Source organism: Telluria sp. ZB2R32 (assembly GCF_059685715.1).
In genome coordinates this window covers 1-57,671 of the sequence record NZ_JCASIG010000001.1, presented here as the reverse complement: position 1 = coordinate 57,671, position 57,671 = coordinate 1, and the positions used below count along the sequence as shown (strand labels likewise).

The 57,671-nt window shown below is 62.8% G+C and carries 47 protein-coding genes and 2 tRNA genes (1 of these 49 running past the window's edge); 29 read left to right on the top strand and 20 right to left on the bottom strand.

Annotated features, from left to right (window positions below; translation table 11 throughout):
* The 4 genes from AC56LG_RS00245 to ppa all read left to right on the top strand — a co-directional run.
* Window positions 1-450, top strand: partial view of a uroporphyrinogen-III synthase gene (locus tag AC56LG_RS00245; protein ID WP_497164143.1) — the 3' portion only. It extends 318 nt beyond the left edge of the window; only the last 450 of its 768 coding nucleotides appear in the window; its start codon lies off the left edge, out of view; its stop codon occupies window positions 448-450.
* Window positions 447-1,610 (top strand): uroporphyrinogen-III C-methyltransferase, encoded by a 1,164-nt coding sequence (locus tag AC56LG_RS00240; protein WP_497164142.1) that lies wholly within the window; start codon window positions 447-449, stop codon window positions 1,608-1,610. The genes AC56LG_RS00245 and AC56LG_RS00240 overlap by 4 nt, the downstream gene beginning before the upstream one ends.
* A gap of 10 nt (window positions 1,611-1,620) precedes the next feature.
* Window positions 1,621-2,817, top strand: coding sequence for a heme biosynthesis protein HemY (locus AC56LG_RS00235; protein ID WP_497164141.1), 1,197 nt, complete (start codon window positions 1,621-1,623; stop codon window positions 2,815-2,817).
* A gap of 256 nt (window positions 2,818-3,073) precedes the next feature.
* Complete coding sequence (gene ppa / locus AC56LG_RS00230; protein ID WP_192054751.1) at window positions 3,074-3,613, top strand: inorganic diphosphatase; 540 nt, start codon at window positions 3,074-3,076, stop codon at window positions 3,611-3,613.
* 69 nt (window positions 3,614-3,682) lie between these two features.
* On the opposite strand, the gene AC56LG_RS00225 is transcribed toward ppa, so the two are convergent.
* The 9 genes from AC56LG_RS00225 to AC56LG_RS00185 form a co-directional block, all read right to left on the bottom strand.
* On the bottom strand, window positions 3,683-5,107 hold the full coding sequence (locus AC56LG_RS00225) for a PA domain-containing protein (protein ID WP_497164140.1): 1,425 nt from the start codon (window positions 5,105-5,107) through the stop codon (window positions 3,683-3,685).
* The gene (locus AC56LG_RS00220) at window positions 5,100-5,549 is read right to left on the bottom strand and encodes a post-PEP-CTERM-1 domain-containing protein (protein WP_497164139.1); all 450 of its coding nucleotides are present in this window, start codon (window positions 5,547-5,549) and stop codon (window positions 5,100-5,102) included. Before AC56LG_RS00220 ends, AC56LG_RS00225 begins: the two co-directional genes overlap by 8 nt.
* Window positions 5,550-5,915: 366 nt before the next feature.
* Window positions 5,916-6,989 carry a branched-chain amino acid ABC transporter permease gene (locus AC56LG_RS00215; protein WP_497164138.1) on the bottom strand — a complete coding sequence of 358 codons (1,074 nt, stop codon included), beginning with the start codon at window positions 6,987-6,989 and terminating at the stop codon, window positions 5,916-5,918.
* A 3-nt stretch (window positions 6,990-6,992) separates the two neighbouring features.
* A complete protein-coding gene (locus tag AC56LG_RS00210) occupies window positions 6,993-8,027 on the bottom strand; it encodes a branched-chain amino acid ABC transporter permease (protein WP_497164137.1) in 1,035 nt (344 codons plus the stop codon).
* Window positions 8,028-8,036: 9 nt separating this feature from the next.
* Window positions 8,037-8,777: an ABC transporter ATP-binding protein gene (locus AC56LG_RS00205; protein WP_497164136.1), complete on the bottom strand. Its 741-nt coding sequence runs from the start codon at window positions 8,775-8,777 to the stop codon at window positions 8,037-8,039.
* Complete coding sequence (locus tag AC56LG_RS00200) at window positions 8,770-9,549, bottom strand: ABC transporter ATP-binding protein (protein ID WP_497164135.1); 780 nt, start codon at window positions 9,547-9,549, stop codon at window positions 8,770-8,772. Before AC56LG_RS00200 ends, AC56LG_RS00205 begins: the two co-directional genes overlap by 8 nt.
* A gap of 1 nt (window position 9,550) precedes the next feature.
* Entirely contained in the window at window positions 9,551-10,762 is a 1,212-nt protein-coding gene (locus tag AC56LG_RS00195) for a substrate-binding domain-containing protein (protein ID WP_497164134.1), read from the bottom strand.
* Window positions 10,763-10,786: 24 nt separating this feature from the next.
* Entirely contained in the window at window positions 10,787-11,692 is a 906-nt protein-coding gene (locus tag AC56LG_RS00190) for an alpha/beta fold hydrolase (RefSeq protein ID WP_497164133.1), read from the bottom strand.
* 113 nt (window positions 11,693-11,805) lie between these two features.
* Window positions 11,806-14,091, bottom strand: a complete 2,286-nt coding sequence (locus AC56LG_RS00185) for a TonB-dependent receptor (protein ID WP_497164132.1) — start codon at window positions 14,089-14,091, stop codon at window positions 11,806-11,808.
* A gap of 282 nt (window positions 14,092-14,373) precedes the next feature.
* Between AC56LG_RS00185 and AC56LG_RS00180 the strand changes: the two genes are divergently transcribed.
* A complete protein-coding gene (locus AC56LG_RS00180) occupies window positions 14,374-15,267 on the top strand; it encodes a LysR family transcriptional regulator (protein ID WP_497164131.1) in 894 nt (297 codons plus the stop codon).
* A 223-nt stretch (window positions 15,268-15,490) separates the two neighbouring features.
* Here the strand turns inward: AC56LG_RS00180 and AC56LG_RS00175 are convergent, their stop codons facing one another.
* A complete protein-coding gene (locus AC56LG_RS00175; RefSeq protein ID WP_497164130.1) occupies window positions 15,491-16,624 on the bottom strand; it encodes a GNAT family N-acetyltransferase in 1,134 nt (377 codons plus the stop codon).
* Window positions 16,625-16,723: 99 nt separating this feature from the next.
* Here AC56LG_RS00175 and AC56LG_RS00170 point away from each other — a divergent pair, with 99 nt between their 5' ends.
* The 4 genes from AC56LG_RS00170 to AC56LG_RS00155 all read left to right on the top strand — a co-directional run bounded on the left by AC56LG_RS00170 (window position 16,724) and on the right by AC56LG_RS00155 (window position 22,453).
* Window positions 16,724-18,772, top strand: a complete 2,049-nt coding sequence (locus AC56LG_RS00170; RefSeq protein ID WP_497164129.1) for an NAD(+) synthase — start codon at window positions 16,724-16,726, stop codon at window positions 18,770-18,772.
* A gap of 26 nt (window positions 18,773-18,798) precedes the next feature.
* Window positions 18,799-19,137 (top strand): P-II family nitrogen regulator, encoded by a 339-nt coding sequence (locus AC56LG_RS00165; RefSeq protein ID WP_192054780.1) that lies wholly within the window; start codon window positions 18,799-18,801, stop codon window positions 19,135-19,137.
* A 66-nt stretch (window positions 19,138-19,203) separates the two neighbouring features.
* The gene (locus AC56LG_RS00160; protein ID WP_497164128.1) at window positions 19,204-20,787 is read left to right on the top strand and encodes an ATPase domain-containing protein; all 1,584 of its coding nucleotides are present in this window, start codon (window positions 19,204-19,206) and stop codon (window positions 20,785-20,787) included.
* On the top strand, window positions 20,780-22,453 hold the full coding sequence (locus AC56LG_RS00155) for an ATP-binding protein (RefSeq protein WP_497164127.1): 1,674 nt from the start codon (window positions 20,780-20,782) through the stop codon (window positions 22,451-22,453). The genes AC56LG_RS00160 and AC56LG_RS00155 overlap by 8 nt, the downstream gene beginning before the upstream one ends.
* A gap of 7 nt (window positions 22,454-22,460) precedes the next feature.
* Here AC56LG_RS00155 and AC56LG_RS00150 read toward each other — a convergent pair whose 3' ends face one another.
* The 4 genes from AC56LG_RS00150 to trxB all read right to left on the bottom strand — a co-directional run bounded on the left by AC56LG_RS00150 (window position 22,461) and on the right by trxB (window position 27,223).
* Window positions 22,461-23,069: a trimeric intracellular cation channel family protein gene (locus AC56LG_RS00150; protein ID WP_192054788.1), complete on the bottom strand. Its 609-nt coding sequence runs from the start codon at window positions 23,067-23,069 to the stop codon at window positions 22,461-22,463.
* A 128-nt stretch (window positions 23,070-23,197) separates the two neighbouring features.
* Window positions 23,198-25,387 carry an ATP-binding protein gene (locus AC56LG_RS00145; protein ID WP_497164126.1) on the bottom strand — a complete coding sequence of 730 codons (2,190 nt, stop codon included), beginning with the start codon at window positions 25,385-25,387 and terminating at the stop codon, window positions 23,198-23,200.
* A gap of 191 nt (window positions 25,388-25,578) precedes the next feature.
* Window positions 25,579-26,238: a Smr/MutS family protein gene (locus tag AC56LG_RS00140; protein WP_497164125.1), complete on the bottom strand. Its 660-nt coding sequence runs from the start codon at window positions 26,236-26,238 to the stop codon at window positions 25,579-25,581.
* A gap of 19 nt (window positions 26,239-26,257) precedes the next feature.
* The gene (trxB, locus tag AC56LG_RS00135) at window positions 26,258-27,223 is read right to left on the bottom strand and encodes a thioredoxin-disulfide reductase (protein WP_497164124.1); all 966 of its coding nucleotides are present in this window, start codon (window positions 27,221-27,223) and stop codon (window positions 26,258-26,260) included.
* Between the two features lie 182 nt (window positions 27,224-27,405).
* On the opposite strand from trxB, the gene AC56LG_RS00130 reads away from it, so the two are divergent.
* The 8 genes from AC56LG_RS00130 (at window position 27,406) to AC56LG_RS00095 (ending at window position 35,633) form a co-directional block, all read left to right on the top strand.
* Window positions 27,406-29,910: a DNA translocase FtsK gene (locus AC56LG_RS00130; protein WP_497164123.1), complete on the top strand. Its 2,505-nt coding sequence runs from the start codon at window positions 27,406-27,408 to the stop codon at window positions 29,908-29,910.
* Window positions 29,911-30,017: 107 nt separating this feature from the next.
* A complete protein-coding gene (gene lolA, locus AC56LG_RS00125; RefSeq protein ID WP_497164122.1) occupies window positions 30,018-30,647 on the top strand; it encodes an outer membrane lipoprotein chaperone LolA in 630 nt (209 codons plus the stop codon).
* A 36-nt stretch (window positions 30,648-30,683) separates the two neighbouring features.
* Window positions 30,684-31,322, top strand: a complete 639-nt coding sequence (locus tag AC56LG_RS00120; protein WP_497164121.1) for a TonB family protein — start codon at window positions 30,684-30,686, stop codon at window positions 31,320-31,322.
* A 183-nt stretch (window positions 31,323-31,505) separates the two neighbouring features.
* Window positions 31,506-32,810, top strand: coding sequence for a replication-associated recombination protein A (locus AC56LG_RS00115; protein ID WP_497164120.1), 1,305 nt, complete (start codon window positions 31,506-31,508; stop codon window positions 32,808-32,810).
* A gap of 97 nt (window positions 32,811-32,907) precedes the next feature.
* Window positions 32,908-34,203, top strand: a complete 1,296-nt coding sequence (gene serS / locus AC56LG_RS00110) for a serine--tRNA ligase (RefSeq protein WP_497164119.1) — start codon at window positions 32,908-32,910, stop codon at window positions 34,201-34,203.
* 67 nt (window positions 34,204-34,270) lie between these two features.
* Window positions 34,271-34,360: transfer RNA gene (locus AC56LG_RS00105), tRNA-Ser, on the top strand.
* A gap of 385 nt (window positions 34,361-34,745) precedes the next feature.
* Window positions 34,746-34,835: transfer RNA gene (locus AC56LG_RS00100), tRNA-Ser, on the top strand.
* Window positions 34,836-34,931: 96 nt separating this feature from the next.
* A complete protein-coding gene (locus AC56LG_RS00095; protein WP_497164118.1) occupies window positions 34,932-35,633 on the top strand; it encodes a YjjG family noncanonical pyrimidine nucleotidase in 702 nt (233 codons plus the stop codon).
* 3 nt (window positions 35,634-35,636) lie between these two features.
* Here the strand turns inward: AC56LG_RS00095 and AC56LG_RS00090 are convergent, their stop codons facing one another.
* Complete coding sequence (locus AC56LG_RS00090; protein ID WP_497164117.1) at window positions 35,637-36,578, bottom strand: methyltransferase; 942 nt, start codon at window positions 36,576-36,578, stop codon at window positions 35,637-35,639.
* Window positions 36,579-36,757: 179 nt separating this feature from the next.
* On the opposite strand from AC56LG_RS00090, the gene AC56LG_RS00085 reads away from it, so the two are divergent.
* The 9 genes from AC56LG_RS00085 (at window position 36,758) to AC56LG_RS00045 (ending at window position 47,523) form a co-directional block, all read left to right on the top strand.
* The gene (locus AC56LG_RS00085) at window positions 36,758-36,934 is read left to right on the top strand and encodes a hypothetical protein (protein WP_497164116.1); all 177 of its coding nucleotides are present in this window, start codon (window positions 36,758-36,760) and stop codon (window positions 36,932-36,934) included.
* The gene (gene ypfJ / locus AC56LG_RS00080; RefSeq protein ID WP_497164115.1) at window positions 36,931-37,818 is read left to right on the top strand and encodes a KPN_02809 family neutral zinc metallopeptidase; all 888 of its coding nucleotides are present in this window, start codon (window positions 36,931-36,933) and stop codon (window positions 37,816-37,818) included. The genes AC56LG_RS00085 and ypfJ overlap by 4 nt, the downstream gene beginning before the upstream one ends.
* A gap of 185 nt (window positions 37,819-38,003) precedes the next feature.
* Window positions 38,004-39,188 carry a zinc-dependent alcohol dehydrogenase gene (locus AC56LG_RS00075; RefSeq protein WP_497164114.1) on the top strand — a complete coding sequence of 395 codons (1,185 nt, stop codon included), beginning with the start codon at window positions 38,004-38,006 and terminating at the stop codon, window positions 39,186-39,188.
* Between the two features lie 12 nt (window positions 39,189-39,200).
* Entirely contained in the window at window positions 39,201-39,824 is a 624-nt protein-coding gene (locus tag AC56LG_RS00070) for a hypothetical protein (RefSeq protein WP_497164113.1), read from the top strand.
* Window positions 39,825-39,997: 173 nt separating this feature from the next.
* On the top strand, window positions 39,998-41,203 hold the full coding sequence (locus AC56LG_RS00065; protein ID WP_497164112.1) for a hypothetical protein: 1,206 nt from the start codon (window positions 39,998-40,000) through the stop codon (window positions 41,201-41,203).
* Entirely contained in the window at window positions 41,203-42,549 is a 1,347-nt protein-coding gene (locus AC56LG_RS00060; protein WP_497164111.1) for a site-specific integrase, read from the top strand. Before AC56LG_RS00065 ends, AC56LG_RS00060 begins: the two co-directional genes overlap by 1 nt.
* 50 nt (window positions 42,550-42,599) lie before the next feature.
* Window positions 42,600-44,690, top strand: coding sequence for a site-specific integrase (locus AC56LG_RS00055; RefSeq protein ID WP_497164110.1), 2,091 nt, complete (start codon window positions 42,600-42,602; stop codon window positions 44,688-44,690).
* A 56-nt stretch (window positions 44,691-44,746) separates the two neighbouring features.
* The gene (locus AC56LG_RS00050) at window positions 44,747-46,984 is read left to right on the top strand and encodes a hypothetical protein (protein ID WP_497164109.1); all 2,238 of its coding nucleotides are present in this window, start codon (window positions 44,747-44,749) and stop codon (window positions 46,982-46,984) included.
* Window positions 46,981-47,523: a hypothetical protein gene (locus tag AC56LG_RS00045; RefSeq protein ID WP_497164108.1), complete on the top strand. Its 543-nt coding sequence runs from the start codon at window positions 46,981-46,983 to the stop codon at window positions 47,521-47,523. Before AC56LG_RS00050 ends, AC56LG_RS00045 begins: the two co-directional genes overlap by 4 nt.
* 1,131 nt (window positions 47,524-48,654) lie before the next feature.
* Here the strand turns inward: AC56LG_RS00045 and AC56LG_RS00040 are convergent.
* From AC56LG_RS00040 to AC56LG_RS00025, 4 genes are all read right to left on the bottom strand, one after another.
* Complete coding sequence (locus tag AC56LG_RS00040) at window positions 48,655-49,524, bottom strand: serine protease (protein ID WP_497164107.1); 870 nt, start codon at window positions 49,522-49,524, stop codon at window positions 48,655-48,657.
* Complete coding sequence (locus AC56LG_RS00035; protein ID WP_497164106.1) at window positions 49,521-50,537, bottom strand: caspase family protein; 1,017 nt, start codon at window positions 50,535-50,537, stop codon at window positions 49,521-49,523. The genes AC56LG_RS00040 and AC56LG_RS00035 overlap by 4 nt, the downstream gene beginning before the upstream one ends.
* 58 nt (window positions 50,538-50,595) lie before the next feature.
* The gene (locus tag AC56LG_RS00030) at window positions 50,596-51,018 is read right to left on the bottom strand and encodes a hypothetical protein (protein WP_497164105.1); all 423 of its coding nucleotides are present in this window, start codon (window positions 51,016-51,018) and stop codon (window positions 50,596-50,598) included.
* Window positions 51,019-51,596: 578 nt separating this feature from the next.
* Window positions 51,597-52,949: a hypothetical protein gene (locus AC56LG_RS00025; protein WP_497164104.1), complete on the bottom strand. Its 1,353-nt coding sequence runs from the start codon at window positions 52,947-52,949 to the stop codon at window positions 51,597-51,599.
* A 529-nt stretch (window positions 52,950-53,478) separates the two neighbouring features.
* On the opposite strand from AC56LG_RS00025, the gene AC56LG_RS00020 reads away from it, so the two are divergent.
* The 3 genes from AC56LG_RS00020 to AC56LG_RS00010 all read left to right on the top strand — a co-directional run bounded on the left by AC56LG_RS00020 (window position 53,479) and on the right by AC56LG_RS00010 (window position 56,938).
* Window positions 53,479-54,978 (top strand): recombinase family protein, encoded by a 1,500-nt coding sequence (locus tag AC56LG_RS00020; RefSeq protein ID WP_497164103.1) that lies wholly within the window; start codon window positions 53,479-53,481, stop codon window positions 54,976-54,978.
* A gap of 60 nt (window positions 54,979-55,038) precedes the next feature.
* The gene (locus AC56LG_RS00015) at window positions 55,039-56,538 is read left to right on the top strand and encodes a recombinase family protein (RefSeq protein WP_497164102.1); all 1,500 of its coding nucleotides are present in this window, start codon (window positions 55,039-55,041) and stop codon (window positions 56,536-56,538) included.
* A gap of 85 nt (window positions 56,539-56,623) precedes the next feature.
* A complete protein-coding gene (locus tag AC56LG_RS00010; RefSeq protein ID WP_497164101.1) occupies window positions 56,624-56,938 on the top strand; it encodes a hypothetical protein in 315 nt (104 codons plus the stop codon).
* Between the two features lie 111 nt (window positions 56,939-57,049).
* Here the strand turns inward: AC56LG_RS00010 and AC56LG_RS00005 are convergent, their stop codons facing one another.
* Window positions 57,050-57,397 carry a hypothetical protein gene (locus AC56LG_RS00005; RefSeq protein ID WP_497164100.1) on the bottom strand — a complete coding sequence of 116 codons (348 nt, stop codon included), beginning with the start codon at window positions 57,395-57,397 and terminating at the stop codon, window positions 57,050-57,052.
* Window positions 57,398-57,671: the final 274 nt, after the last annotated feature.

Sequence of the window (57,671 nt, the reverse complement as noted above, 5' to 3'; positions counted from 1 at the left end):
GGACCGCTCGACCCGACCCGCAGCGATTCAGAGAATTTGCTGGCCTCGCTCGACCTGGCCGCGTTGGCCGGCAAGCAGGTGCTGATCGTGCGCGGCGAGTCCGGACGCGAGCTGATGGCCGACGGTTTCCGTGCCGCCGGCGCCTTTGTCACCGTGGTGCCGGCCTACCGCCGCAGCGTGCCGCCCCTGACGCCGGCGCTGGCAGACACGCTGCGCGACTTGCTGGCAACGCCGAACGACTGGATCATTACCAGCTCGGAAGCGCTGCGCGGGCTGTTCGACCTGCTGGGCGAGCTCGGCCAGCCGTTTGTGACACAAATGCAACAGCAGCACGTCATCGTGCCGCACGCCCGCATCGCCGCCACCGCGCAGGCGCTGGGGCTGGCGCACGTGACGCTTACCGGCTCGGGCGACGAGCGTTTGCTTGCCGCGATACAATCTAAAAAATGAACGAATTGCCGAACCAATCAGAGTTGCCACCGGAGCAGCCGTCCGCCGCCCACCCTGCGTCGCAGCCGCAGGCTCCCGAATCGTATCGTCCGCGCGCGTCCGAGCGCAGGGCGGGCCCGGACCTGGGTGAGCGGCTGACGCGGCCGCTGCCGCTGGCCGTGATCGCGCTGGCCGTGCTGCTGGCGGCACAGACCTGGTCGAGCCACAGCCGCATCAATACGCTGCGCCAGGAAATGGCGCGCAGCCTGCAAAAGGGCAACCAGACTGCCGCGGAAACCGCATCGCTGGCGCGCGACATCGCCGAACAGTCGAAAGCGCTGCAATTGAAAGTCGGCGTGCTGGAAAGCCGCCAGCTCGAGAACCAGAGCCAGCAGCTGGCTCTGGAGCAGCTGTACGCCGACCTGTCGAAGAGCCGCGACGAGTGGGCGCTGTCGGAAGTGGAGCAGGTGCTGTCCACCGCCAGCCAGCAATTGCAGCTGGCCGGCAACGTGCAGGGCGCGCTGCTGGCGCTGCAGAATGCCGACCGTTCGCTGGCGCGTTCCGACAAGCCGCAATTCATCATCGTCCGGCGCGCGATCGCCGCCGACCTCGAAAAACTGAAGGCGACCCCGGCCGTCGACCTGGCCGGCGTGGCCCTGCGCCTGGACAGCGTCATCGCCCAGGTCGACACGCTGCCGCTGCTGTCGGACGAGAAGCCGCTGCTGCCGGCGGCGCCAGTGCGCGCGCAACGCGGCCAGCCGGTCCCGGCCGGCGCCCCTGGAGCGTCCGAGGCCGCGATGGGCATCGGCGCGCGCCTGCTCTCGACCTGGCGCAGCTGGAGCGAGGAGATGTGGAACGACGTGCGCCAGCTGATCCGGGTACGCAGCGTCACCACGCCGGAAGCGCTGATGCTCTCGCCCGACCAGAATTATTTTGTGCGCGAAAACCTCAAACTGCGCCTGCTGAACGCCCGCCTGGCGCTGCTCTCGCGCGACGAGACCACCTTCGCCAGCGACCTGGCCGCGTCCCGGCAAACGCTGGACAAGTATTTCGATACGCGCGCCCGCACCACGCAGCAGGCGCAGGCGGCGCTGCGCCAGGTACAGGCGAACAATCTCGCGATCGAGATGCCGACCCTGGCCGACAGCCTGAACGCCGTACGCAACTACAAGAAGCCTTGATTTAATACTTATGCGTCTACTTCTCTGGTTAGTCGCCCTGATGGCCACGGCCATCGGCATCGCGGTGACGGCGCGCTTCAATCCGGGCAACGTGGTGTTTTTCTATCCGCCGCACCGGATCGACCTGTCCCTGAACCTGTTCGTGGTGCTGCTCGCGGCCCTGTTCCTGACGCTGTACGGCGTGGCGCGCGCGATCGTCTCGACGCTGCGCATGCCGACCCGCGTGGCCGCCTACCGCCAGCGCAAGCGCGAGCGCGAAGGCAACAAGGGCTTGCGCGATGCCTTGAAAGCCCTGCTCGAAGGGCGCTTCGGCCATGCCGAAAAGGCGGCCATGCGCGCCGCCGAACTGCCCGAGAACGCCGGCCTGGCGGCCCTGATCGGCGCGCGCGCCGCGCACCGCATGCGCGAACCGGCCCGGCGCGAAGCCTGGCTGGCCGGCGTCGCCCACGACAACGCCCTGAAGACCGCGCGCCTGATGACGGTCATCGAATTGCTGGTGGACGACCACCAGCCCGAAGCCGCCCTCGAAGCGGTGGCCGAGCTGAACGCCAGCGGCCAGCGCCACATCCACGCGTTGCAATGGTCGATGAAGGCCAACCAGCAGGCGCGCAACTGGCCGGAAGTGCTGCGCCTGGTGCGCATTCTCGACAAGCACAAGGCGCTGCATCCGGCGCTGGCGGCGCGCCTGCGCGAGATGGCCTACGAGGCGCTGCTGTCGGAAGAGGGACGCGATCCGGAAGCGATCCGGCGCGTCTGGGCCGGCGTGCCGCCGGCCGACCGCACCAAGCCCTACATCGCCGCGCGCGCCGCCGCCGCCTTCAACGCCAGCGGCTTGCCGGACGAGGCGCGCGTGATCGCCGAAGAAGCGCTCAAGGCGGGCTGGGACGAGCGCGTCGTGCGCGCCTACCGCGACGCCGCCGGACCGGCCGGCTCGCCCACGCTGCTGGCCCAGATCGAACACTGCGAAGCCTGGCTGCGCGAGCGCCCGAACGACCCGGAACTGGCGCTCACACTCGGCTCCCTGTGCCTGCGCCAGAAACTCTGGGGCAAGGCCCAGCGCTACCTGGAACAGGCGCTGTCGGACGCCACCGCCTCGCCGATGGTGCGCGACATCCACCTCAAGCTGGCGCAGATGCACGAGGCGCTGGGGCAGGAGGCGCCGGCGGCGAATCATTACCGGCAGAGTGCGCTGGCGACGATGCTTTGATTGCTGCGGGCGTGCACCCGACGTAATACCGGCGGGCATGCCCGCCCTACGTTACGCGACGGCCAACCATCATAGTCGGGACCGTGGTGCACGTAGGGCGGGCATGTCCGCCATCGATCGCTCGCACAATCGACATTCCACGCGCATGCGTACGCTTCGACGCAATCCGCACGGCAAGGTGTTGCGCCGCACAAGCCTATGCCTATTAGATATAATGCTCCCCTTTATTGAATTTTCAGCAACCAAGGATTAACCCATGAGCTTGAACAACGTCCCAGCCGGCCGCGATGTGCCGAACGACTTCAACGTCATCATCGAAATTCCGATGAACGCCGATCCGATCAAGTACGAAGTGGACAAGGATACCGGCGCGATCTTCGTCGACCGCTTCATGGGTACCGCGATGCACTATCCGTGCAACTATGGCTATGTGCCGCAAACCCTGTCCGACGACGGCGACCCGTGCGACGTGCTGGTGATCACCCCGTTCCCGCTGTTCCCGGGCGTCGTGGTCCGTTGCCGCGCCATCGGCGTGCTCAAAATGACCGACGAAGCCGGCGGCGATGCCAAGATCCTGGCCGTGCCTGTCGACAAGATCCTGCCGATCTACAGCCACTGGCAAAAGCCCGAAGACCTGCAAGACCTGCGTCTGCAACAGATCCAGCACTTCTTCGAGCACTACAAGGACCTCGAAAAGGGCAAGTGGGTCAAGGTCGACGGCTGGGAAGGCCCGGACGCGGCGAAAGAAGAGATCGTCAACGGCGTCGCTGCCTACAAGGCAAAAGAACAGAAGTAATCGTCCGGCGGACGTGACGAGGCCCGGCACCTGGTTGGTGGCCGGGCCTTTTTTATTGCCGGGCAAATCTTACCAACCAATATCCCTCAAGAGCGGATACGTCAGGTCACGCGGCGGCGTGACGGTATGCGATAGGTCGGAATTGATCGCCGGCTCCATCAGCTGATTCGGTTTCGCATCCGTCGTGTAATGCGATACCGACGAGCCCGGCTGATTCGGGTTCGGCGTGTACATCAGGATGCGCCGTTTGCTGTCGGTGCCGGCCAGGCGGTGCGGGTCGACGCCGAGGCTGGCGATGACGTTGGAGCGGTTGCGCGAGCGGTTTTGCAGGGCCGCGCGCAGCTTGACGCCGGCCGCCTGCGTCACGCGCACCGATGGAATCCTGATGCTCGGATCGTCGCCGCTCATGCCGGCCGGGTCGCCCGGCGCGTTGTCAGCCACCACCATGCCGATCGCGCCGGCCGCCTGCACGTTGCGCGCCTTGTCGACGAAGCCGCAGGTGCCGCGCGAGACCAGGGCGATATTGCCGCGCACGGCCCAGGCGTTGCGCTTGCTCAGCGGCGCGCAGGCGAGACCCGTGCCGTCGGGCTGGTCGATGACCGGCATCAGGTGGCCCTTGACGGGCTTGCGGCCGAGCGGCGGGCCGAACGAGGCATCGCCGACCGGATAATGGCCGGCCGCCTTGCCGGCGGCTTTGCCGAGGATGGTCAGGCGCGAGCGCGGATCGAGCACCGCCGGCACGGCCGCGGTGACGTTCGGACCGTTCCAGGACAGGCCGTTGATGCTGATGGCCGAGGCCACCCGCTGTGCCGGCGTCATGTTGACCCAGGTCTGCTCGCTGCGGTTGTCGACCAGGTAGTGGTCCCAGACCGAGGGAATGTCCTGGATCTCGGCGCCGGTTTCGTCGTCGGTGAAGGTCTGGAAGCCGAGCCCGTGCGCCATTTCGTGCAACAGCGTCGTGACCAGGTCGATCGCCGGGCCGGCATTGTTGTCGAGCCCGAGGTAGAAGCCGGGGCCGGGCAGGCAGTCCGGGAACAGCCCGAGGCGCGAATTGAAGCGCGAGATGATGTGCGGCTCGCCCGGGCTCGACACGTCGACGGTGGCCAGTTTGCTGGCCAGCGCGCTCGGATACCAGGTGGCTGCGCGTGGCGCATTGGGGAAATCGGACCAGATCTCGTTGGCGCCGGCCGAACCCAGCACGGCGCTGTCGGCGGTGCAGGATAGCGGCACGAAGGAGGCGCCGACGCGGATCGGCACGTTGCTGGTGAGCGTGGCGCCCCAGATGTCGGCCGCGTGCTGGAAGGCGATCAGGCGCTGCTGGCCGAGCGTGGTGCCGGGATTGCCGCCGATCGGGGCGACCGGCGTCGGGTCGTTGAAGCCGATGCCGGGCTCGTTCAGGTTGACGATGGTGATGGTGGCCGCGTGTGCGCCGCCGGCGAACGCGGCGCAGGACAGGACGAGGGCGGCGATGCGGGCTGGTTGCAGCTTAATCATGGCGATGTTCCTCGTTGTGCTGGGTAGACGCGGGGGCGCGGACGGCTTTCTCGGCGGCAGCGGCGCCTTCCACGCACTGCTCGACCAGCTTGCCGTCGGCGCCGCGCTTGACAACCGAGTACACGAGGCCGCGTTCGCCGAGGCGCACCTGGCGGCTGCCGCCGGGATGGGTGACCACGGACGGCTGTTGCAGGGTCTGGCCCTGGGCGCGCATGGCGGCCGATGGCGGCGGCGCCAGCGCCCGGCTCTCGGCCGCGGTGGGCGCGCGCAGCTGCCCGGTCTGTGGGTCGCGCACGACGATCATGCCGGACTGGGTGCCCGGGGATTGCGTAGCGGCAGGTTGCTGCGCCGTGCCCGCTTGCTGCTGGGCGAAGGCTGCTGACGACAGGCCTGCGCACAGCAGCGCGCACGGCAGGATGGCGAGGGTTCTCTGGTAGGACATGGTGGGTCTCCGCTCAAGCTTCAGATCGACGGCATGCGGCGCATGGAGCAGGGCGCGCCCAGGCCAGGGGCAGCAACAGGTACAGCGGCGGGTTGAACACCGCCGTCATGATTCGGACCATAACGAGCCCACACTGGTTCACTGCGGTTCAGGGCAGGCTCGGTCCATCATATGAGCTGAACGATGACGAACCTTGATCTAGCTTCAATGTAGGCGGCGGCCGAGCGGGCAGGAATTTCATGTGCGCAGGAATTTTCTTTCACCATGTCGACGCAGATCCGTAGCGTGGACGGGTTTCCCGTCCACGCTACGACGTACGCTGTGGGGAAATTTGCGGGCGGCAGGACGCCGCCCGCGGAGGGCAGGTCAGCGCCGGGCGAGATGGCTGCGCAGGCGCAGCTTGCCGACGATCCCGATCGGGAAGAAGTAAATCGACAGCACGAACAGTACGCCCAGCCACAGCATCCAGCGGTCCGGGTGCAGGGCGGCGGCCAGCAGGGGCACGCCTTCCAGCGCCGACGAGCCGTGCGCCATCAATTCCTTCAGGTAGTTCTGCGCCAGGATGAAGAGCGCGGCGCCGACCACCGCGCCGTACATCGTGCCCATGCCGCCGATGACGACGATCAGCAGGATGTCGGTCATCACCTCGAAGCCGAGCGAAGTCTTGGGCCCGACGTAGCGCAGCCACAGCGCCATCAGCGCGCCGGCCAGGGCCGCCACCAGCGCCGCCAGGCAGTTGGCCCAGATGCGGTAGACCACGGTGCGGTAACCGAGCGCCTCGGCGCGGAATTCGTTCTCGCGGATCGCCTGCAGCACGCGCCCGAACGGCGAGTTGACCAGGCGCAGCAGGAACAGGAACAGCAGCAGGCAGCCGAAGAACACCAGGTAATAGGTGAGCAGCTTGCCGTCGATGGCGCGGCCGAACGCTTCGTTCTCCATCAGCGTGAAGCCGGGCGACAGCAGTTCCGGCACGCTGAAGGTCTTGCCGTCCTCGCCACCCGTAAAATCGGACAGTTGCGAGGCCAGCACCGCGAACGAGGACGCCACCGCGAGCGTGATCATGGCATAGAAAATGGCGCGCACGCGCAGGGCGAACAGGCCGACCACGAAGGCGAGCGCCAGCGCCAGCAGCAGCGCCAGGCCCAGCCCGGTCAATGCCGCCGACCAGGTCGGTTCGTCCACGGAGGCCAGCCCCAGGCCAATGCCGTAGGCGCCGATCCCGTAGAACATCGTGTGCGCGAACGAGACGATGCCGGTGTAACCCAGCAGCAGGTCATAGGACGCCACCAGCACGATGTAGACACAGATCGTGGCCGCCGTGTTGAGCGGGCGCGCGCCGGAGGTCAGGAAGGGTGCGAACGCCAGGCCGAGGAAGACCAGCAGCAGCACGCCGGTGAGGATGCGGCTGCGCGGCAGGTCGCCGGATAGAAGTCGGTTCATCGTTCAGCCTCGCGATTTGGAATAGAGGCCGGCCGGACGCCACATCAGCACCGCGATCATCAGCGCGATGTTCGACACCAGCGCGAATTTCGGCGTCAGGAAGCCGGCGTAATTGGCCACCAGCGCCATCAGGATCGAGCCGATGAAGCAGCCGCCGACCGACCCCAGGCCGCCGATGATGATGACGATGAAGATCATGACGATGGTTTCGCTGCCCATCGCGGCCGACAGGGTTTCCTTGTACAGGCCCCACATCACGCCGCCCAGGCCGGCCAGCGCCGAACCGGCGGCGAACACGGCCACGAACAGGCGCCGGATGCGGTAGCCCAGGCTCTCGACCATGTCGCGGTTTTCCACCCCGGCGCGGATGAGCAGACCGATCTTGGTGCGATTCAGGGTCAGGAACAGGATCGCGAACACGACCAGCCCGACCACGACCGCCAGCAGCCGGTATTTTTCGATCGCCGCGTCGCCCAGGAAGATGGCGCCGCGCAGCGAAGTCGGCAGCGGCAGCGGGATGGTTTCGGCGCCCCAGATCACGTTGATCAGCTGTTCGGCCACGATCATGCCGCCCATCGTGATCAGGATCTGCTTCAAATGCTGGCCATACACCGGCATGATGATGATGCGCTCGAACGCCCAGCCGAGCAGGGCGGTAACAACCATGGCGACCGTTACGGCCAGCCCCAGCACGCCGAGGTTGAGCAGCAGCGAATCGGCTTCCAGCGCCCAGCGCATCGGCAGCAGCACCAGGGTGGCGGTAAAGGCGCCCACCGACACAAAGGCGCCGTGGCCGAAGTTCAGCACGTCCATCAGGCCGAACACCAGGGTCAGGCCGCTCGCCATGATGAAGATCATCATGCCCATGGCAAGGCCGGCGACGGTCAAGGTGACCCAGGTCGGGAAACTGCCGACCAGCGGCAGCATGGCCAGGGCCAGCACGGGCACCAGCAGCAGCGGCGCGATGTCGCGCGGCGCGCTGGGCAGCGGCGTGTCCGCTGCTGAGTCCACAGGCGAGAGGGGGAGGGTTGCACTCATCGTTGAATCCTATTGGTGAGAATCGAGCGACAGCCCGAGCAGGCGCTGCTGCAGTTCGTCGTCGCGGGCCAGCGCCGCCATGCCGCCGGCATGGGCCACACGGCCGTCGTCCATCACGCTGACGGTGTCGCCGAGCGAGCGCACGAAATTGAAATTCTGCTCGACCAGCAGGATGGTGGTATCGGTATCCTTCAGCTCGCGGAAGGCCGCGATCAGGCTCTGGACGATGGCCGGGGCCAGGCCTTTGGTCGGCTCGTCGACCAGCAGCAGTTTTCTCGGCTCGACGATCGCGCGTGCGATCGCCACCATCTGCTTCTGGCCGCCCGACAGGTTGCCGGCCGGGTAATTCCAGAATTTTTTCAGGGCCGGGAAGAAGCCGAAGATCCAGTCCACGCGCGCCTGGTCGAGCGGGCCGCTGCGCGCCGCCAGGTGCAGGTTTTCGCGCACGGTCAGGCTGGAAAAGACCGCCATGCTTTCCGGGACGTAGGCGATGCCGGCGCGCGCGATGTCGGGCGTGGCCAATTTGGTGATGTCGCGGCCGTCGAAGGTGATCGCGCCGGCGCTGGCCTGCCACAAGCCCATGATGGTGCGCAGGGTGGTGGTCTTGCCGGCGCCGTTACGGCCCAGCAGGACCGACAGGCCGCCGCGCGGCACGACCAGGTCGACCCCTTGCAGGATGTGGTAGCGGCCGATGTGGGTGTGCACGCCGGAGAGGGTTAAAAGCGAGTCAGGCACGGCCAGTTTAGGCATGTTCGGCTTCCGGTGTTCCAAGATAGGCTTCCTGGACGATCTTCGATTGCATGACTTCGGTGGGCTCGCCATCGGCCACCAGGGTGCCGTTGTGCAGCACGATGATGCGGTCGGCCAGCTGGCGCACCACGTCCATCTTGTGCTCGACCAGCAGCACGGTCTTGTTGGTGTCGCGCTTGACGGCGTGGATCAGGTCGAGCACGACCGGCACCTCGTCCACGCTCATGCCGGCGGTCGGCTCGTCGAACATCAGGATGTCGGGTTCGAGCGCCAGCAGGATCGCCACTTCCAGCTTGCGCTGGTCGCCGTGCGAGAGCGAACCGACGTGGGCGTCGCGCTTGCCCGCCATCGCCACCCGCTCCAGGTAGTGCTCGGCGCGCGCGATCAGTTCCTTGTGGCCGAACCAGACCGAAAACATGTTCATGCCGATCCCGGCGCGGCTTTGCACGGCCAGGCGCACGTTTTCGATGACGGTGAGGTTGGGGAACAGGTTGGTCAGCTGGAAGGCACGGCCGATGCCGAGCCGGGTGCGCCGCGCCGCGCCTGCGCGCGTGACGTCGACGCCCTTGAGTAAAACGCTGCCCGACGTGGCCGGCAACTGGCCCGAGACCAGGTTGAAATAAGTCGTCTTGCCGGCGCCGTTGGGGCCGACGATCACCGTCAGCGTGCCCGGATAGAAGTCGGCCGTCACCGCGTCGACGGCGACGTGGCCGCCGAAGCGGATCGTCAGGCCGCGGGTGGACAAGGACGGCTGTTTGTTCACGTCGGCCATCTCAGCGCTTGTTCTTGACCGGCAGCGGCAGCTCGGCGGTCGGGATTTCGCGCACCAGTTCCAGCAGATCCCACTCGTTCTTCTGGTCTTTCTTGATGCGGAAGTGGTACATCGACTGCAGCGCCTGGTGGTCTTCCTTGCGGAAGGTCATCGGGCCTTTCGGCGTCTCGAATTTCATGCCTTCCATCGCGGCGATCAGCTGATCGCTGTTGCCATTCGGCGCTTTGGACAGGGCGTTGAATACGGCGCTGGCCGCGGCGAAACCGCCGGCGGTGAACATGTCGGGCGGCGCCTTGAAGCGCTTCTGGTGTTCGGCGACCAGCCAGTCGTTCATCTTGTTCTTCGGGAAGGCGTAGTAGTAATAGATCGTGCCTTCGGTGCCGGCGTAGTTCTTCCAGGTTTTCATCACCGGCAGGATGTTGCCGCCCGGCGCCAGCATGACGCCGAAGCGTTCCGGCTTCATGTCGGCGATCTTGTTCATCGGGTTCGGTCCGGCCCAGACGATCTGCAGCACGCGCGGCTGCGGCTTGTCCTTCAGTGCGTCGAACAGGCGCTGCGTCGAGGCGGTGAAGTCGGTGGTGGTCATCGGCGCGTATTCCTCGTGCACCACCTTGGCCTTGCTGCCGGTCGCGGCGAGGGCTTCCTTGCCGGCCTTGATGGCGTCGCGGCCAAAGGCGTAGTCCTGGGTCAGGAAGCCGACGCTGCCGGCTTTCAGGGTGCTCGCGGCGGCCATCGCATCCTGCATCGAACTGCGCGCGGTGCGGAAGATGTACTTGTTCCACTTGTCGCCGGTGATGGCGTCGGCCACGGCCGGCTCGATGATCAGCACCTTCTTGTATTCCTTGGCCACCGGCAGCATGGCCAGCGCCGAGCCGGAGGAGGTGGTGCCCACCGCGATATCGACCTTGTCGTCGCCATAGGCTTCGGCCAGCAGGGTGCGCCCGAGGTCCGGTTTGCTCTGGTCGTCCTTGACGATGACCTTCAGCTTGCGGCCGGCGATTTCCATCTTGCCGCCGGTGAGGTATTCGAGGCCCATCATGAAGCCGGTCTCGGTTTCCTTGGCATAGGCTTCGAGGGCGCCGGTCTTGCCGGCGATGAGGGCGACCTTCAGGTCGGGGCCGGCGGCCAGCGCGTAGGGCGCGGCAGTGGCGGCAAAGGCGAGGAGGATGGATGCGCTTATCGACTTAACTGAGGGTTTGATCAGGTGGTGCATGGTGTCTCCTGTGGTTCTGGTTATTCAGGGTAGGCGCGCCAGGAACTGGCGGATCGCCTCCAGGGCTTCCGGTTCGGTCAGCATCGGCGCATGGCCGACGTTCAGCACTTCGGCATACGCCATCGTCGGCGCCGCGCGCCGCATCCACGCCGCCTGGCTTTCTTCGACCAGGTCCGACAGCGCGCCGCGCACCAGGAGCGTCGGGCGCTTGTGCGCGAGCCGCTTGAAGGCGAGGCGTCCGGCCAGCGAGGTCGGCCGAAGTTTACCTGTTTGCAATGCTAGCGCAATACTGGGGTCATAGCGCAATGCCAGTTGCCCCGCTTCGTCTTCGACAAAGGCGCGGCGCGCCCATTTGCCCCATTCCTCGTCGGGCGCGTCGGGGAAAGCGCAGGCGTTGATGTCCTTCAGGTAGGCGGCCGCCTCATCCCAGGAGGCGAGGGTGCTGCAGCGGCCCGCGTAGCCGGCGATGCGCGCCAGGCCGCGCAGCGACAGCACCGGGCCGACGTCGTTGATGACCGCGCCGGCGATCAGGTCGAGGTGGCGCACGGCCAGCGTCATGGTGATCAGGCCGCCCATCGAGGTGCCGATGAAGACGGCGCGGGCGATGCCGAGGTCGTGCATCAGCTTGACGACGTCGCCCGCATACACGATCGGGTTGTAGTTGGCGGGATGCGGGTCGCGCGCCGAGTAACCGCGGCCGCGCACGTCGGGCGCCAGCACGCGCCGTCCCATGGCGGCGATGGCCGGCGCCAGTTCGTCGAAGTCGCCGGAATTGCGGGTCAGGCCGTGCAGGCAGATCACGGGAAGGCGTGCCGGCAGCGGCGCGATGGCCTGCCCCGGTGCCTCTGCCGGAGGTGCGGCCGCATAGTCGCGTGCGTACAGCGCCAGCCCGTCGGTACTTTGAAAGCTGATTGGTGTGAAGGTGGACACGCTGGCAGATCCTGTGGTTCTTGTAAAGGAAAGCCGGGCAAAGGAAGGGCGGGCCACACCGCCGGCGGCGGCGTGGTCGCGCGTCAAACTGTTTCCTCGTCCGGCCCGGCGGATCAGAAGCGGTACTCGACCGTTGCCGAGACGGTGCGCGGATTGCCGTAGAAGGCCGTCACCGTTCCTTCGTTGCCGAGGGTCGGGAACAGGTAGCCGGCCGTCTTGTAGCGCTCGTCGTTCAGGTTCTTGCCGTGGATGCCGGCGCGGATCTTGCCGTCGGCGCGGGTCCAGACGATGCTCGCGTCATACAGCTTGTACGAGTCCTGGTCGAGGATCGACACGGTTTCGAACTGGTTGGTCGCGCCCTTGTAAGACACGCTGCCGATCAGCGAGATCCTGCCGTTGTGGCCCATCAGCGGCAGCGGGATGTCGTAATTGGCGCGCAGGTTGGCCGAGTTGCGCGGCGTGTTCTGGAACACGCGCTGGTCGGCCACGTTGACGCCGTTGGCGAAGTATTCCTTGTAGTCGGCGTCGATGTAGCTGTACATGCCGGCGACCGTGAAGTCGCGCGTCAGGTTGGCGATCACTTCCAGCTCGGCGCCCTTGATCTTGGCCTTGCCGGCATTCGTGGTCACACCCGCGAAGCTGTCGTCGCGGCCGTCGCCGTTGGTGTCGATCGCCACCGAGCCCGGAATCTGCACGTCCTTGTAGTCGCTGTAGAAGACGGCGGCATTGGTGGTGATGCGCCCGCCGTTGAAGGCCGACTTCAGGCCCAGTTCCACCGTCTCGATGGTTTCCGGCGCGTAGCCGGCGCGTGCCTGCGCCAGCGGGATGCGGGTGCCGACGATGTTCAGGCGCGGATCGAAACCACCGCCCTTGAAGCCTTCGGCATACGAGGCGTAGACGTTGTGGTCGCTGTTGACCTTGTAGTTGACGGCGACGCGCGGAGTGAACTTCTTGTCTTCGCGTTCCAGTCCGCTGCGCAGGTCGGTGTCGGTGCGGAACGGGATCGCGCCCGGGTTGCCCATCTCGGGCGTGCCGTTTGCGCCCAGGAAGATCTGGCGGTAGATCGAGGCGGTGCGCTTGTCGACCGTGTAGCGCCCGCCCAGCGACAGCGAGAGGGCGTCGGTGAAGTTGTAGCTGCCGTCGATGTAGGCGGCCCAGGCCCTGGTGCCGATGTCGCCGCTGGTGAAGGTCGAGGTCGGAACGGCGCCGGCCAGGATGGTATCGAACTTGTTGTAGGCCTGGGCGTCGATGTAGTACACACCGGCCACGCCGGCGATCCGGTCGCCCGTATAGGTCAGGTTGAATTCCTGGCTCAGCTGCTCGTTCTTGTACAGCGCCGGCACTTCCATGTCGACCACGGGCAGCGCGTCGAAGTCGATCGGCGCCCAGGACTTGTCCTTGCGGCTGGCCGTGATCGATTTGACCGTGAACTGGTCGTTGATGCGGTATTCGACCAGGGCCGAGACGCCGTGCGCGGTGACTTCCTGGTCGTGGCCGAGCGCCTGGGTCAGGTTGGCGCGGGTGTCGAATTCGTTGGCCAGGATCGGCGCGCCGCTGGTGCGGCCGACGGTCAGGCGGTGGCCGTTCTTCGGGCTCGAATCGTCTTGCGTGCCGTCGCCGGCGATGCGGATGAAGAGGTCGGGCGTCGGCGTGAACTCGGCCGACAGGCGCAGCGCCGTCACGTCCTTGTCGTAGTTCTCGGCGCCGGTGTACAGGTTCTTGCCGAAGCCGTTGCGCTTGAAGCGGGCCACGGTGCCGCCGACGCGCACGGTGTCGCTGAGCGGCGTGCTGACGGTGGCGACGGCATCGCGCTGGTCGTAGTTGCCGAGCGTGCCGCGCAGGCGCACGTCGGTCTTCGGTCCCAGCTTGCGGGTGACGTACTTGACGGCGCCGCCGATCGTGTTGCGGCCGTACAGGGTACCCTGCGGGCCGCGCAGCACTTCGATGCGCTCGACGTCGTAGATATCGGCCACGGCCGCCTGCGGACGCGCCAGGTAGATGTCGTCGATGTAGATGCCGACGCCGGACTCGAAGCCGGCCAGCGGATCGGCCTGGCCGACGCCGCGGATAAAGGCGGTCAGGGTGGAGTTGGTGGCGCGCGAGGCCTTCAGGGTCGTGTTCGGCAAGGCGAGGGCCAGTGCGGTGACGTCCGGCACGCCCTGCTTGGACAGCTGGTCGGCGGAAAACGCGGTGACCGAGACCGGCACGTCCTGCAGCGATTCTTCGCGGCGGCGCGCGGTGACGACGACTTTCTGGACGTCGGATGCGCTTTCCCCATCAGGAGCGGGTGCGCCTGACGATTGCTGCGCGTGGGCCGCGCCCATGGCGCCGCTGGACAGGGCCAGCAGGGCGGCGGCGGAATGTTTGACCAGATTCTTCTTTTGCTTTGTCAGGCGCATTTCTTGTCTCCTCGTTTTGGATATGGCGTCGGGGCGCAATCGCACGCGAGGCAGTGTGCACCTGTTCGGTCTGGCTGAAAAGATAACGATACGCCCACCCCTTGTGCGTGAATGCACAGATCACCGCACCAGCGTTGGGCATCCGCCTATGCAGGGCGAATGCTGCAAACGCACAATTTGTGTGCCGTTTGTGCCGCTTCAAACATGCAGATGGGAATTGATTGCGGGAGGAATGTGCACTGGTGCACAATATGCCGAATTGATATTACACAACGTGCGCCGATGAACACCTTGCCCGAGTGGACCGACCTGCGATTCTTCCTCGAACTGGCGCGCGCCGGCACGCTGTCGGGTGCCTCACGCCGGCTCGACGTCGAGCACACGACGGTGGCGCGACGCATCGACCGCCTCGAAAAGGAACTCGGCACGACCCTGTTCGACCGTTCGCGCGAAGGCTACGAGCCCACCGAGATGGGGCTGGCGCTACTGCCGCATGCGGAAGCGATGGAAGGCGCGGCGCTGGCCGCGGCCGAGCAGCTGGGCGGAGCGGAAGTGGCGGCGCACGGCGTGGTGCGCCTGGGCGTGCCGGAAGTATTCGGGGTGAAGGTGGTGGCGCCGCTGCTGGTGGACCTGCTCGACGCCAATCCCGACCTGACGATCGACCTGCTGGCGCTGCCGCGCTTCGCCAACCTCGCCAACCGCGAGGCCGACCTCGGCGTGATGCTCGATCCGCCGACCACCGGCCGCTACATGGTCACGCGCCTGGCTTCGTTCCGCTTCTACCTGTACGCCTCGCCGCGCTACCTGGACAAGCACCCGCCGATCCGCCACCAGTCCGACCTGTCCCAGCATTATTTCGTCGACTACGTGCAGGACACGCTGGCCAGCCGCGAACTGTCCTACCTCGACGAACTCGGTTTCACGCCGAAGCGGCGCCTGTGCTGTTCGGGCATGACGGCGCAGATCGAGGCCGCCTCGCTCGGCATGGGCCTGATGATGGCGCCGCCCTACGCCGTGCCCGACGACGGCCGCCTGGTGCCGGTGCTGCCCGGCTTCTTCGCCGAACGCTCGTTCTGGCTGGCCGCGCCGACCGATTTATACCGCCTGCGCCGGGTGAAGGTCGTGTGGAATCTGCTGCGCGATTATGCGGACAGCCAGCCGTCGCTGTTTGTGTGAGTGTGCTCGGAACGGTATTCTCCACCACCGCCGGTTGTGCATCGTAGGGTGGACTCCCCGAGTCCACGCGTTCGTGCCGCGGCACACCACCACTGTCCCGCCGCAGGCTCTTGTACGAAGGCTACGCGAAGCTGTTCCACTGACCACAGTCCGGAACGCGTGGACTCGGGAGTCCACCCTACGGTGCACCGCTGTCTCGGGCTGCGAATTTTATTCGTCTCGTCTATCCCTTGAACGGATTGCGCTCATTCAGCTCGCTCATGTAATCGTCGATCCCGCCCGCCTCGCGCTCGAGGAAGCGTTCGATTGCGTCCGCGAACGACGGATGCGCCAGCCAGTGCGCGGAGAAGGTGCGGGTCGGCAGGAAGCCCCGCGCCATCTTGTGCTCGCCCTGGGCGCCGCCCTCGAAGGTCTTGATGCCTTGCTCGATGCAGAATTCGAGCGGCTGGTAGTAGGCGGCTTCGAAGTGCAGGCAGGGTACGTGTTCGAGTTCGCCCCAGTAGCGGCCATACAGCGTGTCGGCGCTGTGGATTACCAGCGAGGCGGCGATCGGCTGGCCTTCGCGCTCGGCGATCACGAGCAGGATATTCTCCGGCATGGTGCGCCCGATGCGGCGCCAGAAGTCCAGGTTCAGGTAGGGCGTCGAATAGTGCGCGGCGTAGGTGTGGCGGTAGCAGCGGTTGAAGAATTTCCAGTCGGCGTCCGTGACCTCAAGCCCGCGCACGCGGCGCAGGGTGACGCCAGCCTCGGCCACCTTGCGCCGCTCGGCGCGGATGTTCTTGCGCTTCTTCTGTTCGAGCGTGGCGAGGAATTCGTCGAAGTTCGCATAGCCCGGGTTGAGCCAGTGGAACTGGACGCCGCTGCGCAGCAGGAAGCCGGCCGCCTGCAACTGGCGCGCGTGTTCCTCGGGCGGGAACAGGATGTGGGTCGACGAGACTTCGGTGGCGCGCTGCGTCGCCTGCAGCACGTCGATCAGCGCGGCGCGTGCTTGCGCATCGACAGCCAGCAAACGCGGGCCGGCCACCGGCGTGAACGGCACCGCCGCCAGCAGCTTGGGGTAGTAGTCCAGGCCGTGCCTCTGATAGGCGTCGGCCCAGGCCCAGTCGAACACGTACTCGCCGTAGGAATGGCCTTTCACGTACAGCGGCAGGGCGGCGGCCAAGGTGTCGCCATCATAGAGCGCGATGTATTGCGGCTGCCAGCCGCTCTCGGGCGCCGCGCTGCCCGATTCGTGCAGCGCGTGCAGGAAGGCGTAGGAAAGAAACGGATTGGCTTCGTCCTGCTGTGCCAGCAAGCCATCCCAGGCTGGCTGGCCGATCTCGGACAGGGAAGATACGATATGCGTGCGATAATTCAAAATTGCTCTTTTATCTAACGAAATGCGCTAAAAGTGGTGTGTCGGGAGACCCGGCGCAGCTGCTGGCGTTCCGCACTTCTGCCATGCGAAAGACGCTCAATGAACAATCGATTCTATAACCTGTACTCCCACGGCTTCGCGCGCGTGGCCGTCGCCATTCCGCGCTGCCGCATCGCCGATCCCGCCTACAACGTCGAGCAGACACTGACGCTGGCGCGCCAGGCGGCAGAGCAGGGCGCGGCCCTGGTCGCCTTTCCGGAACTCGGGATCTCCGCCTACAGCTGCGAAGACCTGTTCCACCAGAAGGCCTTGCTCGACGCATGCGAGGACGGCTTGCGCGCGATCGTCGAGGCTTCCGCCAGCCTGCCCCTGGCGATGGTAGTGGGCCTGCCCCTGCGGGTCAATCACCAGCTGTTCAATTGTGCGGCGATCGTCGCAAACGGGCGCGTGCTCGGCCTGGTGCCGAAGAGCTATCTGCCGAACTATGGCGAATTCTACGAGTCGCGCCAGTTTTCGGCCGCGGAATCGGCCGCCGTCGATGCAATCAAACTGTTCGGCGAGATCGTCCCTTTCGGTCCGAACCAGGTGTTCGAGGTCGAAAACCTGCCGCTCTTGCGCTTCCACGTCGAGATCTGCGAAGACGTCTGGGTGCCGGTGCCGCCGTCCTCGTTTGCCGCGATGGCCGGGGCCACGGTGCTGGTCAACCTGTCCGCGTCGAACGTGCTGGTCGGGAAGAGCACCTACCGCCACCAGCTGGTGGGCCAGCAGTCGGCGCGCTGCATGGCCGCCTACCTGTACACCTCGGCCGGCCGCGGCGAATCGACCACCGACGTGGCCTGGGATGGCCAGGCGATCATCTACGAAAAGGGCGACCTGCTGGCCGAGTCGCCGCGCTTTCTCGACGAGTCGCACATCATCTTCGCCGACGTCGACCTCGGACGCCTGTCGCAGGAGCGCATCCGCGCCACCACCTTCGCCCAGACGGCGCGCCGCCACGCGGACGAGATCAAGGCCTTCCGTGTCCAGCGCATGACGCTCGCGCTGCCGTTCGACGCGACGCTGCCCCTGGACCGCGAAATCGAACGCTTCCCCTACGTGCCGGCCAACCGCGCCTTGCGCGACGAGCGCTGCACCGAGGTCTACAACATCCAGGTGCAGGCCCTGATTCAGCGCCTGTTCTCGAGCGGCATCCAGAAGGTGGTGATCGGCGTCTCGGGCGGGCTCGATTCGACCCATGCGCTGCTGGTCTGCGCCGCCGCCATGGACCGCCTCGGCCTGCCGCGCACGAACATCCTGGCCTATACCATGCCCGGCTTCGCCACCAGTGGCCGTACTTTGCAACAGGCGCATGCGCTGATGGAAGTGGTGGGTTGCACGGCGCGCGAAATCGACATCCGCCCGAGCTGCCTGCAGATGCTTAAGGACCTGAACCATCCGTTCGCCGAAGGCAAGGAGCAGTACGACGTCACCTTCGAGAACGTGCAGGCGGGCGAGCGCACCAACCACCTGTTCCGCCTCGCGAACCACCTGGGCGCGATCGTGATCGGCACCGGCGATTTGTCCGAGCTGGCGCTGGGCTGGTGCACCTATGGCGTGGGCGACCACATGTCGCACTACAACGTGAATGCCAGCGTGCCCAAGACCCTGATCAGCCACCTGGTGCGCTGGGTGGCGGAGACCGGCGCGGTCGTGGAGGGCGGGGCGGAAGTGCTGCTCAACGTCCTCGGCACCGAGATCAGCCCCGAACTCGTGCCCGGGAAGGAAGGCGACGACAAGCCCGCGCAGATCACCGAAAACGTGATCGGCCCCTACGAGCTGCAAGACTTCAATTTGTACTACATCCTGCGCTACGGCTTCACGCCCTCGAAGGTCGCCTTCCTGTCGTATTCCGCCTGGCGCGCCAGGCACGAGGGACACTGGCCGGACGAGCATGGCGCGCGCAACGAATACGACCTGGCCGCCATCAAGCGCAACCTGTCGATCTTCCTGTGGCGCTTCTTCAAGACCAGCCAGTTCAAGCGCAGCTGCGTGCCGAACGGCCCGAAGGTCGGCAACGGCGGCTCGCTCTCGCCGCGCGGCGACTGGCGCGCCCCGAGCGATTCCGAAGCGACGGTCTGGCTCGACGACCTGGCGAACATCCCGGACTGAAAAATTCAACTGAAACTGGAGCAGACATGAAACAGATTACCTGCGTAATCAAGCCGTTCAAACTCGACGAAGTGCGCGAAGCGCTGGCCGACGTGAACGTCACCGGCCTGACCGTCACCGAAGTGAAGGGTTTCGGCCGCCAGAAGGGCCATACCGAACTGTATCGCGGCGCCGAATACGTGGTCGACTTCCTGCCGAAGGTGAAGATCGAGGTGGTGGTGGACGACGCCGTGGTCGACCAGGTGGTTGACGCCATCATCAAGGCGGCGCGCACCGGCAAGATCGGCGACGGCAAGATCTTCGTGCAGGATGTGCAGCAGGTGATTCGCATCCGCACCGGCGAGACCGGCGCCGACGCGGTGTAAGCCGCACCAGCCGCGATTCCTGTAACCTCGTGTAGGCGCAGTCTTGCATGAAGGCGAGACGCGCCCTTGTCCGTACGCTGGCTAATCTACGTTATCCTCATTGCATTAATTGCAACTGACAAGACCTCGGGTGCGGGTTCCGCTCTCCCGTTCGAGGTGAGGAGAAGCGACGTGAGCGACATTGAAAAAATCCATACCGGCATCCCGGAACTCGACCTGGTACTGCGCGGCGGCTTGCCGCGCTCGCGCGTGCACCTGGTCGAGGGCCGCCCGGGTTCGGGCAAGACCACGCTCGGGCTGCGCTTCCTGATTGATGGCCGCGACAAGGGCGAGGCCTGCTGCTATATCTCGCTCTCCGAGACGGTCGCGGAACTGCGCGCTACCGCCGCCAGCCATGGCTGGTCGCTGGACGGCATCGAATTGCGCGAAGTCGTGCCCGCCGAGGTCAACCTGGAGCGCCAGCAAAGCGTGTTGTTCCCGTCCGAAGCGGAACTGGGCGAAACCATCGCGCTGATCACCGACATCATCGACGCATGCGCGCCCGTGCGCGTCGTCATCGATTCGATGTCCGAATTGCGCATGGTCGCCAACGACCCGATGCGCTACCGGCGCCAGATCGTCGTCCTCAAGCAGTACCTGCTCAAGCAGGCATGCACGACGATGCTGATGGACGACCTGACCGACGATCCACGCCAGTACGACCTGCAGGGAACGGTCCACGGCGTCATCACGCTCGAGCAGCGCGAGCGCGAATTCGGCGCGGCCCGGCGGCGCCTGCGCGTAGTGAAAATGCGCGGCGCCGATTTCCAGAGCGGGTGGCACGACTTCGCCATCACCGGCAGGGAAGTCTACGTGTTCCCGAGCCTGATCGCCGACGAGCACGTCAAGCAGGCATCGCCGGGCGTGGTCGGCAGCCGGATCCCCGCGCTCGACCAGATGCTCGGCGGCGGCCTCGCGCGCGGCACCTCGGTCATGATCCTCGGGCCGACCGGGTCCGGCAAATCCTCGCTCGCCCTCCAGTACGCCAACGTGGCGGCGGAGCAGGGCGAACACGTCGCCTATTTCGCGTTCGACGAAACCAAGGAAACGCTGCTGGACCGCGCCAACGGCCTGTCGATGCGCGCATCCGATGCCATCGGCGACGGCAGGATTTTCTGGGAGCGCATTAATCCCTCGCGCATCTCGCCCGGCGAATTCATCTGGAAGGTCAGGCGCCAGGTCGAGGACCACGACGCCGCCGTGGTCGTCATCGACAGCGTGAACTCGTATCTCGAAACCATGCACGAGGAAACCTCCTTGCTGCTGCAGATGCACGAGTTGCTCAGCTACCTGTCGAACCGGGGCGTGCTGACGATCCTGATCGTGGGCCAGTCGGGCTTGCTGGACAATGTCCACGATCCGCTCGACGTCGGCTTCCTCAGCGACACGGTCGTGCTGCTGCGCTTTTTCGAGTCGGACGGCGACATCCGCAAGGCGATTTCCGTCCTCAAGAAGCGCCCGGGGCACCATGAAACGATGATCCGCGAATTTTCGCTGAATGCCGGCGGCGTGTGCGTCGGCGGCCAGATCGCGGGCATGGAAGGCGTCCTGACCGGCGAGCCGCGCCCTGCGCCAGGGACGACGCCCGATACGACCGCGGCCGATGACTGATCCGCGCAAATCCGATTGGCCGGCCAGCGTCGCCATCTGCGCGCCTTCCGGCAACGATGCCCCGACGCTGGCCCGGCTGTTCCGTAAATGGGGCGCCTGGGTCAGCATCTGCGCGTCGGCCGAGGACGTCGTCGCGGCCGTATCCGACGAAGCCTTGACGCTGCTGGTGTTGACCGAGGAAGTGCTGGAGACCTGGGCCGACCCGCTGGCGGCGGCCCTCGGCGCACAGCCGGGCTGGTCGGACCTGCCATCCATTGTCCTGAGTTCCGAGGCGATGCGCGCCGGCGCGGGCAGGCAGTGGCGCTTCCTGCGCCGGTTCGCCAACCTGACGGTGCTGCAGCGGCCTTGCTCGGCCGATCTGCTGTATGCCGCGTTCGAGTCGTCCTGCCGTGCGCGCGCCTGGCAGTACACGGTGCGCGACCAGATGCAGAACCTGCAGGCCGCGGCCGCGCTGCTCGAGCAGCGCGTGCAGGAACGCACCACACAGTTGCTGGACGAAGTCGAGACGCGCAAGCGCGCCGAGAGCGCTCTCGCCGAAGCGCGCAAGCTCGAGGCGCTCGGGCGCCTGACCGGCGGCGTCGCGCACGACTTCAACAACCTGTTGCAGGTAGTGCAGGGGTCGGCCACCTTGCTGCCGCTCGTGAAGCCCGGCAGCGAAGCCTTCCAGCGCGCCTTGCAGGCGATCGAGCGCGCCACCGCGCGCGGCGCCAAACTGACCCAGCAGCTGCTTGCCTTCGGGCGGCGCCAGGCACTGGCGGCCGGTCCGCTCGATATCGAAAGCCAGCTCGACGCCATGGCGGACCTGCTGCGGCAATCCCTGCGCGAACAGACGGTGCTCAGGCTCGAGGTCGCGCCGGGGCTGTGGCAGGCGGACGCCGACCCGACCCAGCTCGAGGTGGCGCTGCTGAACCTGGTCGTTAACGCACGCGACGCCTTGCCGCGCGGCGGGCAGGTGGTACTCGACGCGCACAACCTGGCCCTGCCCTCGGCCCGGGTCGATACCGGCACCGACTTGCGCGGCGATTTTGTCTGGCTCTCCGTCGCCGACAATGGCACCGGCATGGCGCCGGAGGTCGCGCGGCACGCGTTCGAGCCCTTCTTCACCACCAAGCAGGTCGGCGCCGGCACCGGTCTTGGACTGAGCCAGGTGCATGGCTTTGCCTGCCAGTCCGGCGGCACCGCCTGGATCGACACCACGCCGGCCGGAACGACGGTGTCGATCCTGCTGCCGCGCAGCGGGCGCACGGCCGCGCTAGCGGCGGAGAGCGCCGCGGCTCCGGGCCTGGCACCGATGCAGGACTTGCGGGTGCTGTACGTGGAAGACGATCCGGAAGTGGCCGAGGCCGGCCTTGCACTGCTCGGCGTCCTCGGCTGCAAGGCCCACCTGGTGCCGGATGCGGCCGCGGCGCTGGAGCAGCCGCTGCGGGAATTCGACCTGGTGTTCTCGGATGTGATGATGCCCGGGGAAATGGATGGGATCGACCTGGCGCGCGCGCTGCGCAACAGCCATCCCGGCCTGCCGGTGCTGCTCGCCAGCGGCTATGCGGTCGCCAGCGAACGGCTCGAAGGCCTCGACATCGTCATGCTCGCCAAGCCGTACTCGCGCGAAGCATTGGGCCAGGCGATCGCGCGCCTGGTGCCGGCGGCCCCTGCGCGGGCGGCGTGATGATGCTTCAGCGCCCCATCTGGATATCGAACTTCCACGTCACCAGCCGCATCACGCTGATCGACAGCGCGCTGGTCCACAGTGCGAAGTCATGCGAGACATTCGCATACAGTCCCAGCAGCAGGAACATCCAGTTGCCGAGGAAGGCGCACAGCGCATACGGCTTGCCGTCCCTGAACACCATCGGCACTTCGTTACAGACGATGTCGCGCAACACGCCGCCGAAGATCCCCGTGATCACGCCCATCATCGAGGCGATGAACAGCGGCATGTTGGCGTCCAGCGCCGCCGAGGTGCCGGCGATCGAGAACAGGCCCAGGCCGACGGCGTCGGCAATCACGATCAGGCGTTCGGAGACGATGTGACGCAGCGTGCGGATCAGCGGGGAGGCGATCAGGGCCAGCACGAAGATGGCGATCGCGTATTCCTGGTGCGTGACCCAGAACAGCGGGCGGCGGTCGAGCAGGATGTCGCGCAGGGTGCCGCCGCCGAAGGCCGCGATGAAGGCGACCGTGAAAACACCGACCAGGTCCATGCGCTTGCGGCGCGCTTCGATGAAGCCGGAAAAGGCGCCGACCAGGATCGCCATGATTTCGATGAACTTGATGAGGGTCATGCAGCAGGCTATTCAGTGAGCATGTTGCTAGCCTAACATGCCGTGACGTAGGGTGGGCGGCTACACCCGTTCATCTGCATTCACGCGGCACTCGCGCCGCCCACCCTACGCGTCGGCCAACAATGCAATCAGGTCGCTTCGGCGCGCCCGGTGTCGGCCAGCGGCAGGCGCACGCTGAAGACCACGTGCCCGTTCGCATGGTGGTAACTGATCTCGCCCGCGTGCTCGCGCACGATGGTGGCGACGATATACAGTCCCAGGCCCATGCCCGTGCGGTTGCGCGGGTTATGCAGCGAAGTGCGCTTGAACGGATTGAACAGCGTCGCCGCCTGGTCTTCCGGGATCGGTTCGCCTTCGTTCATCACGTCGATCGTTGCCCAGCCGGCGTTGACGGTCAGCGTGACGTCGATCGGCCCGCCGACCTTGCCGTGATGGCGCGCGTTGCTGAGCAGGTTCGACACCACCTGCGCGATGCGCCCGGCGTCGGCGCGAATCGGGGTCGGCCCGGGATTGGCATACGTATAATTAATGCCGGGATAGGCCAGGGCCATTTCGTCGACCAGGTCTTCCACCAGCGCCGCCAGGTCGACCGGTCCCATCGTCATGCCCAGCCCCAGGTTGCCGTCGATGCGGCTCATGTCGAGCACTTGCCCGATCAGGCGCTGCATGCGGTTGCTCGAGGACTGGATGCGCTTGCCCAGCGTCGGCTGGTTGCCGCCGCCATTGCTGCGTTCGAGCAGGGTGCCGGCCATGTTGATCGAATGGAGCGGGTCGCGCAGGTCGTGGCCCAGCATCGCCAGCAGCTGGGCGCGGGTCGATTCGGTCTGGGCGCGGCGTGCGTTCGAGGCGCGCAGCAGTTCGGACAGCATCAGGCGCGCATGCGACTGCACCGGCGCTTCCCACGGCTGGGCGTGCCCAAGCACGGTTTCGTGCCAGGCGTCGAACGAGCCGCGCGGGGTCAGGCGCGCGCCCAGCGGGCCGAAGGTGATGGTCTTTTCCGGACGCCCGGCCCAGGCCACCTGCTCGATCTGCTCGGTGCGCAGCAGCAGGCACCAGCCGCCGCCGGGCGGGTCGAAGGGCAGGCCCAGCATGCCGACCCACTTGCCGAGCACCGGTTGCAGCGCAAGCGGCCAGTCGTCCTGCTTGTCGCGCACCAGCAGGTCGCTGGCGTCCCCGGGTAGCGCATGCACGATCGCTTCCGCGGTGACGCGTTCGATCGCACCGAAACTGGCGATCTTGCCGTTATGGACGCAGACCATGGCGTGCGCGCCTGTCGCTTTTTGCAGGTCCGCCGCGTGGCGCGCCAGCGCGTCCAGCGGTTCCTCTTCGACCAGCAGCGACTCGACCAGGCTGGTGCGCACCTGCGCCGCCTGTTCGACCAGTTCCGCGTCCTGGCGCGCCTCGATGCCCTGGATGGTCGATGCCATCACCTGGGCCAGCACGTCGGCCGCCATGCGGATCGTGTAAGGCACCTGTTTCGGCGCCATGTGGTGGCAGGCCAGCAAACCCCAGAGGCGGCCGTTGATCACGATCGATACGCTCATCGAGGCGCACACGCCCATGTTCTGCAGGTATTCGACGTGGATCGGCGAGACGCTGCGCAGCACGCTGTAGCTCATGTCGAGCGGCTGGGCGCCGGGCTCCCCCAGCATCGGCACCGGGGCGTAGCCGACGTTGCCGATCATGCGCAGCGTCGTCAGGATGTACATGCGGCGCGCCTGGGCCGGGATGTCGCTGGCCGGATAGCGCTGGCCGACGTAGGGCACCAGGTCCTCGCGGCGCGCCTCGGCGACGACGTCGCCGCTGTCGTCCTCGCGGAAACGGTAGGCCATGACGCGGTCGAAACCCGTGAATTCGCGCACCTGGCGCACGGCCGTTTCCAGCAGGGCATCGACCGTCTTCTGGCGTCGCACGCGCTCGATCGAGCTGTGCGCCTTGACGGCGAACAGGGCCACCGCATCGGCGGGAACGTCGCGCGTTTCGAACTCGGCGACGATGCGCCCGTGCGTGGCGTGCACGATGCAGTCGTAGTCCGCGCCGCCCAGTTCGACGGCGCCAAAGGCGGGCGCATATTCGCCTTCCATCTGGCCGTCGACGCACTCGGCGATCAGTTCGGCGGCAAGCGCGGGCAAGGGCAGGACGGCGGCGCTCTGGCCGATCGCCAGCAGGCCCAGTTCGCCGGGGGCGTTATCGCTCCAGCCCTCGAGCGCACCGTCCAGGCCAAAGAACAGCAGGAAGCCGTGCGGCTGGATGAATCCGGGAATGTGAATCGGTTCCTCGGCACAGGACTGCAGGTCGACCAGGACCGGCGCGGACATGGGAGCGATCGTACTGGACTTCAATGGTCTTCCCTTATAGTGGGCGCTCAGGCTGATCCGGACCCCGGACGGAGCACATGCATATACGTGTGCGGCAATGGCGAAATTCTACAACGACAGCCGATTCGGTGTCGCCGGTACATTATTGTTTTAGGGAAAGTGTTGTATCCCGGTAGCGGCGGGAACTGCAATTATCGGTCGAGAACAGGTTTGAGCAGCACGATCAGCGCGCCGTGGCCGCCTTCTTTCCGGCCCGCCCCGCAAAAGGCGACGACCTCGTCGAGCTGCACCAGCCAGCTGTGCACGACCGAGCGCAGCACCGGCTCGCCGTTGGGCGAGCCGTAGCCGATGCCGTGGATGATGCGCACGCAGCGCACGCCGCGGCGTACCCAGCGCCCCACGAAGTCACCCAGCTGGCCGCGCGCGGTGTCGCGCGTCATGCCATGCAGGTCGAGTTCGTCCTGGATCGGCCAGTGGCGCTTGCGCAGCTTTTTCACCACATCGGGGCCGACGCCTGCCTTCGCGTACGAAAGCGTCGGATTGTCCTCCAGCAGGCCATCGACGTCGAACATGTCGGAGAGCGACTGCTGCAGCACGAGGGCGTCGTCCTCTTCCTGGGACAGCACGCGTTTGGCCGGCTGCTCGCGCAGCAGCGCTTCCTGCACCGGGCGGTAGACGTAGCGGTTCGACTCCGGCATCTTTTTCACGCCGTCCATCGCGCTGCGGAATTCGATGGCGCGTTCACGCGCAATGCGCTCGCGCCGCTCGCGCTCGGCCGCTTCGATGGCGCGCACGCGCTCGTCTTCCTTCAGCTGGTCGCGGAAGGATTTCAAATCGCCGAAGTCTTTCATGCCCGCCATCGTGTTCCTGTTATTTCTGGTCGTCTTCCAGGGCTTCCAGGTAACGCTGCGCATCGAGCGCGGCCATGCAGCCGGTACCCGAGCTGGTGATCGCCTGGCGGTAGATGTGGTCCTGCACGTCGCCGGCCGCGAACACGCCCGGCACGCTGGTGGCGGTGGCCATGCCTTCGGTACCGCTGCGGGTTTTGATGTAGCCATTGTGCATCTCGAGCTGGCCTTCGAAGATCATCGTGTTCGGCTTGTGGCCGATCGCCACGAACAGACCATGCACGGTCAGGTCCTTGCTCTCGCCATTCGCAGCCGACTTCAGGCGCAGGCCGGTGACGCCGCTGTTGTCGCCCAGGACTTCGTCCAGCGTCTGGTTCAGTTCCAGCACAATCTTGCCTTCGCCAACCTTGTGCATCAGGCGGTCGACCAGGATCGGCTCGGCGCGGAACTTGTCGCGGCGGTGAATCAGGGTGACTTTCGAGGCGATACCGGCCAAATACAGCGCTTCCTCGACCGCGGTATTGCCGCCGCCGATGACCGCCACTTCCTGGTTGCGGTAGAAGAAGCCGTCGCAGGTGGCGCAAGCCGACACGCCGCGGCCCATGAAGGCCTGTTCCGATTCCAGGCCGAGGTACTGGGCCGAGGCGCCGGTGGCGATGATCAGGGCGTCGCAGGTGAATTCGTGCGAGTCGCCGACCAGGCGGATCGGTTTTTCGTTGAGGTAGGTCGTGTGGATGTGGTCGAACACGATTTCGGTATTGAAACGCTCGGCGTGCTGCAGCAGGCGCGCCATCAGTTCCGGACCTTGCACGCCCAGCGGGTCGCCCGGCCAGTTCTCGACGTCGGTCGTGGTCATCAGCTGGCCGCCCTGTTCGACGCCGGTCACCAGCATCGGGCTCAAGTTGGCGCGTGCGGCGTAGACGGCGGCGCTGTAGCCGGCGGGACCGGAACCGAGGATCAGGACTTTGGCGTGTTTCTTAGTGGTCATGGGGTGCGAGGTAATCGTTAAGAAGTGAGAAACTGGGGACGGGGCTGGGATAAATCAAGGTGCCCGAATACGACGTCGATTATAGACGATGATGCGCATGAGCATGAATCGCGGGCCTCGCGCGTCCATATGGCTTAGAATGACCGGATTCCGCAAAAGCGAACACATCAGCCCCTCGCAGCATGAGCAAGAAGAGTACCGCCCAGTCCCCGACACCCCCCCGTCATCCGTCCCCGCGATCGCCGATGCCGCGCCGTCTTGCCCGTCTCCTGCTGGAGGCGCGCTGGATCGCCATGGCCGTCGCTTTCCTGTATTTTGTGTTGATATTGTTGAGCTATAACAAGGCCGATCCGGGCTGGTCGCACGAGAACGTGGTGCCGGTCATTACCAACCTGGGCGGCAAGGCCGGCGCCTGGCTGGCCGACCTGCTGCTCTACATCTTCGGCTTTTCCGCCTGGTGGTGGGGTGCGCTGTTCCTGCGCACCGTCTGGCGCGGCTACCTGCGCCTGACCGACAAGCTGCCCGTGCCGGCCGAACCCGAACACCAGGACGAATTCATCGTCCGCTGGATCGGTTTCGCCCTGATGTTTACGGGCAGCATGGGCCTCGAATACCTGCGCATGTGGTCCTGGGACGTCGAATTGCCGCGCGCCCCGGGCGGGGTGCTGGGCCAGCTGCTGGGCCATTCCTCGCAGGTCGCCTTCGGCTTCACCGGCGCGACCCTGCTGCTGTTGCTGTTGTTCGGCCTCGGCTTTTCGCTGTTCTTCCAGGTGTCGTGGCTGGCCGTGGCCGAGCGCATCGGCGCCAGCTTCGAAGGCGCGATGGACTGGTTCCGCCTGCGCGTGGAAGACCGCGAAGACCGCCGCCAGGGCGAGGCCGCGGCCGTCGCGCGCGACGAAGCGGTGGTGACCGAACGGGCGAAGCACATCGAGAAGCCGGCCGCGCCACGCCGCGCCGAGCCGCAACTGGACGATGAGGACGATGAGCCGGCGCCTGTGCTGGCCAAGACGCCGACGCCTGCACGGGTTGCCCCATCGCTGGCGGCGCCGGCGCCGGCCGGCCCGAACGCGGTCGCCGCCCAGACCGTGGCGATGCCGAGCGAACCACCACCGATCCGCGTCGAACCGCAGATGATGTCGGTGCCCAAAGGCGAGCGCGCCCAGAAAGAACAGCAGACGCCGCTCTTCCGCGACCTGCCGGGCGATTCGCCGCTGCCACCGTTGTCGCTGCTGGACGAACCTCCGCCGGTGCAGGAAACCGTCGGCGTCGATACGCTCGAATTCACCAGCCGCCTGATCGAGAAAAAGCTGTCCGACTTCGGCGTCGAAGCCAAGGTCGTGGCGGCCTTCCCGGGCCCGGTCGTCACGCGCTACGAAATCGAACCGGCCACCGGCGTCAAGGGCAGCCAGATCGTCAACCTGGCGCGCGACCTGGCGCGTTCGCTGTCGCTGACCTCGATCCGCGTGGTGGAAACCATCCCCGGCAAGAACTACATGGCGCTGGAACTGCCGAATCCGAAGCGCCAGATCGTGCGCCTGACCGAAATTGTCGGTTCCAAGGTGTACAACGACAGCGCCTCGAACCTGACCGTCGCGCTGGGCAAGGACATCGCCGGCAAGCCGGTGGTGGCCGACCTGGCCAAGATGCCGCACCTGCTGGTGGCCGGTACCACCGGTTCCGGTAAATCGGTCGGCATCAACGCGACCATCCTGTCGCTGCTCTATAAATCCGACCCGGCCGACGTACGCCTGATCCTGATCGATCCGAAGATGCTGGAAATGTCGGTGTACGAAGGCATCCCGCACCTGCTGGCGCCGGTCGTGACCGACATGCGCCAGGCCGGCCATGCGCTGAACTGGGCGGTGAACGAGATGGAGCGCCGCTACAAGCTGATGTCGAAGCTGGGCGTGCGCAACCTGGCCGGCTACAACACCAAGATTGCCGAAGCGGACAAGCGCGAAGAGCACATCCCGAACCCGTTCTCGATCATGCCCGACAATCCGGAGCCGCTGGAAAAGCTGCCGACGATCGTCATCATCATCGACGAATTGGCCGACCTGATGATGGTGGTCGGTAAAAAGGTCGAAGAGCTGATCGCCCGTATCGCGCAAAAGGCGCGCGCCGCCGGCATCCACCTGATCCTGGCGACGCAGCGCCCGTCGGTCGACGTGATCACCGGCCTGATCAAGGCCAACATCCCGACCCGCATCGCGTTCCAGGTGTCATCCAAGATCGACTCGCGCACCATTCTCGACCAGATGGGCGCCGAAGCGCTGCTGGGCATGGGCGACATGCTCTACATGCCGCCCGGTACCGGCCTGCCGGTGCGCGTGCACGGCGCCTTCGTCTCGGACGACGAAGTGCATCGAGTTGTAAAACACCTTCAGTCGCTGGGCGAACCGAATTACATTGAAGGCATCCTGGAAGGCGGCACGCTGGAAGAGGGTGGCGCTGGCGGCGAAGCGGCGGGCGAGGGCGGCGGCGAGTCCGACGCCATGTACGACCAGGCCGTCGCCGTGGTGCTGAAAAACCGCCGCGCCTCGATCTCGCTGGTGCAGCGCCACCTGCGCATCGGCTACAACCGCGCCGCGCGCCTGCTCGAGCAGATGGAAAACAGCGGCGTCGTCTCGCCGATGCAAAGCAACGGCAACCGCGACATCCTCGTGCCGGCGACCCAGGCCGAATAAGCGGCTCGTTCGCTTCCGTACTGACTGCTACCGATGTGTAACGTAGGGTGGGCACTCGTGCCCACGCGGTCATACCCATGCACACCGCACACTGAAAAAGGACCCCAATGATCGCCCAAAACAAAATCGCCCTGATCGCCACTATTACCCTGGCCTTGTCCGGCGCCGCCCACGCCACCGCCCTCGACCAGTTCAAATCCTTCGTCGCCACCACGAAAGCGGCAAAGGGCGAATTCACCCAGCAACAACAACGCAAATCCCAGACCGGCAAGATCTCGCCCGTCTCGAGCGGCACCTTCGTCTTCGCCCGCCCCGGCAAGTTCATCTGGAACTACACCAAGCCCTACGACCAGCTGCTGCAGGCCGACGGCGACTCGCTCTACATCTACGACAAGGACCTGAACCAGGTCACCGTCAGGAAACTCGGCAACGCGCTCGGCTCCTCACCCGCGGCGATCCTGTTCGGCAGCAACGACCTGGAAAAGAACTTCACCCTGTCCGAAGCGGGCACCCGCGACGGCCTCGAATGGCTCAACGCCGTCCCGAAAGCGAAGGACACCACCTTCGAGCAGATCAGCATCGGCCTGAAGAACGGCACGCCGGAAGCGATGGAACTTAAAGATACCTTTGGGCAAACTTCTGTATTAAAATTTACAAGTTTCCAGCGTAACCCATCGCTCGGCGCCCAGCAGTTCAAGTTCGAGATTCCCAAGGGCGCCGAAGTCAACAACAACTGATCGACGAGCGCCAGGCAGGCTCGAACGGATGACCGAATGCACGTAAAACCGCTGTGCTGCCTGATCGCCCTGAACGTCGCCAGTTTCCTTGCCCAGGCGGCGCCCACCGAGGAGCCGTCCGTCCCGGCCAAGCCGACTGCCCCGTGGATGCAGTGCGGTGTCGTTGAATATCCATTCGAGGCGGTATCGTACGTGCTCGAAGGGAAGACGCAGCTGGAATTCAGCCTCGGCGCCGACGGCCGCCCGCTCGATATCGTCGTCAAGCAATCGAGCGGCTGGCAAACGCTCGACCGTTTCACGGTCGAGATGTTCGAGGGCTGCAAGACGAAGGCGCCGGTGCGGGACACCACGACGCGCCATCGCTTCGAGTACGTGTGGTCGCTCGACACGCCGCCCGGGCGGCGCATCCTCGTTCCAGACAGCTGTGCGCCATCCGAGCGCTTCGCCGGTTTCAGGGTGTTCGACCGCACGCCCAGCGGTCCGGACGGCATCCTGGTGCGCTCGCTGGTCCGTCCGGACGGAACGCCCCAATACACCCGGGCCGAGCGCGGCACGGTTCCGGCCGACCTGGCCGCCGAGGCCATCGCCTACCTGCAAAGCTGCAAGTTCACGTTGGCGCCGGGCATCGCCGACTCGCGCGACAAGACGGTTTACGGCCGGGTCTTGCTGAAGTGACCCTCGGGCGGGATTGCGTCAGTTGCCGGCATCGACAAGCAAGCGTCGTGCGCAAGTCGACCTGCGTGGCCGGCGCGATCGTCCGATGCTCGCGCAGCCCTGAGCGCGGCATCGGCTACACTAGCCGCATGTACAACAAACTGCTGATTGCCATGCCTGCGTCCCGCGCCACCGGAGTCCGCCGTGGATGACCTGTTCCGTAACGAACCGGCCGCGCCGCTGGCCGAAGCCCTGCGTCCGCGCACCATCGACGAAGTGATCGGCCAGAGCCATCTGCTCGGGCCCGGCAAGCCGCTGAACCTGGTGTTCAAGTCCGGCAAGCCGCACTCGATGATCCTGTGGGGGCCGCCCGGCGTCGGCAAGACCACGCTCGCGCGCCTCACGGCCTACGCCTTCGATTGCGAATTCATCGCGCTGTCGGCGGTGCTCTCGGGCGTGAAGGACATCCGCGCCTCGGTCGAGCAGGCCGAGCAGTACCTGGCGCGCGGCAAGCACACGATCCTGTTCATCGACGAGATCCACCGCTTTAACAAGTCGCAGCAGGACGCCTTGCTGCCCTTCGTCGAATCGGGCCTGGTGACGCTGATCGGCGCCACCACCGAAAACCCGTCGTTCGAGGTGAACTCGGCGCTGCTGTCGCGCTCGCAGGTGTACGTGCTGAAAGCGCTGAACGACGACGAGATGCGCCAGCTGCTGGCGCGCGCCCAGCAGCGCGTGCTCGCGCATCTGAAATTCGACGAGATCGCGATTTCGACCCTGATCGGCTACGCCGACGGCGACGCCCGCCGCTTCCTGAACCTGCTCGAGCAGACCAAGACCTCGGCCGAGACGAGCGGCATCACGACGATTACCGGCGAATTCGTCGACAACGCCCTGACCCTCAATTCGCGCCGCTTCGACAAAGGCGGCGACAATTTCTACGACCAGATCTCGGCCCTGCACAAGTCGGTGCGCGGCTCGCATCCGGACGCGGCCCTGTACTGGCTGTGCCGCATGCTCGATGGCGGCGCCGACGCCAAGTACCTGTCGCGCCGCATCGTGCGCATGGCCTGGGAGGACATCGGCCTGGCCGACCCGCGCGCGCTGCAGATCGCCAACGACGCCGCCACCACCTACGAGCGCCTCGGCTCGCCCGAGGGCGAACTGGCGCTGGGGCAGGCCGTGGTCTATCTCGCCATCGCCGCCAAGAGCAATGCCGGCTACAACGCCTTCAACGCCGCCATGGCTTTTGTGCGCAAGGACAAGTCGCGCGAAGTGCCGGTCCACCTGCGCAATGCCCCGACCAAGCTCATGAAGGAGCTCGGCTACGGCCATGAATACCGCTACGCCCACGACGAGCCGAACGCGTATGCCGCCGGCGAAACCTACCTGCCCGAGGGCATGCCGGAGCCGCGTTGGTACCAGCCGGTGCCGCGCGGCGTGGAGGCCAAGGTGGCGGAAAAGCTGGCCTTCCTGCGCCAGCTGGATGCGGACGCGAACGAGCGCTGAATCGGGGTCTCAAGAACCGCTATCTACTTGGTACAATTGCAGATTAGACAAACTGCGCGACATACCGCTGTCCCAACCCATCCTACGATAGCCCACAATGATAGATATCCAACTCCTCCGCAAGGACATCGACACCGTCGCCGCGCGCCTGGCCGCGCGCAAATTCCAGCTCGACGTGGCTGGCTTCAATGCGATCGAAGCCGAGCGCAAGTCGCTCCAGACCCGCACCGAAGAACTGCAGGGCAAGCGCAATTCGCTGTCCAAGCAGATCGGCATGTTGAAGGGCAAGGGCGAGGACACCGCCGGCGTGATGGCGGAAGTGGCGGGCCTGGGCGACGAACTGAAAGCCAACGAAGTCGCGCTCGGTGAAGTCCAGCGCAAGATGGCCGACTTCATGGCGGCGATCCCGAACCTGCCGCACGAATCGGTCCCGGCCGGCGTCGACGAGTCGGGCAACGTCGAAGTGCGCAAGGTCGGCACGCCCCCACACTTCGACTTCGAAGTAAAAGACCACGTCGACATCGGCGCCAAGCTGGGCCTGGACTTCGACACCGCGACCAAGCTGACCGGTTCGCGCTTCTCGGTCATGAAGGGCGGCATCGCGCGCCTGCACCGCGCGCTGGCGCAGTACATGCTCGACACGCATACCGACAAGCACGGCTACCTCGAGTGCTACACGCCGTACATGGTCAACGCCGATTCGCTGCGTGGCACCGGCCAGTTGCCGAAGTTCGAGGAAGACCTGTTCTCGGTGAAGAAGGGCGGCGTGGAAGGCGAGGGCGAGACCTTCTACCTGATCCCGACCTCGGAAGTCACGCTGACCAACGTCGTGCGCGACGAGATCGTGCCGCTGGATGCGCTGCCGATCAGGATGACCGCGCACACCCCATGCTTCCGCTCGGAAGCCGGCAGCTACGGCCGCGACACGCGCGGCATGATCCGCCAGCACCAGTTCGACAAGGTCGAGATGGTCCAGATCGCCCATCCCGAACAATCGTACGCGGCGCTCGACGAGATGGTCGGCCACGCCGAATTCATCCTGCAGTCGCTCGGCCTGCCGTACCGCGTAATGTCGCTGTGCACCGGCGACATGGGCTTCGGCGCCGCCAAGACCTTCGACCTGGAAGTCTGGCTGCCGGCGCAAAATACCTACCGCGAGATTTCCTCGCTGTCGAACATGGAAGCCTTCCAGGCCCGCCGCATGGGCGCGCGCTTCCGCAACGCCCAGAACAAGCCGGAACTGCTGCACACCCTGAACGGCTCCGGCCTGGCCGTCGGCCGCACGCTGGTGGCGGTGCTGGAGAACTACCAGCAGGCGGACGGCAGCGTGGTGATTCCCGACGTGCTGCGGCCGTACATGGGCGGCCTGGAGCGTTTGGCTGCTTCCGCGTAAATAGCTCTTCCGTTTTCGCGAACGGCTGCTATAATGTGGCCTCTCGCAAACAAGCGACCGGTTACCTGGAGAGGTGGCAGAGTGGTCGAATGTACCTGACTCGAAATCAGGCGTACGTTAAATCGTACCGTGGGTTCGAATCCCACCCTCTCCGCCAATAAATAAAAAAGGACTCCCTCGGGAGTCCTTTTTTATTTGGTGGCGGAGAGGGGCAAGGGGATAAGGGCGTGGGGCGCCCTTATCCGCGGGCCTTGCGTGTGTCGCCAAGGCGGTAGATTCGAAGACGTGCGCATACTTGCGCACGGGCGGCCCGCGGCACGTGGGCGAATCCCACCCGCCGTACAACGCTCCCGCAGGGAGCCATTCTTCGCAGTGCGCGGTTATGGAGGCGGTAGGATCTGCAAAGGTACGAACGCGTGGACTCAGGAGTCCACCCTACGGTGCACCATAGCCGCGGGTTTATGCCTGTGACATCATTCCCTTGCACAACCGAAGACCGGCCGCTATAATGCCAGCCTTGCAGCGACCGCAACACCGATTCTGGAGAGGTGGCAGAGTGGTCGAATGTACCTGACTCGAAATCAGGCGTACGTTAAATCGTACCGTGGGTTCGAATCCCACCCTCTCCGCCAGAAAATGAAAAAAGCTCCCGCAGGGAGCTTTTTTCATTTTCGGGAGGCTGGGCACCTGTGCCCAGCGGAACGTAGATCATTGTTCGCACAGATACCATGAACCACCGCCTGTTCCTCTTCGACCTCGACGACACGCTGCTCGACTTCAAGGCATCCGAGCGGCTCTCCTTCCTGCGCACGATGCAGCAGCTCGGCCTGCAAGAGGGAATCGACACGCTGTTCCCGAAGTACCAGGCCATCAACCTGGCCCTCTGGCGCCGTTTCGAAGCAGGGCTGGTGTCGAAGGATGCGCTGAAGGTCGAACGCTTCCACCAGACCTTTCTGCAAAACGAACTCGACCTCGATCCGGTGGCAGCCAGTGCGCTCTACCTTGAATCGCTGTCCGAGACGGTGGTACTGATCGATGGCGCAATCGAGGTATGCGAAACCCTGGCGGCGGTCGGCGAGGTCGGCATCATCACCAACGGCGTCGACCATATCCAGCACCGCCGCATCGCCGCGTCAAATCTGGCCGCGCATATCTCTTTTGTGGCGACGTCCGAGGCCTGCGGCTATGCCAAGCCGGACAGCCGCTTCTTCGACTACGCCACGCGCAAGGCGCGCCGCTTCGTGAGAGAGGAAACCGTCATCGTCGGCGACCGGCTCGATGCCGACATCCTCGGCGCCAACCGCTTCGGCATCGACAGTTGCTGGTTCAATCCGGACCACTTGGACAATGATTCGCAGGCGATCCCGACCTGCGAAGCGGCCAGCCTGCACGAGGTCGTCCCAAGCCTGCGCGCGCTCGCGAACCGCTAGGCTTCAAGATCGCCTGGTTGCCCGCAACCACACCGCTGCGATCCGCTCCACCTCTTCATACCCTTCGCAATCGAGCTGCCCGCCAAAGATGTCGGGGTCGAGTTCTTCATAGCTCCAGTCAGCGCAGGCGGTATCGAGCTGCGGCTGGATCGCTTCCAGGAACTCGTCGCGGCCATCGACGATGGCGATGCCCGTGTACAGCAGCAGCGTGCCGCCCGCGCGCAGGCGCTGCAGTCCGGCTTCGACGATCTGCAGCGACAGGCCGGCGCCGCGCATGTCGCCGCCGTGGCGGTAGCGCAGCTTGTCGGGGTCGAGGATGAAGGGCGGGTTCGACAGCACCAGGCCGAATTCGCCGTCCAGGTCTTTCAGCAGGTCGCTGTGGCGCGCCTGCACGTTGGCGGTGCCGTTCAGGCGGGCGTTGACGCCGGCCAGCATCAGGGCGCGTTCGTTGATGTCGGCCGCGATCGTCTCAGTCTGCGGAAAGCGCGCCGCCACCTCGATCGCACCCGGCCCGCCGCCGGCGCCGATGTCGACCGCGCGCCGCGGCGGCGTCATGTTTTCCATCGCCCGCTTCAGGGCCGCGACGTAGCGGTAGGTATCCGGGCCGAAGAAGACCGCGTCTTCCTCGCGCGTCGGAAAGGCCGAGTGAAAATACAGGCGCGTGCCGATGGTCGAGGCGCGCACGGTGGCGCACAGCTTGCCGTTGCGCTCGGCCAGCACGCCCGCGCGCCGCATCAACGCCACGATCTCGCCCGGCAGCGTGTCCTCTCGAAACGGCCGGCTCCAGCCGAACACGCCCCGCAGATCACGTGCCCAGTCGTTCTCGGGACGGCCATTGACGCGGCGGTGCGTCGCCGGCGTGATGGTGGTGAATTGGTAGCCTGCATGCTGCAGGGCCTGGCCAAGCGCGAGCAGGGCGTCGGTATCGATGGAGGAAGTGGTCATGCGTGCCAGCATGCGGTACCGATAGGCCGGCTTCTGTGCGCTGGCGCACATAAAGGCAGCGCGGCGGGGCGCTTATGTGAATACCCGAACATACCGTTTTGCGGGGCGCGTCCATACTGCATCCATGTTCAAGTTGGCAACGGTGCCGGCGCAAGACAATCGAGAAACAAAGGACAACGATGAAGCCACTTCTTCCCGACCAGGAACACATGCGCGTCGACCGCGAAGTCGAACGCGAACGCCATGAACGCACCCTCAACGACGACGCCCGCGCCGGCCTGGCCGTGGACGAGGAATTTCGCCTGAAGGATGCGCGCGCAAGCACGAATTCGACCAACCTGCGGCGGCCGCGATGAAGTGGGAAGGCGACCGCGAAAGCGATAACGTCGAGGACCGCCGCGGCGACGGCGGCGGTGGCGGAGGCGGCGGTTTCAACATCGGCGGGCGCGGCATCGGCCTGGGCACGGTGGCCATCGCCCTGGTGGCCTCGCTGGTCTTCGGCGTCGATCCGGGCACGGTGCTGGGCATCCTCGGCGGCGGGGGCGGACCGGCGCCGCAGGTGCAGCAGCAGCGCGACCCGAATGCGCCCCGGGCCACCGACCGCGAATCGCGCTTCGTGCGCACCACTCTGGCCTATACGGAGGACGTCTGGACTCCGATCTTCGCCGAGCAGGGGAGTACCTATCGGGCGCCGACGCTGGTGCTGTTCGAAGGCCGTACCGGTACCGCCTGCGGTGCCGGCAATGCCGCCACCGGCCCGTTCTACTGCCCGGCCGACCAGAACGTGTATATCGACCTCAGCTTCTTCCGCCTGATGGAAGAGCGCTTCAAGGTCGGCGGCGAGTTTGCCCAGGCGTATGTGATCGCGCACGAAGTCGGCCACCACGTGCAAAAGCTGGTCGGCGTGTCGGACCAGGTGCACCGGGCCCAGGCGCAAGCCTCGGAAACCGAGGGCAACGCGCTGTCGGTGCGGCTCGAATTGCAGGCGGATTGCTTTGCCGGCGTCTGGGCCAACCGTACGCAGCAAAAGGAAGCCTTGCTCGAGCAGGGCGACATCGAAAGCGCGCTGGCCACGGCCACTGCCATCGGCGACGACGCCCTGCAGCGCCAGGCGCGCGGCACCGTGGTACCGGACTCGTTTACCCACGGCAGTTCCGAGCAGCGGGTGCGCTGGTTCAAGCGCGGCTTCGAGGGCGGCGACGTGAAGCAATGCAACACCTTCGAGGCGCGCAGCCTGTGATTTTTGCTTCCAGCAGGAATTGTCGGTTTCCTGCTGCGAACTTAATGTTAAAAAGCGCTAAAAAACACGAATTCTCGTTCGTGCGCTTCTGGTAATCGATAGCGTTTTGACATAACTTAAGGTTCTACGCGCTCAGCGGCCCTGGTTCGGCCGGTGGGCATTGCAAAACTTTCGAGGAGGAATTTATGCTGGCAATGAACTATCGAGGGCCTTACCGCGTCCGCGCGACCCACAAATCGGACCCCGTGATCGAGCATCCGGGCGACGCCATCGTCCGCGTCACGCGCTCGTGCATCTGCGGCTCCGACCTGCACCTGTACCACGGCATGGTGCCGGATACCCGGGTCGGCCACACCTTTGGCCACGAGTTCATCGGCATCATCGAAGAAGTCGGCTCCCAGGTCGAAACCCTGAAGGTGGGCGACCGCGTGCTGGTGCCGTTCAACATCTTCTGCGGCTCCTGCTTCTTCTGCCAGAAAGAGCTCTACGGTAATTGCCACAACGTGAATGCGCAAGCGACCGCCGTCGGCGCCATCTACGGCTATTCGCACACTGCCGGCGGCTACGATGGCGGCCAGGCCGAATACGTGCGCGTGCCGATGGCCGACATTGCTCCGATCAAGATCCCGGACGACATCGTCGACGACGACGCGGTGCTGCTGACCGATGCGCTGCCGACCGGCTACCAGGCCGCGGAAATGGGCGACATCAAGGAAGGCGATACCGTCGTCGTGTTCGGCGCCGGCCCGGTCGGCATCTTTGCCGCCAAATCGGCCTGGCTGTTCGGCGCCGGGCGCGTGATCGTGGTCGACGAAGTCGACTACCGCCTCGAATTCGTCAAGCGCTTCGCCCAGTGCGAAGTAGTGAACTTCAAGGATGTCGGCGACATGGCGCTGCACATCAAGAAGATGACCGACTGGCTGGGCGCCGACGTCTGCATCGACGCGGTCGGCGGCGACGCCGCCGGCAGCGTGGCGCAAACGGTCACTGGCCGCCTGATGAAGATGCAGGCCGGCGCGGCCACCGTGCTGCACTGGTGCATCAACTCGGTGCGCAAGGGCGGCAACGTCTCGATCGTCGGCGTGTATGGCCCGACCTTCAATGCGGTGCCGATCGGTAACGCGCTGAACAAGGGCATCACGATGCGCATGAACCAGGCCAGCGTCAAACGCCACCTGCCGCGCCTGATCGAGCACATCCGCGCCGGACACATCGATCCGAAGCAGATCATCACGCACCGCATTCCGCTGGAAGAAGTGGCGGATGCGTACCATATCTTCTCGAGCAAACTCGACAACTGCATCAAACCGATCCTGATCCCGCCGCGTGCCCACGAAGTGCGCGCGGTCACGGCCAGCGCATCGAAATAAGGAGGCACACGCATGGATAACCGCGACATGACCGTCCATATCGGCCACGACAACGATCACGATCACGATCACGACCACAGCCACGGGCACGACCACCCGGTCCAGCCCGAACTGAAGCAGCACCGCCGCACACGCGAGGAACTGACCCACATCAAGGGCTGGGGCGCCGACCTCGATCACAAGAACCGTCCGGCGGTGCCGATGGAGCGTACCCCGCCGCGCTATACGCCGGCCGATGCGCCTACGCCGCAGCCGCAGGAACAGCGCGTCGAGGTGCTGGTGTCGAACGAACGGCCCGGCATCACCCAACTGCACGGCACGGTACAGCCGCCGTCCGGGCTGTCGGGCCTGCTGCGCCGCGCCGCGTTCAAGTTCTCGGAGAACGACATCCGCCACTGGCTGATCCTGCTCGGCGCCGACCGCATCAATGTGGTCGAAGGCGTGGTCGACGACCTGGCCCATGGCCACGTGCCGAACATCCTGGGCGAGATGGGCCTGAAATCGGAGTGGCAGCACAACAAGGCGGGCCTGGCGAAGAAGGTCGCCATTGCCGGCGCCATCGGTGCTGCCGCCTATTTCCTGCTGAAAGACCGCTCGGAAGACCGGTACGACGACCGCTACGACGATCGTTATTAAGCGGTTTCGGCTGGCGTAGCCGGACCGTTTCAGCTTGAGGGAAGCCCCGCCGTTGCGTACCCGCGCAGCGTGTGGGGCTTCTTGCGTTTAGGCAAATTCTTTTCTTGATACTCGTTCACACTTCGATGATGTCCGGCCCATTTCCGCCGGAACTTTCTTCGAATGGAGACGAGATGAAGCTTCAACTTCGCCTGCTGGCTGCACCCCTCGGCGTCCTGATTGCAAGTACCGGCATTGCCGCGCCTGGTCCCATGATGAGCGCGCCTGTAACCCGGTCCGCCGCCGCCAGCGCCGCCCTCGTATCGAAGCTGGCCCAAGGCCGCACGGCGCGCGGGCTCGACAACAACCACGGCTTCGCGCTCGCCCAGCAGCATCCCGGCGTCCAGGGCACGCAGGTGGTGCGCGCCGCCCACACCTACAAGGGCTTGCGCGTGTTCGGTTCGGAGTCGGTGGTGGTGGTCGATGCCGCCGCCATCGTTTCCGAGTCGGCCGCGACCCGGCGCTTGCACCTCGGACGCGGCCCCGCCAACCGGCTGGGCGCGGCCACCCAGGACTTCAACGTCAAACCGCTGGTGCCGCCGAAAGCGGCGATCGACGCGGCCGTCGGCGCCACGCTGTCGGTCACCGGGCCGGAAGCGGTCCACATCGCGCCGCCCACGGCCGAACTGCTGATCTATCCGGTCATGAAAATGGAGCGGTTGCCCGGCGCGGTCAACAAGCTCGAAGCCGAGCTGAATGCGCTTGACGTGCAGGAAGTCGTCGACCGCTACGAGCTGGCCTACCTGGTGCGCACGCGCATGCAGCGCGGCGACCACCCGCACTACCACGACACCGTCGTCAGCGCCAAGGACGCGCGCATCATCGACCGCTGGAGCGCGCTGCAGAACGTGGTCGGCGTGGGAAAGAGCCAGTACAACGGCGAGGTGCCGATCAGCACCACGTTCAGCGAAGGCAGCTACCGCATGCTCGATCCGGAACGCGGCACCGGCGGCACCCATGGCGCGATGGCGATCACGAATGCCAATAATGGCAGCAAGGCCGGCGACATGTACACCAACGCGACCAATACCTGGGGCGACGGCAAGCAGTACATCCGCGGCGGCAGCACCACCGACGCGAATGGCCAGACTGCCGCGGTGAATGCGATGTGGGGCTTGATGAACACCTACGACGCGCTGAAGAACGTGCTCGGCTGGCAGTCGCTGGACGGCAAGAACACCGCGACCTATATCGCCGTGCACGTCAACACCGCCTACGACAATGCCTATTACAGCGACACCTGCCGCTTTAGGTTCTTGGCAGCTTTTCTTTATCGATTTGTTGAGATGCCGCGCGTTAGTGTTTATACTGCTGAGAGTAAAAATGCGCGAAACATTTAATGGAAAGTTTGCACCTCATCCGACCCTTTTCAGTCGTAAAAGTCCCTCGTTACGGAGTGACAGCTGCTGCCTACCCAAAAATGATCGGAAGGCCGCTCATCTTCGACCGTAAGCCCGGGGTACATCGACTCGCATTGCGCTTTCTCCTGGACTTGGCCTACGCCAAGTGGCGGTTCCCCGAGGGCTTCCATAACAAGCTCGGGGCAAGAAAGCCGGCCCGCAAGTCAATGATCAACACGGCGGAGCGCTTGGCGAATTTCCTGGACTGGGCAGATCGCCGCGCCCTGGACCTACAGAGTTGCGACTACGAGCAAAGCATTGAACGCTATCGGACGGAGATGTCGAGTGGGGTGTGGTCGCGCAGTGGCGGAAAGCTTGCAGACGCCACAGTCGAGGTGCGCGTTGAAATTGCAGTGCAGTACCTGCGATGGATGGCTGACGTTGGTGAGCGAGAGCCGTTCGAGGTGAAAACTAAGATAGTTACCGTTTCCTACGGCAGACACGATCGTTCTCGCAAAAGCACTAAAAAATTAGAGGTGCGCGAAGACAAGCGCAAACCCAAACCGCAAAATATTACTCTTCCTACCAAGCCACAGGTCGTAGAGTGGATTAAAAAGGCCAGGGAGCTTCATGGCGCCGCATTTGAGTTGATCGCCGATTCGATCTTGCGCACTGCGATTCGCCGAGAGGAGGCGGTATGCCTGCGGCTCGATTCGCTTCCGCAAAATCCCTCAGATTGGGAAGTGGTCAATACGACACAGCCGCTGCACCTTCAGGAAGTCGCGGTTAAGTTGAAGTGGGGATGCAAAGGTAGAACGCTCGAAACATGCTCGATCACCGGCGACGAGCGCAAGGATGGGAGAGACATCCGCGTGCCGAGAACGTTGGCCTTCAAGTGGCATGAGTACCGAAGGAAGGACCGCGTCAAGGCCATGACCAAAAGCTTGGCCGACCTCAAGGGCAAGCACCGAGAATTGGTTGCGGCCTCACTGTTGCGTCTTTTCTTGCGGGACGACAACGGGCAGCAGTGGACGGGCAAGGCTGTTTGGGACGCTTGGACCTCGGTTCCACGAGAATTCCCAGGCCGCTGGAGTCCCCACATGGGGCGCCATTTTTGGGCATGCATGACGTTGTCGGACGAGCTCCAGAGGCTCAACGCCGAGGAACGCGGCAATGAGAAGAATGTCTTGAGCATCATCAAAACCAGAATCCAGCCGCAACTAGGACATTTGTCCGAAGAAACCACAATGCTGTACCTGCGTTGGGCGATGAATCAGCTCGGTACCCCCCTCGTTCTCGATGAAACCGACGAAGAGACGGGCGCTGATCCAATCGACCTCACCTAGATGCACAAATTGAGCCATAGAGCCTACAAGAGACCAGTAACGCAGATCGCATGAGCATCAGAATCACCAGAAAAGACCACCTTCTAGAGCATGGCAAGGTGGAAGCGGCCGTCGCCAACGTCGCGTTGATCGTCCAGACAAAAGGCGTCCACGACGATGCTCACGTCGCGCAGCAATCGCAGACGGTAATTCCAGCGATGCTCGCTGAAGAGAACTTCTGGGTTACCGCATTGTCGGGCATGGTCTTTGACGTGTCAGTATTGGCGCAGGGGTATGCAGGCACTAGGAGGAAAGGCAACACCGCCTTCACCGGACGACATGAACTGATCCTAGAACTGCTACCCGCGATGCGTGATCTGGCATTGCGTGAGGCGGATGCGACCATCCGTCAGAGACTCACGGCTTTGCGATCCATGTGGCGCATCTTCGATGAAATCGAGGCTCAGGCTCCCGGCGCACCGCAGCTTATGTCGGTGACCGAACTCTCAGACGTACACCGACAGGCCCTTATCGACCGAAATTTCGACGGGCCATCATTCTTCAGCGCACTCAGGTGTTTCAACTTGACGCTTTTGGCTCTAGGGGAGAAGCAACTGCTCTGGCAAGGACCACCCGCGAGAGGCTTAGGTAATGTCAAGCACCTGAACAGCCTGGCCGAGGTAAAGCGGGTCAAGGACGCGCTCAAACGCCTGTGGTTCGGCTGGCGCGACAAATACGATTTTGCGCAGCGCCTTTTGATGCTGCCGGACGAGGAGGCGCAAAAGTTACCTCGAGATCGGAAATTCATCCTGGAAAGTCTGCGGCGGTTCAAGGATACGCAGCAGACGTATATAGTCGCCCTGCCTACGCCGGAGCAGCTCAATCCGAAAGGCATTCAGGCGAGGCGAGGCGTATTCATGGGGTATCCCGAGCTTAGCTCGTACTTCTTCCCCGACGCCACGGCCATCAGGGCGGCGTTCCATCTGTGCCTGGCGACCACTGGATGGAATCCAGCGGTGCTCCTCGACCTAAAGTTCAATGACCAAATTTTTCTGACGCACCCGACCGACAAGAATCGCTACATCATGAGGGGGATCAAGCGTCGAGCTAAGAACACTGAGCAACGCTGCAGCGGCCTGAAGAAGACACAGCATGGACCGTACTCAATCATCAACTTCCTAATTGAGGTGACCCAGCCCTTACGGGATCAGTTGCAGGCGAAGGGCAAAGCCGTTGAGGCAATGCTGGCCGAATCCACTGCCCTTGGCTTGGACGCGAAAGCGGTTATGGCGTTGGAGCAGGAGAAGCTAGGAATTGAAGAGGCGGCGCAACTGTTTTTTTTATATGGGACATATAGCTCAACAGGTAAACGCTCAGGATTCGGTGTCATCAATCGTTTAACCGACACTAACTTCGGTAGAAAAGCGGCGACAGGCACGTTCCTCGAAGGAATTATTAAGTCTCTGAATAAGCGTACCCCTGAGGACCCTATTGGTAAGATGACCGCCACCGACTTTCGGGACGCCTATGCTTTGCACTGGTATGAGTTCAGCGGCGGTGACATCCTAACGGTAATGCGGGTACTTGGTCATCGCCGAATAAGTACAACGATTACCTACACCAACAACGTTGTCGTTCGGGTGCGCAACCAGAAGAAGGCTCGAGAAGTATTGAAGGCTTGGTGGAGCGAGGTCGAGGAGCATGGTCAAGCCGATCCCTCGGTAGTGTCGTTCACTGTGCAACATGGTAAGCCTTCCGAAGAGCAGCGTAGGCGCCTGAAGTCTTACCGCACCTTGATGCTTACGCAACTAGGCACCCGTTGCAGTGACCCGTACTACCCGCCCCACCATGTGGCGCCGCACTTCAAGCCGAATGGCACGAGGGTCTGCGACGTGCAACGCTGCATGTTATGCGTGACGCATGCAGTTATTACCCCCGAGAGTCTGGACGGTATCGCACGTCGCTTGGCCGAGCTAACCCATATTAAGTCAAGCATGAGTATGGCCTCTTGGGAAGCAGCGACAGACTACATCGAAGAGATAGAGAACACACAATTGGCGCTTGCCGGGTTCGAGGCCTCTGCTGCCCATGAATCGATTGAGCATTGGAATAAGAAAATCGAAAGTGGCGCGCACCGAGTCATGCCCTTTGAATCGATTTAAATCGCCTTGCGCCAAGAGTCATTGATGCCGCAGCATGATCCTAGTAGAGCAAGAAGATGAATACCTTACTGAAAATTCAAAACAGCGACCCAAATACTGACGGGCGCAGTGTCTCGTTGCTGGTCCTAAATAAGGACGATATCGTGAAGTCATGCAACGGCGCTTTAACACGTTGGGACGCCAGGCGCTTCCAGTACATGCAGCCCGACGAACTCGCGGAAGTCCAGTCCGCCTTGCACCACGGCGCCGTCTACGGTATCTGGCAAACGCCGGCAAACTGGCTAATCAAGAAGGCGCGCAAACCCTCTTATACGCACATTGACCTTCGGCGGAGGCTGAAGACTCTTTTACTTGGCCGACTACAAGACAGCGAACAATGTTACCCGCACATCGATTATTGGCTGGATCAGGCCGTATTGACAATGACGCGTTTTTTGCTGCTCCTTCGATGCGCCAATCCATATGCAACTAACAAGCGTTCCCACCTCGCCCCCTCAACGATTGCTAAATTCGCCAACGACGCCAACCTTCTTACGTGCTTGCCCATCGCGCTCGTCAAGGGGCTGAAGTCTCAAGACAAATCGGCTACTTCACTGCAAGGCGAGCGGCGCGTCTTCGGCCTGATCACGGCCCAAGAGGCTCTGGAGGGGGGCGATAGCCCGAACCGGTCAAACATCATCCAGGCGCTGGACAATCGACTATCTCAATGGGCAGACGCCGGGTACTGGAGCGATGTATTCGCCACGCAGGGGACGAGCGCGAGCGCGGACCTCAAGGCCGGTAACTCCATCAATAACCGACCGCGACACAATCCGGATGAGTTTAAGCCCTTGCCTGACGACTACGCAGCACTTTTAGCCAAGCGCAGCCTATGGCTCATGCGTGAGATCGGTCCAAATTTGGTTCGATTGGCCCCTAGGTTAGCTCTTATTTACGGGAGGACAGCAAAAGCAATTCGGTCGGGTTCGTTAAGTCAGGAGAATTTAGCGAATTCGCGTAGAAAGGCCGTTAAACGCATGCTGCGATCCTTTACTTGGCTGGACAGCACGGGGCGACCGTTGCTCCGCATCCCCTTCCGTCTTGCGCTAACTTCCAGCAGTGAGGAGCACGGGTGGTTGCCACAGACGCCGCGGGACTGCTTCGACCTCATGGCCTACGTACAGACAGCGCACCAGGTCATCGTGGGGCTGACGATGGGGCCGCGTGAGTCCGAACTGCTTGAGATGAACAGAGGCTGCGTGAGAGAGCGGACGAAAGCCGGCGAGCTCTGCTACTACGTCGACAGCACGACGTTTAAGACGGCCGCTGCCCATGAGGGCGAGATACGCGAGTGGCCAGTAGTTGTGCAAGTAAAGGAGGCCGTGGAGAGCCAGGAGCTCCTGATGGCCCGGCTAGACGAGATTAACCAAGCCCGCGACCCTAGCTATCAGCCTGATACCCACCTCTGGGGAAAATTCTACTTACAAAGCTACAGCCAAGAGCCGTTTCTGCTAACAAATGTTTGGCTGCAGTACTATACCGAAGCTCTGGGCATGGACCCGGCGCCGGCAGGACAGAACTTCACCTCGCACCGCCTGCGAAAGACCTTGGCGCGGACGGTCGCACTAGCCTTGGTAGACTCGCCGATGGTGCTTCACGAAATCTTCGGGCACCGCGATATCGAGATGACCCTTCACTATATCCTGGCCAATAAGGATTTGCGGTTGGAGATAGAGGCGATCGCCAGGGAGATGAACGTAATGCGCGCTGCCGAGGCGGTGGAGGTCATGGCTCAGGCCGAGTTGCGCCGCATGGCTGGGCAAAGCTTGTCGGGAGACCTGCACGGGGGCTGCGGCGGCGGAGCGGCCGATCTAATCGACGCCCATGTACAAGAGCAGGTGCACGAGGCCCACGAGAGGGGCGAGGAATGGGGTGCCGAAAGCGCCATTGAGCTTGGGCGCCTACTCACCAACGGGGGCCAGCAGTGGATGCTCGTGCGTAAGGGTGTGATCTGCACCAAATCTCCCGGCACTGCGGGCCCCTGCAGTCGCAACTCCAAGGGGCGCCCAGAGCCCAGCAAGTGCTCTGCCCAGTGCTCCCACAGACTTGAGCGTGAGTTCCTGAGAGATGACGTTCGGGGGATTCTGGACACCGCCGTCAAGGCATACGAGCAGGCACTGACCGACGACGAACGGGGATTGGCTGCCTATTGGGGCGGACAGATTAGGGTTAACATCGGGCGCTTCCCAGACATCGAGCAGGAGTACATTGGCATACCCTCGATTGCTGCGTACATGTGCGAAGTGACGGCATGAGCAAGAGGAGAGAAGCCGTACGGAGCCTTAGTGAAGAGGCAAAGGCCAATATCCGCGACGGCGCTGTCAAGCGCACGGAAAAGGCAGCCTCAACCAATAAGGCGGCCATCAGGGCGGCGATGACCCAGATCGAGACCGAGGTCCTGCGCAATGAAGGCTTGTACCCACACCCCACAAAGCTAAATCTATCAGAAGTAGCCCGTCGCGCTTCCGTTACGCTCACTGTGCTTTACAAGGAGCCGTACAAGGAACTTGTGACTGAACTGCGTACGTGGCTCGACAAGCTTCATAAGCCGCAAGAACCACTCGAGGAGGGACAACAAGACAAACAGTCGAGTCGTCGCCGCTCGCTCAAGGAGCGCGTGCAAGACTGGAAGGAGCTTTACAACCAGCTTAAGGACGCCCACATGAAGACCGAGCTTGATCTATTGGCCGCCAACGATGAGATCGCCAGTCTCAAGAAAGATCTCGACGAACTGCGAGACAAATTGAGGAAGCAGGCTGAGTTGCGGGTGATTTCTATGTCCAAGAAGGATTGAGTATCGTCCACCAAAAGCGGGGTGAGTGAGCGGTAGAACAGCCCTGTTGCATGCATCATGCCGGACGGCATAACGTCCGATGCTCGGGTAGCCTTTATGAATGAAACCGACTCCCGGGAAGTACGGAACGATGAATCGGAAGGCGTACAACGCGACGCTCAAGTCACGCGGTTCGCTGCTCATCTGGTCGGGAGCAGACCTTTAGCTCGCCTCAGCCACGTAGACTAGCCTAGCTTTCCCATCTGGCAACATCTCGGGTAGACTGATCGCTTATTGATCGTCTGCTTCGGCCAAAAGCGGACCTTGCCGTAGAACGCTGAACAACGAGAACGTGCGAGATGACGCAGTTACACGAAAAGCTTGAGGCGGTAAATGATGAGGCAATGTTTCTCGCCTTTGTTCAGGCTCTAGCTGTTGACCAAGGTGAGCGACGCTGAACACTGGGAAAATGGATTTAAATTGGCACAGTTCGTAATGTTGAAGTGCCCGTTACTATTGCCATCTTGGAGCGCGAGCCAATATCCAATGCCGACAAGTTGAACCAGTCGTCGAGTGTTCTACTGCGGTGAAAAGCGGGGCTATTGTCGCGGCAGGCTGCACGGATTATTTTCCTAACGCAGCGCGCATTAAGATCCCTTCGGGTCTCTATCGCGTTCGTGCCAGCTTTGAAGGTCTTGACTCTGTATCAGCCGACGGGCTGGAGGGCAACGACCATTACCACCTCCAGCTTTGGCCTGCCGCAATGGGCTCAGTCGAGATACTGAAACAGCGCACTTAACGCTGCTCAAAATAGTTGGCAACGTCAGCTTTGGGGTCGAAAGCAGTCATTAAACGTTTAGGCGGGCGCAACTACAGCTCAATCTTTCAGCGGTCTATCCACTGATTGTTGCCAACCTGGGACGTCCATGATTCCGACACTCGCTTTTTCGGAAGTGCATTGGTGAACAGAGCACGCGTGGGCCGCACCTCGAAGCGCCCTAACTTACTCGAAAAATTGTAGCGCAGGATTGATCCTTTGCTGCATACAGACTAATAGCCCGGCGCGAGTAACGTTTTTCTTATCGCTTGGCGATTCCTTGAGCTTGCTCGATTGAAAACACCTTTGAAAGGTTGAGCACCCTATCCTTGTGGCTATTTGACGGCGCCGTCGGTTTTTCCGGCGATCCACCCGACGTATAGGGGCAGGCGAGTGTATACGCCATACTTATTCTTTTCGCCGCATCCGATCCCCCAGCTAACGACCCCGACTTGCCGGCGCTGGCCTTGAATCAACGAAGTGGCAGGTCCGCCGCTGTCGCCCTGGCAGGAATCCTTTTGGTAGGCGCCTGCGCAAAACATGTTGCCGGTTACATCGCCATTGTAGGCAACGCCGCTGTTGCACACTTTCTCGTTGACGGAAGGAACGGTTACTTGTTGCAACAGCTCCGTACCAGTCGGGCGAAACTCGGTCACGCCCCAACCGGTTACCAATACATCGAGATTATCCAAGACTGTATTGGCCGCGACTAGCGGTATGGGCGACCCGACAAGCGCAGGAGAAGGGGAAATTCTGAGTAGGGCGATGTCGTTGTCGTATTGGCTCTTGTTGCCCGATACGCGCCAGCCTTCATGCACGATGTACTCGGTGACCCGAGAGCGTTGTCCTCCCTTCAGCAGGGTGTCAGTGCCCGACAGGACGGCATAGTCTGACGCAGGATAGTTCTTATCGATGCAATGGGCGGCTGTCAGGACCCATCCAGGTGCGATGATCGATCCTCCGCAGAATTGGGCCCGGCGATTATCGGGATCTGTTGCATATACGAGCGCTACCTGCCACTTGTTTTCCTGCCATTTCGCAGGTGTGCCCCCGATAATTCGCGCGCCTTTGTCATTTGCCTTAAACCGGTCGACGGCTTGTCGCATCAAGGATTTTTCAGGAACAGTTTGCGAATACGCCGACGGTTGGTGTACAGCTAGGGCACATAGCACGGTGAGCGGTAGGATCGTCGTCGATTTCATCATTGCTCCTTAGGGATAGAACAATTGGTAGGGGCACCGTTTGCCAATGCGAACAGATACTCTGCGCGCGTGGCGAATTTGCCAGTCGGGTGAGTCAGCAGATAATTTAAAGAACAGCTCCGTATGTTCTCGACATTGCGGGTGACGTTCGCCCACGCTTCCAAGTCGGACTTCTCGGCCTCTTTCGAGGGCGTGAAGAAGAAGGTCGAACTCCAGGTGGCCGGTATCCACGTTGGGCGCTGGACCTCCGTGTCGAGCAACACCTGCTTCTGCGTTTCCTCAAGCAGCTCGGTCAATGAAAGATTGCTGTTTAATAGCGGAGCGACTGCCCTCGTATAAGGACTGTTATTCCCGCCGAAGCTGCTCTGGCTCCGCGCGGCCTGGTCAGGCGCCGCGGATGTGCTGATCAATGCCGAGGCGATGAAGGTTCCTTCCCGGAACCCGGGCTCGAGATCGTCGCGGATTGGGAAATCCTTGAGTGCACCGTCGGCAAAGCGGACCGTCCTGCACGCGTCGAGCATCATCAACAGGGTGCCGGCGCGCCGTGACGGAGTGAGCTTTCTGGTAATCTCCTTAACGGGTACGCTGCCAGCCAACAGCTCGGCAGTGGACGCATTCGATGCCGACGTCGTGGCAAGGTAGTTTTCGCCTTCGATCTGAAATCCGTGTCCCGCGAAATAGAACACAACCATAACCGGACCGGCCGACGCCGCAATTTGCGCTTTCACCTCATGGACCCGATCCATGATGTCTGACGGGTTAGATGCGTTTTGGACCGTTCTGAGCAGCCTGAAGCCGAGTTTGCTCAGTTCTTGTTCGATGCGATTGCCGTCGTTCTCTGCGTTTTCTACGACGGAAAGATGGGTGTAGCTTTGCGCCCAGACAACTAGGGCCAGCTTCGTAGTCTCTTCCGTAAACGGGCGCCCTTCGAGGGAATCGAGCAAATGCTGCTGCGCTGTCGCGCTACCTGCCACCAGAATGAGTAGTAAGGCCAGATAGACGCAACACCGGTTCATTGCACTATTCCAATCGCACGTGCCTGCATGTCGGTCAGCTCACCCACCGCGATTTCCCCTAGCAGTCCCTGCTGGCCACGCTTATCAGCCTGCGTAGCCCCTGGTCTTCCTGGGCGCCCTGCTGCGCCGTTTCGTCCGTCGGCCCGGCAAAATGGGGGCGCAGGCCGGCCAGCCTTTCCTCCAGGTCCGCCACTTCCAGCATTTCCTCCAGGTCCGCCGAAACCGCCAACACCCGATGCGTGATCGACGAAAATCCGGCTCGCGATCCCGGGTATATCACCTGGCAAGGCAACCAGCACGAATAGGCCGCCATCACCGCCGCGACCGCCGCTCCCGCCAGTTCCGCCATCACCGCCATCCCCGCCGGTACCGCCATCGCCCGGGCCACGTCGGCAATCGAACAGGCTGGACGAAGCGGGCCTGCCAGTGCCGCCGTGTCCCCCGTCTCCGCCGTCCTGGCCGGCTCCGCCTGGACCACCATCCTGCCCACGCCAATCCACGATCAGCTTGCCGTCGATTTCGCGCGTTGCTATATACAACGTAGGCGGTGATCTTCCTACCGTGCCGTTGTTGCCTGTCGTTCCGTTCTCGCCCTTTCGACCAGGCGATCCGTCGTATCCCGCGGCGCCGGGCGCAGCTTTTCCCGCCGGCGGCGGCGTACTAGTAGGTGCTCTGCTGCCCGCCCAGGTAACGATTGCAGGCTGTGCCCCTGGCTCGATCACGATGCGTGGCGTGATCATGTAGACCGCCTGTTCTCGATTTCCCTGGCTAGGGCTAGCACTCAGTACCAGCTTTCCCCCTGGCCGGAAACGGATTTCTGAGGCAGCTAGCACGGCGCCCGAAGTAAACGCAGTCTCTCCTTCGACGATGAACGCCTTTGAGTAACCGAACCGTGCCACCTCGCCAGCTGGAACAAGCTTTGGAAGAAGCTCGGTTTCTGGAATCCGTTTTGCCGAACCAATCGCCTGCCCGGTGATACCTTGGGCATGGGCGACTATTGACCCAAGGCTTGCCATGAAGAAGGTGGCTACGATGGGGCGTAATAGGGCATGACAACAATTAGTCCTGGTCTGCCGATTGGGCATTTTCAAGCTCACGTTGTGCCTTAAGTAGGTCGAGTTGTGCTTTAAGCGCTTTTGTCTCTGCATCTGTCAGGGCATTCGCAGTGGAATCATAGTCAACGCGCAGCTTGAGAATCGATGCCGGAACCTCGACAATAGCTTTCATGATTTCGACTGGAAGGCGGGCAACCGCCACGGCCTGGCTTGGACGATCGGTATTGTAGGTGATCGGCATCCCATCCTTGAAAGCGTATTCCACTTTGCTCTTTGTGAATGCCCCTGCTTCGATAGGCAAAAGATAGGCAGTGCTTGCATCGGGGACCGTGGAGCTGAGGCTGGCATAGGCTGGTTGAGCTTGTGAAATGCACACTGGCGATTTCTTCGCCCTGATCTCAATGGTGGTAAGCTTGGGCGCGCGGTAAACAAGGCCCGGCATCCTGCCATCTGGAAACTTGCTTGCGATGCCCGACGCAGCTGGGGTTACAGGAGATGCTGTTATATCGACAGCGCGGCCTTCATGCACAAGCTGCAGCGCCCCTTGCGATTGTTGCTCAAGCACCTGCGCCAGTGTGACCAACTCGGCCATGTCAGTCGGGTCGAAGGTTCGCGACAGTGCAAACGGCTCGCATCCTGCCGCCGGGGCCTCGTAGTGCGCGCTGCGGGCGGTCTTTGGTCCCTTGGCTCCGGCAAATGACGAGACGAGATTAACCAACAGCGCGCCTGCCTGGCCAGTCGATTCATTGACGGTTGAGTTCAGCAGGCCGCTGGCCGTGGTCAGCTTGAGGTTATCGTCGCGTACCATGCTCGGATCGAGTACGACAGCGTAGCGATATCGATGATCGGGCGCTGCGCTCAGTGCCTTGAGCACGACCGACTGCTCCATCTTCCCGAGGTTCGCCGTTGCCTGCGCCAGCCGCTTCGCTGCCTCTCCGGCCTGCAGCTTGGCCACCTCCAGCTCGGCACTACGGGCTCGAAGCAGTATCATGGCGAGTGCTTTTTCGCTCTCGAGTTTTTCTCTCGTCTGGACCGGATCCGCTGTGGTCGATGCGTCGACGTTCGTTTGCGCAGCCGCCAACACACCTTTTGCATCGGCTGCTGCCTTATCCGCGGCAGCAACCGATGCCGTTGCCGCGTCGCTCGCTTTTTTGGCAGCGTCGACGTCTTGGGCGCTAACAACCTTGCGAACGACGTCTACCTGGAATTGTGCCTTAGGCAAGGCATATACGAGCCCGCTATGCCCGAACTGGGCGGCATGAGAATGTAAGACTGGATTATAGGTGCAACCACTGAGTGCACCGACGATCACTAATCCGAGACAGCAATTAAAAGCCCTCATTTTCAGCCTTTCCATGACAGCGCATAGGTTGCGGCGACGACGAAGATATGACAGATTGCTAATGACACGCGGTTCTGTCCATATACCAGTACCGTAAGCGATATAGGAATAGTCCGACAGAGCAGGTAGCCAAAAGTGTACGTACAGCTTGTGGAGATGTCAACTTTTGGTTTGGCCACATTGGATACTGTGGCTAATTGTTCCTGTTGCATCACAGCATTGACATCGATGGCAAGTTTGGTACGCTCGCTTCCGTGCGCGCTGTTGCCAGTACTGGTCCTGCCTCTGAGCTACGCGCAAGCGTGCGCAGATAACTACAACGAAACCTTGCCGAAGAGCTAACGAAATACAAGTAGTCGAAGGTCCGTTTCGGGTCGGTAGCAGACGTCCGACGTTTTTTCTTTAGCATTGCTTGTGCCTGAGGACGCCTCCACTCTGCACCACCCACTCTCCCTCGCACCTGATACGCGCGTCGCTTCTCGTCCGAATCAGCTACTCTCCTTGATCCACAGGTCTCATCGGTAGCTCAACAAGGAGCGTAGCCGTGTCATCAAGCCAGCAACCTCAGGCCGCGATCTATGTGCGGATGTCAACGGAAAATCAGAACTACTCGACCGACCATCAGCGTGCCAAGATCCATGAGTATGCGCTCGGCAATGGAATCGAGATCGTCAAAGAGTATGTTGACGAAGGAAAGAGTGGCCTCGACATTCGACGCCGTACCGGACTGAGCAACCTAATCCACGATGTACAGTCTGGGAAGGCTACGTTCCAACTCATCATCGTTTACGACGTAAGCCGCTGGGGCAGGTTTCAGGATGTTGACGAAGCGGCTTACCACGAGCATACATGCCGTCGCGCTGGCATCAAGGTAGTCTACAGTGGCGAACAATTCGCTGACGATGGCACGCCTCTTGGCGCATTAATGAAGAGCATTAAGCGCACAATGGCTGCCGAGTATAGCCGTGAGCTTTCGACAAAGACGTTCAATGCCCAGTGTCGATTCACTCAGTTCGGCTACAAGCAGGGCGGCCACGCTGGCTACGGCCTGAGGCGCCTGGCCATCACAAAGGATGGAATCCCGCGTCGAGTACTCGAGTACGGTGAAGCAAAGGGAGCTGTTACCGATCGGGTTGTTCTCATACCAGGGCCGGCGCATGAGGCTGCCACGATTCGGAGGGTGTATGAGCTATATCTAGAGCAAAAACTCAGCGAACCTGCTATTGCACGACTCTTGAATGATGAGGGAGTTGCCAGCGAGTTCGGCAGGCCGTGGACACACTCCATGGTCAATTCACTGCTGACGAATCTGAAGTACTGCGGAACGCTGGCGTTCAACCGCAAGTCTTGCAAACTCTCCAGCCGCCGCACAGCCAACCCAAGCGACCAATGGGTCATAAATGAGGGAGCCGTCGAGCCCCTAATCTCGCCATCACTATTTGCCCAGGCACGAGATGAGCGAGCAAGGCGCCTTCGCCGGTATACCTTAGACGAGTTGCTTAACCTGCTTCAGACATGCCACAAGAGGCATGGCAAGGTAAATGCTAAGATCATCGCAGCGGATCCATTTATGCCGGACCCTCAGCTTTTCGTACGGGGGTTTGGTTCTCTTATCGCTGCGTATGACGCTGCTGGGTTAGACCGTTGTCCATCACATGTCTTTGTCGAAACCAAGAGGGTCATCGCTACCAGGCTACGCGACCTTGTTGAAGAGGCCGCAAGCCATGCACGATCCGCCGGGGCTACCGTTGATGACGGTGAAGCACCGCATCGATTGATCATCAATGACTCAGTTCGCGTAAAAATAGAGATAGCGACCCGACGCAGGCCTAAGAAGGGCTTCGTGAACTGGAGAGTTAAACCTTGTCCAGGAGCTGATTTCGTCATCACAGCACGATTGCACGGGGACACGCATGAGCTGATCGACTATTTCTTGATCCCAGCAGCGAAGCTGGCTAATGGAGCGCTGTATCTAAAAGCATCCAATCTCGAAGGCTTTGCTGAGATACAGTTTACATCGGTCGCAGCAATTTTCGGCCGGTAAGGTGCGGAAAGCGCAACGTTTACGTGACACGGAGTTGTTAGCATTTCTGAGGAGTTCGCCATGCCTTTGTCTCCTACACCCGGTGCGGCACTGTACGTCCGAGCGTCAACTGAACATCAGAACTATTCGACTGACCATCAGGAGTCGGCCCTGCGAGAATATGCAGCACAGCACGATTTTGAGGTGGTTGCTGTGTATCGCGACGAAGGACGAAGCGGACTTACGCTCGATGGACGAAACGGGCTCTTACGACTTCTCAAGGAGGTCCAGTCAGGACAAGCGGCTTATGCGACGGTCTTGGTCTACGACGTCAGTCGCTGGGGGCGGTTTCAGGATGTCGACGAGAGTGCCTATTACGAGTACGCATGTCGCAAAGCCGGCATTATGGTTTCTTACTGCGCCGAGCCTTTCACGAATGATGGCTCGCCGCTCGCGACGTTACTCAAAGGTCTAAAACGCGCGATGGCTGCGGAGTACAGTCGGGAACTCTCGGCCAAGGTCTTCAGGGCGCAGTGCCGGCTTACCGCAGCCGGGTTCAAGCAAGGTGGCTCCGCTGGCTATGGTCTCAGACGCCAGTGCCTCTCAGTCGATGGCCGTACTTCCCGAACACTCGAGATAGGTGAACGGAAGAGTTTGCCTACTGATCGGGTCGGTTTCGTTCATGGCCCCAGCAAAGAAGTCGCCGTAGTGCGCAGGATCTTCGACATGTGCACAGACAGACAAATGCCCGACACAAGAATTGCCGGGACCCTCAACGCTGAAGGACTGAAGAACCAATACGGCCGGGCATGGTCGGCACACAACGTCAAAGCAATACTCACGAACGAGAAATATGCCGGCACTCTTATCTTCAACCGAAGCACGCAGCGCTTAAGAAGCTCACGTCGTCCCAATGACCTGCACAAATGGATCAGGGTCGAAGACGCCTTTCAGGGGATCGTGAGCAAAGATATGTTCAACCGGACCAGGCAGGTCCGTCTGCGCCGCGGAAAGCATTGGACTGATGACGAAATGCTTGATGGACTACGCGACATCCTTGTTGAGAATGGCAAGGTCTCTGCTGATCTTATCGACAAGAGCGATCTGCCGTCGGCCAAGTCCTATGCGTTACGCTTTCGAGGCTTGGTGGCGGCATATGAAGCCGCCGGCGTCTCAGGCCCGTCGCTCTCCCGTGCAACGATCACGCGATACAGGCTTCGTTGCGTGACCAAGGATATGGCGATTGAACTCGAGCGCTGTGCTCGTCATGCAAATGCTCAGATCGAGAAGGTAACGACGCGAACATATCGCGTTAACGGCGTCACTGTGCGGCTGCTATGCACCAGGTGTCGCTACGAACGTAGTCACCCTTGCTGGAAAGTGACGGTCCGGCATGCGCCTGCGGTTGACTTCGTGTTATGGGTACGTATGAACCAAGCGAATGAAGAGGTGGCCCAAATTTACTTGCTGCCTGTCCAAAACTTCCCTGAACACCAGTACCTCTGGCCATCAACACGTACGCTGCCCAGCTACCAACAGTTCGCGCACGCCTCGATGGCGCATGTATTTGGTCTGGGCTAACTAAAGACACCTATCAGAAATGATAGCTTTCAGATTTGCTGCACTAAGCTAGGATTTTGCATGATGTCTAGCTTGGAGCGAAGCAATGTCTGCCTTGTTCAATACAACCCTTTCCGATGCAACACGCACATGCCAATCGCTGGCAGAGCAGGCATCGTTAGAACCCTTGTTAGAAGGCTGCGCTTACATCGGCTTCATCGTTCAGCTTGATGACTTCCAGTTCGAGAAATACATCAAACTGCATGAGGCAGTTTCAGCCTTTGTACGCGTCATCGAAAAGCGTATAGAAGCCCAAGACTTTACTCGCCTCTACATCCACCCTGCGTCAAGTGAGCTGGATTCTGCTGGAGCACCTCGCGTGGTATTCAATGCCCGAGGTCGCGTTATCTACAACTGGTAATGCTGTGCTACCGTGAGCTGCAAGCAGTGGTGAACTGGACTTATAACGGAGCAGTGACGCGTCCGCTAACGACCCATTGCGGAGGTTCGTTCTGTACCAGTCTCATTTCTGCTAACGGTTCACTCGGTACCAGTTCGCCACCTTTTGTAGCTCGGCCTCGACTTGTAGATTGCTCGCGACTGGGGCTATTGATGCCACGACCTCTTCCAGATTCCTTGGGAGTTCAGTCGTATCGCTAAGCTTTGCGAGGTCGAGCACGAGCCAGCAACATGAGGCAAAAGCGTATGGATCGGTTTGCTCTCCGGCCAAACTCAACACATCAACGATGCTCTCGAACGCCTCGCTTGGCGTCACATCGCCGACAACTTGTTCTCGCGCTTCTGTTACTGCCCATTCATTAGTCGCTAGTTCGGTGAGGCCAAACTTAAGGGACCGGCGAAACTCATCTGCAATCGTCATCAATCACCCGTGTCTTTTCCAAGGTCCGCTTCTGCCCGGTTACGAACCTCCCGCCGCGTCTGCTTCCGACCCAGGCTGTGTAAAAACTCAAAACGAGAAGCTCAGAGCTAGATTGGACGGCCAAGGCAAATTCTGGAACATAAACGAGTATTCCAGTGCTTGTAACGCTGTTTAGGCATTTTCGGCAAGGCTAGCAATGAAAACGCTTCAAGCAGCCCTCGCAGTGTCGGAAAATGGGCGCACGCCTTGATTGCCGCCAGCATTCCCGGAATGC

Coding starts and splice junctions, on each gene's coding strand:
- AC56LG_RS00240 (WP_497164142.1), top strand. CDS start 447: ATGAACGAATTGCCGAACCAATCAGAGTTGCCACCGGAGCAGCCGTCC.
- AC56LG_RS00235 (WP_497164141.1), top strand. CDS start 1,621: ATGCGTCTACTTCTCTGGTTAGTCGCCCTGATGGCCACGGCCATCGGC.
- ppa (WP_192054751.1), top strand. CDS start 3,074: ATGAGCTTGAACAACGTCCCAGCCGGCCGCGATGTGCCGAACGACTTC.
- AC56LG_RS00225 (WP_497164140.1), bottom strand. CDS start 5,107: ATGATTAAGCTGCAACCAGCCCGCATCGCCGCCCTCGTCCTGTCCTGC.
- AC56LG_RS00220 (WP_497164139.1), bottom strand. CDS start 5,549: ATGTCCTACCAGAGAACCCTCGCCATCCTGCCGTGCGCGCTGCTGTGC.
- AC56LG_RS00215 (WP_497164138.1), bottom strand. CDS start 6,989: ATGAACCGACTTCTATCCGGCGACCTGCCGCGCAGCCGCATCCTCACC.
- AC56LG_RS00210 (WP_497164137.1), bottom strand. CDS start 8,027: ATGAGTGCAACCCTCCCCCTCTCGCCTGTGGACTCAGCAGCGGACACG.
- AC56LG_RS00205 (WP_497164136.1), bottom strand. CDS start 8,777: ATGCCTAAACTGGCCGTGCCTGACTCGCTTTTAACCCTCTCCGGCGTG.
- AC56LG_RS00200 (WP_497164135.1), bottom strand. CDS start 9,549: ATGGCCGACGTGAACAAACAGCCGTCCTTGTCCACCCGCGGCCTGACG.
- AC56LG_RS00195 (WP_497164134.1), bottom strand. CDS start 10,762: ATGCACCACCTGATCAAACCCTCAGTTAAGTCGATAAGCGCATCCATC.
- AC56LG_RS00185 (WP_497164132.1), bottom strand. CDS start 14,091: ATGCGCCTGACAAAGCAAAAGAAGAATCTGGTCAAACATTCCGCCGCC.
- AC56LG_RS00180 (WP_497164131.1), top strand. CDS start 14,374: ATGAACACCTTGCCCGAGTGGACCGACCTGCGATTCTTCCTCGAACTG.
- AC56LG_RS00170 (WP_497164129.1), top strand. CDS start 16,724: ATGAACAATCGATTCTATAACCTGTACTCCCACGGCTTCGCGCGCGTG.
- AC56LG_RS00165 (WP_192054780.1), top strand. CDS start 18,799: ATGAAACAGATTACCTGCGTAATCAAGCCGTTCAAACTCGACGAAGTG.
- AC56LG_RS00155 (WP_497164127.1), top strand. CDS start 20,780: ATGACTGATCCGCGCAAATCCGATTGGCCGGCCAGCGTCGCCATCTGC.
- AC56LG_RS00150 (WP_192054788.1), bottom strand. CDS start 23,069: ATGACCCTCATCAAGTTCATCGAAATCATGGCGATCCTGGTCGGCGCC.
- AC56LG_RS00145 (WP_497164126.1), bottom strand. CDS start 25,387: ATGTCCGCGCCGGTCCTGGTCGACCTGCAGTCCTGTGCCGAGGAACCG.
- AC56LG_RS00140 (WP_497164125.1), bottom strand. CDS start 26,238: ATGAAAGACTTCGGCGATTTGAAATCCTTCCGCGACCAGCTGAAGGAA.
- trxB (WP_497164124.1), bottom strand. CDS start 27,223: ATGACCACTAAGAAACACGCCAAAGTCCTGATCCTCGGTTCCGGTCCC.
- AC56LG_RS00130 (WP_497164123.1), top strand. CDS start 27,406: ATGAGCAAGAAGAGTACCGCCCAGTCCCCGACACCCCCCCGTCATCCG.
- lolA (WP_497164122.1), top strand. CDS start 30,018: ATGATCGCCCAAAACAAAATCGCCCTGATCGCCACTATTACCCTGGCC.
- AC56LG_RS00120 (WP_497164121.1), top strand. CDS start 30,684: ATGCACGTAAAACCGCTGTGCTGCCTGATCGCCCTGAACGTCGCCAGT.
- serS (WP_497164119.1), top strand. CDS start 32,908: ATGATAGATATCCAACTCCTCCGCAAGGACATCGACACCGTCGCCGCG.
- AC56LG_RS00095 (WP_497164118.1), top strand. CDS start 34,932: ATGAACCACCGCCTGTTCCTCTTCGACCTCGACGACACGCTGCTCGAC.
- AC56LG_RS00090 (WP_497164117.1), bottom strand. CDS start 36,578: ATGACCACTTCCTCCATCGATACCGACGCCCTGCTCGCGCTTGGCCAG.
- AC56LG_RS00085 (WP_497164116.1), top strand. CDS start 36,758: ATGAAGCCACTTCTTCCCGACCAGGAACACATGCGCGTCGACCGCGAA.
- ypfJ (WP_497164115.1), top strand. CDS start 36,931: ATGAAGTGGGAAGGCGACCGCGAAAGCGATAACGTCGAGGACCGCCGC.
- AC56LG_RS00075 (WP_497164114.1), top strand. CDS start 38,004: ATGCTGGCAATGAACTATCGAGGGCCTTACCGCGTCCGCGCGACCCAC.
- AC56LG_RS00070 (WP_497164113.1), top strand. CDS start 39,201: ATGGATAACCGCGACATGACCGTCCATATCGGCCACGACAACGATCAC.
- AC56LG_RS00065 (WP_497164112.1), top strand. CDS start 39,998: ATGAAGCTTCAACTTCGCCTGCTGGCTGCACCCCTCGGCGTCCTGATT.
- AC56LG_RS00060 (WP_497164111.1), top strand. CDS start 41,203: ATGGAAAGTTTGCACCTCATCCGACCCTTTTCAGTCGTAAAAGTCCCT.
- AC56LG_RS00055 (WP_497164110.1), top strand. CDS start 42,600: ATGAGCATCAGAATCACCAGAAAAGACCACCTTCTAGAGCATGGCAAG.
- AC56LG_RS00050 (WP_497164109.1), top strand. CDS start 44,747: ATGAATACCTTACTGAAAATTCAAAACAGCGACCCAAATACTGACGGG.
- AC56LG_RS00045 (WP_497164108.1), top strand. CDS start 46,981: ATGAGCAAGAGGAGAGAAGCCGTACGGAGCCTTAGTGAAGAGGCAAAG.
- AC56LG_RS00040 (WP_497164107.1), bottom strand. CDS start 49,524: ATGATGAAATCGACGACGATCCTACCGCTCACCGTGCTATGTGCCCTA.
- AC56LG_RS00035 (WP_497164106.1), bottom strand. CDS start 50,537: ATGAACCGGTGTTGCGTCTATCTGGCCTTACTACTCATTCTGGTGGCA.
- AC56LG_RS00030 (WP_497164105.1), bottom strand. CDS start 51,018: ATGGTGGTCCAGGCGGAGCCGGCCAGGACGGCGGAGACGGGGGACACG.
- AC56LG_RS00025 (WP_497164104.1), bottom strand. CDS start 52,949: ATGGAAAGGCTGAAAATGAGGGCTTTTAATTGCTGTCTCGGATTAGTG.
- AC56LG_RS00015 (WP_497164102.1), top strand. CDS start 55,039: ATGCCTTTGTCTCCTACACCCGGTGCGGCACTGTACGTCCGAGCGTCA.
- AC56LG_RS00010 (WP_497164101.1), top strand. CDS start 56,624: ATGTCTGCCTTGTTCAATACAACCCTTTCCGATGCAACACGCACATGC.
- AC56LG_RS00005 (WP_497164100.1), bottom strand. CDS start 57,397: ATGACGATTGCAGATGAGTTTCGCCGGTCCCTTAAGTTTGGCCTCACC.